42 protein-coding genes, 1 tRNA gene and 2 pseudogenes (1 of these 45 cut by a window edge) are annotated in these 54,227 nt (G+C 56.7%); 27 read left to right on the top strand and 18 right to left on the bottom strand.

The window, feature by feature from the left end:
- Positions 1 to 776, bottom strand: partial view of a 2-(1,2-epoxy-1,2-dihydrophenyl)acetyl-CoA isomerase PaaG gene (paaG, locus tag SIAM614_RS07445; RefSeq protein ID WP_040439596.1) — the 5' portion only. It extends 19 nt beyond the left edge of the window; the window shows 776 of its 795 coding nt (coding positions 1-776); it begins with the start codon at positions 774 to 776; its stop codon lies beyond the left edge, outside the window.
- 303 nt (positions 777 to 1,079) lie between these two features.
- Between paaG and SIAM614_RS07450 the strand changes: the two genes are divergently transcribed.
- Positions 1,080 to 2,351 (top strand): HlyD family type I secretion periplasmic adaptor subunit, encoded by a 1,272-nt coding sequence (locus SIAM614_RS07450; protein ID WP_208983913.1) that lies wholly within the window; start codon positions 1,080 to 1,082, stop codon positions 2,349 to 2,351.
- 113 nt (positions 2,352 to 2,464) lie between these two features.
- On the opposite strand, the gene SIAM614_RS07455 is transcribed toward SIAM614_RS07450, so the two are convergent.
- The gene (locus SIAM614_RS07455; protein ID WP_006933319.1) at positions 2,465 to 9,463 is read right to left on the bottom strand and encodes a cadherin domain-containing protein; all 6,999 of its coding nucleotides are present in this window, start codon (positions 9,461 to 9,463) and stop codon (positions 2,465 to 2,467) included.
- Between the two features lie 187 nt (positions 9,464 to 9,650).
- Between SIAM614_RS07455 and SIAM614_RS07460 the strand changes: the two genes are divergently transcribed.
- Both SIAM614_RS07460 and SIAM614_RS07465 read left to right on the top strand, forming a co-directional pair.
- Positions 9,651 to 11,384, top strand: a complete 1,734-nt coding sequence (locus SIAM614_RS07460; protein ID WP_081455209.1) for a peptidase domain-containing ABC transporter — start codon at positions 9,651 to 9,653, stop codon at positions 11,382 to 11,384.
- Positions 11,381 to 13,597: a peptidase domain-containing ABC transporter gene (locus tag SIAM614_RS07465; protein WP_006933321.1), complete on the top strand. Its 2,217-nt coding sequence runs from the start codon at positions 11,381 to 11,383 to the stop codon at positions 13,595 to 13,597. Before SIAM614_RS07460 ends, SIAM614_RS07465 begins: the two co-directional genes overlap by 4 nt.
- A gap of 76 nt (positions 13,598 to 13,673) precedes the next feature.
- On the opposite strand, the gene SIAM614_RS07470 is transcribed toward SIAM614_RS07465, so the two are convergent.
- The 5 genes from SIAM614_RS07470 to eutB form a co-directional block, all read right to left on the bottom strand.
- The gene (locus tag SIAM614_RS07470) at positions 13,674 to 15,041 is read right to left on the bottom strand and encodes an aspartate aminotransferase family protein (protein ID WP_040439598.1); all 1,368 of its coding nucleotides are present in this window, start codon (positions 15,039 to 15,041) and stop codon (positions 13,674 to 13,676) included.
- Between the two features lie 32 nt (positions 15,042 to 15,073).
- The gene (locus tag SIAM614_RS07475) at positions 15,074 to 16,570 is read right to left on the bottom strand and encodes an NAD-dependent succinate-semialdehyde dehydrogenase (RefSeq protein ID WP_040439599.1); all 1,497 of its coding nucleotides are present in this window, start codon (positions 16,568 to 16,570) and stop codon (positions 15,074 to 15,076) included.
- 90 nt (positions 16,571 to 16,660) lie between these two features.
- Entirely contained in the window at positions 16,661 to 17,176 is a 516-nt protein-coding gene (locus SIAM614_RS07480; protein WP_006933324.1) for an Lrp/AsnC family transcriptional regulator, read from the bottom strand.
- Between the two features lie 17 nt (positions 17,177 to 17,193).
- Positions 17,194 to 18,189, bottom strand: coding sequence for a cyclodeaminase (locus SIAM614_RS07485; protein WP_006933325.1), 996 nt, complete (start codon positions 18,187 to 18,189; stop codon positions 17,194 to 17,196).
- On the bottom strand, positions 18,179 to 19,186 hold the full coding sequence (gene eutB, locus SIAM614_RS07490; protein ID WP_006933326.1) for a hydroxyectoine utilization dehydratase EutB: 1,008 nt from the start codon (positions 19,184 to 19,186) through the stop codon (positions 18,179 to 18,181). The genes SIAM614_RS07485 and eutB overlap by 11 nt, the downstream gene beginning before the upstream one ends.
- A gap of 176 nt (positions 19,187 to 19,362) precedes the next feature.
- Here eutB and doeA point away from each other — a divergent pair, with 176 nt between their 5' ends.
- From doeA to SIAM614_RS07505, 3 genes are read left to right on the top strand one after another with little or no spacing between them, the layout of a single operon-like run.
- Complete coding sequence (gene doeA / locus SIAM614_RS07495) at positions 19,363 to 20,547, top strand: ectoine hydrolase DoeA (RefSeq protein WP_006933327.1); 1,185 nt, start codon at positions 19,363 to 19,365, stop codon at positions 20,545 to 20,547.
- 7 nt (positions 20,548 to 20,554) lie between these two features.
- The gene (gene argE / locus SIAM614_RS07500; RefSeq protein WP_006933328.1) at positions 20,555 to 21,730 is read left to right on the top strand and encodes an acetylornithine deacetylase; all 1,176 of its coding nucleotides are present in this window, start codon (positions 20,555 to 20,557) and stop codon (positions 21,728 to 21,730) included.
- Complete coding sequence (locus tag SIAM614_RS07505) at positions 21,727 to 22,455, top strand: GntR family transcriptional regulator (protein WP_006933329.1); 729 nt, start codon at positions 21,727 to 21,729, stop codon at positions 22,453 to 22,455. Before argE ends, SIAM614_RS07505 begins: the two co-directional genes overlap by 4 nt.
- 218 nt (positions 22,456 to 22,673) lie before the next feature.
- On the opposite strand, the gene SIAM614_RS07510 is transcribed toward SIAM614_RS07505, so the two are convergent.
- Positions 22,674 to 23,174, bottom strand: coding sequence for a hypothetical protein (locus tag SIAM614_RS07510; protein WP_006933330.1), 501 nt, complete (start codon positions 23,172 to 23,174; stop codon positions 22,674 to 22,676).
- Positions 23,175 to 23,714: 540 nt separating this feature from the next.
- Here SIAM614_RS07510 and SIAM614_RS07515 point away from each other — a divergent pair.
- Genes SIAM614_RS07515 through SIAM614_RS07535 form a run of 5 tightly spaced genes read left to right on the top strand, consistent with a single transcriptional unit; the run spans position 23,715 to position 28,916 of the window.
- Positions 23,715 to 25,283, top strand: a complete 1,569-nt coding sequence (locus SIAM614_RS07515; RefSeq protein WP_157139726.1) for an SARP family transcriptional regulator — start codon at positions 23,715 to 23,717, stop codon at positions 25,281 to 25,283.
- Positions 25,284 to 25,308: 25 nt separating this feature from the next.
- Positions 25,309 to 25,725 carry a hypothetical protein gene (locus SIAM614_RS07520; protein WP_040439513.1) on the top strand — a complete coding sequence of 139 codons (417 nt, stop codon included), beginning with the start codon at positions 25,309 to 25,311 and terminating at the stop codon, positions 25,723 to 25,725.
- A 51-nt stretch (positions 25,726 to 25,776) separates the two neighbouring features.
- Positions 25,777 to 26,949, top strand: a complete 1,173-nt coding sequence (locus SIAM614_RS07525; protein ID WP_040439514.1) for a YcaO-like family protein — start codon at positions 25,777 to 25,779, stop codon at positions 26,947 to 26,949.
- Positions 26,946 to 27,671: a TfuA-like protein gene (locus SIAM614_RS07530; RefSeq protein ID WP_040439603.1), complete on the top strand. Its 726-nt coding sequence runs from the start codon at positions 26,946 to 26,948 to the stop codon at positions 27,669 to 27,671. Before SIAM614_RS07525 ends, SIAM614_RS07530 begins: the two co-directional genes overlap by 4 nt.
- 6 nt (positions 27,672 to 27,677) lie before the next feature.
- Positions 27,678 to 28,916 carry a hypothetical protein gene (locus tag SIAM614_RS07535; protein WP_006933335.1) on the top strand — a complete coding sequence of 413 codons (1,239 nt, stop codon included), beginning with the start codon at positions 27,678 to 27,680 and terminating at the stop codon, positions 28,914 to 28,916.
- 83 nt (positions 28,917 to 28,999) lie between these two features.
- On the opposite strand, the gene SIAM614_RS07540 is transcribed toward SIAM614_RS07535, so the two are convergent.
- Positions 29,000 to 29,073, bottom strand: a tRNA-Gln gene (locus SIAM614_RS07540).
- 1,028 nt (positions 29,074 to 30,101) lie between these two features.
- Between SIAM614_RS07540 and SIAM614_RS33425 the strand changes: the two genes are divergently transcribed.
- The 4 genes from SIAM614_RS33425 (at position 30,102) to SIAM614_RS07560 (ending at position 34,844) form a co-directional block, all read left to right on the top strand.
- Complete coding sequence (locus tag SIAM614_RS33425; protein ID WP_006933337.1) at positions 30,102 to 31,088, top strand: Ppx/GppA phosphatase family protein; 987 nt, start codon at positions 30,102 to 30,104, stop codon at positions 31,086 to 31,088.
- Entirely contained in the window at positions 31,085 to 31,792 is a 708-nt protein-coding gene (locus tag SIAM614_RS07550) for an RlmE family RNA methyltransferase (RefSeq protein WP_006933338.1), read from the top strand. Before SIAM614_RS33425 ends, SIAM614_RS07550 begins: the two co-directional genes overlap by 4 nt.
- Positions 31,793 to 31,997: 205 nt before the next feature.
- The gene (gene guaB, locus SIAM614_RS07555) at positions 31,998 to 33,500 is read left to right on the top strand and encodes an IMP dehydrogenase (protein ID WP_006933339.1); all 1,503 of its coding nucleotides are present in this window, start codon (positions 31,998 to 32,000) and stop codon (positions 33,498 to 33,500) included.
- 51 nt (positions 33,501 to 33,551) lie between these two features.
- On the top strand, positions 33,552 to 34,844 hold the full coding sequence (locus tag SIAM614_RS07560; RefSeq protein ID WP_006933340.1) for an RsmB/NOP family class I SAM-dependent RNA methyltransferase: 1,293 nt from the start codon (positions 33,552 to 33,554) through the stop codon (positions 34,842 to 34,844).
- Between the two features lie 18 nt (positions 34,845 to 34,862).
- On the opposite strand, the gene SIAM614_RS30490 is transcribed toward SIAM614_RS07560, so the two are convergent.
- Positions 34,863 to 36,065 (bottom strand): tetratricopeptide repeat protein, encoded by a 1,203-nt coding sequence (locus tag SIAM614_RS30490; RefSeq protein WP_006933344.1) that lies wholly within the window; start codon positions 36,063 to 36,065, stop codon positions 34,863 to 34,865.
- A gap of 266 nt (positions 36,066 to 36,331) precedes the next feature.
- Between SIAM614_RS30490 and guaA the strand changes: the two genes are divergently transcribed.
- Together guaA and SIAM614_RS31925 are read left to right on the top strand one after the other, a co-directional pair.
- The gene (guaA, locus tag SIAM614_RS07575; protein WP_006933346.1) at positions 36,332 to 37,903 is read left to right on the top strand and encodes a glutamine-hydrolyzing GMP synthase; all 1,572 of its coding nucleotides are present in this window, start codon (positions 36,332 to 36,334) and stop codon (positions 37,901 to 37,903) included.
- A gap of 294 nt (positions 37,904 to 38,197) precedes the next feature.
- On the top strand, positions 38,198 to 38,911 hold the full coding sequence (locus SIAM614_RS31925) for a methyltransferase domain-containing protein (protein WP_040439522.1): 714 nt from the start codon (positions 38,198 to 38,200) through the stop codon (positions 38,909 to 38,911).
- A 153-nt stretch (positions 38,912 to 39,064) separates the two neighbouring features.
- Here SIAM614_RS31925 and SIAM614_RS31930 read toward each other — a convergent pair whose 3' ends face one another.
- On the bottom strand, positions 39,065 to 39,271 hold the full coding sequence (locus SIAM614_RS31930) for a hypothetical protein (RefSeq protein ID WP_006933353.1): 207 nt from the start codon (positions 39,269 to 39,271) through the stop codon (positions 39,065 to 39,067).
- Between the two features lie 39 nt (positions 39,272 to 39,310).
- On the opposite strand from SIAM614_RS31930, the gene SIAM614_RS31935 reads away from it, so the two are divergent.
- The gene (locus SIAM614_RS31935; RefSeq protein WP_006933355.1) at positions 39,311 to 39,550 is read left to right on the top strand and encodes a hypothetical protein; all 240 of its coding nucleotides are present in this window, start codon (positions 39,311 to 39,313) and stop codon (positions 39,548 to 39,550) included.
- Positions 39,551 to 39,567: 17 nt separating this feature from the next.
- Here SIAM614_RS31935 and SIAM614_RS07590 read toward each other — a convergent pair whose 3' ends face one another.
- Both SIAM614_RS07590 and SIAM614_RS07595 read right to left on the bottom strand, forming a co-directional pair.
- A complete protein-coding gene (locus SIAM614_RS07590) occupies positions 39,568 to 39,903 on the bottom strand; it encodes a TraR/DksA family transcriptional regulator (protein ID WP_006933356.1) in 336 nt (111 codons plus the stop codon).
- Between the two features lie 87 nt (positions 39,904 to 39,990).
- A pseudogene (locus SIAM614_RS07595) lies at positions 39,991 to 41,004 on the bottom strand (zinc-binding alcohol dehydrogenase family protein).
- Positions 41,005 to 41,110: 106 nt separating this feature from the next.
- Here SIAM614_RS07595 and SIAM614_RS07600 point away from each other — a divergent pair.
- Both SIAM614_RS07600 and SIAM614_RS07605 read left to right on the top strand, forming a co-directional pair.
- Complete coding sequence (locus tag SIAM614_RS07600; protein ID WP_006933359.1) at positions 41,111 to 41,515, top strand: winged helix-turn-helix transcriptional regulator; 405 nt, start codon at positions 41,111 to 41,113, stop codon at positions 41,513 to 41,515.
- Positions 41,516 to 41,645: 130 nt separating this feature from the next.
- Positions 41,646 to 42,023 carry a hypothetical protein gene (locus SIAM614_RS07605; protein WP_040439526.1) on the top strand — a complete coding sequence of 126 codons (378 nt, stop codon included), beginning with the start codon at positions 41,646 to 41,648 and terminating at the stop codon, positions 42,021 to 42,023.
- Positions 42,024 to 42,035: 12 nt separating this feature from the next.
- Here the strand turns inward: SIAM614_RS07605 and SIAM614_RS07610 are convergent, their stop codons facing one another.
- A complete protein-coding gene (locus tag SIAM614_RS07610; RefSeq protein ID WP_006933361.1) occupies positions 42,036 to 42,671 on the bottom strand; it encodes a MarC family protein in 636 nt (211 codons plus the stop codon).
- A gap of 226 nt (positions 42,672 to 42,897) precedes the next feature.
- Here SIAM614_RS07610 and gyrA point away from each other — a divergent pair, with 226 nt between their 5' ends.
- A complete protein-coding gene (gene gyrA / locus SIAM614_RS07615) occupies positions 42,898 to 45,705 on the top strand; it encodes a DNA gyrase subunit A (RefSeq protein WP_040439528.1) in 2,808 nt (935 codons plus the stop codon).
- Positions 45,706 to 45,799: 94 nt separating this feature from the next.
- On the opposite strand, the gene SIAM614_RS07620 is transcribed toward gyrA, so the two are convergent.
- Positions 45,800 to 46,216, bottom strand: a complete 417-nt coding sequence (locus tag SIAM614_RS07620) for a hypothetical protein (protein WP_006933365.1) — start codon at positions 46,214 to 46,216, stop codon at positions 45,800 to 45,802.
- A gap of 165 nt (positions 46,217 to 46,381) precedes the next feature.
- Between SIAM614_RS07620 and coaD the strand changes: the two genes are divergently transcribed.
- From coaD to tgt, 5 genes are all read left to right on the top strand, one after another.
- Complete coding sequence (gene coaD / locus SIAM614_RS07625; protein WP_006933366.1) at positions 46,382 to 46,888, top strand: pantetheine-phosphate adenylyltransferase; 507 nt, start codon at positions 46,382 to 46,384, stop codon at positions 46,886 to 46,888.
- A 40-nt stretch (positions 46,889 to 46,928) separates the two neighbouring features.
- The gene (locus tag SIAM614_RS07630; protein ID WP_050789339.1) at positions 46,929 to 47,468 is read left to right on the top strand and encodes a peptidylprolyl isomerase; all 540 of its coding nucleotides are present in this window, start codon (positions 46,929 to 46,931) and stop codon (positions 47,466 to 47,468) included.
- A gap of 44 nt (positions 47,469 to 47,512) precedes the next feature.
- On the top strand, positions 47,513 to 47,986 hold the full coding sequence (locus SIAM614_RS07635) for a peptidylprolyl isomerase (RefSeq protein ID WP_006933368.1): 474 nt from the start codon (positions 47,513 to 47,515) through the stop codon (positions 47,984 to 47,986).
- Between the two features lie 194 nt (positions 47,987 to 48,180).
- A complete protein-coding gene (queA, locus tag SIAM614_RS07645) occupies positions 48,181 to 49,254 on the top strand; it encodes a tRNA preQ1(34) S-adenosylmethionine ribosyltransferase-isomerase QueA (protein ID WP_006933369.1) in 1,074 nt (357 codons plus the stop codon).
- 9 nt (positions 49,255 to 49,263) lie between these two features.
- A complete protein-coding gene (gene tgt, locus SIAM614_RS07650) occupies positions 49,264 to 50,418 on the top strand; it encodes a tRNA guanosine(34) transglycosylase Tgt (protein ID WP_006933370.1) in 1,155 nt (384 codons plus the stop codon).
- 36 nt (positions 50,419 to 50,454) lie between these two features.
- Here tgt and SIAM614_RS07655 read toward each other — a convergent pair whose 3' ends face one another.
- The 3 genes from SIAM614_RS07655 to galU all read right to left on the bottom strand — a co-directional run bounded on the left by SIAM614_RS07655 (position 50,455) and on the right by galU (position 53,384).
- On the bottom strand, positions 50,455 to 50,889 hold the full coding sequence (locus tag SIAM614_RS07655; protein ID WP_006933376.1) for a DUF4864 domain-containing protein: 435 nt from the start codon (positions 50,887 to 50,889) through the stop codon (positions 50,455 to 50,457).
- A gap of 185 nt (positions 50,890 to 51,074) precedes the next feature.
- Positions 51,075 to 52,379 carry a nucleotide sugar dehydrogenase gene (locus tag SIAM614_RS07660; RefSeq protein ID WP_006933377.1) on the bottom strand — a complete coding sequence of 435 codons (1,305 nt, stop codon included), beginning with the start codon at positions 52,377 to 52,379 and terminating at the stop codon, positions 51,075 to 51,077.
- 111 nt (positions 52,380 to 52,490) lie between these two features.
- Positions 52,491 to 53,384 (bottom strand): UTP--glucose-1-phosphate uridylyltransferase GalU, encoded by an 894-nt coding sequence (gene galU / locus SIAM614_RS07665; protein WP_006933378.1) that lies wholly within the window; start codon positions 53,382 to 53,384, stop codon positions 52,491 to 52,493.
- Between the two features lie 389 nt (positions 53,385 to 53,773).
- Between galU and SIAM614_RS07670 the strand changes: the two are divergent.
- A pseudogene (locus tag SIAM614_RS07670) lies at positions 53,774 to 54,227 on the top strand (3-deoxy-8-phosphooctulonate synthase); the annotation flags it as partial.

Below are 54,227 nucleotides of genomic sequence, written 5' to 3' on the forward strand. Positions count from 1 at the left end.
GCAGAGCGTTTTTCCAGGAATGCGGTAACGCCCTCCCGGTAATCATTCGTGCGTCCGGCCTTCCGCTGGCTGTCACGCTCGGCATCCAGTTGCCGGTCGAGAGACTGATCTGCCGCGGCCTGGATCAGTTCCTTGGTGAGAGCCAGCCCGGTGGTTGCCCCGGCGGCCAGTTGCGTTGCCAGCATTCCGGCTTCCGTCATCAGTTCCGCATCCGGAACCGACTTCCAGATCAGCCCCCAGGCGGCGGCGGTCTCAGCCCCCAATGGCTCGCCGGTCATGGCAAGCGCCTTGGCCCGCGCTTCGCCGATCAGCCGCGGCAACAACCATGTTCCACCCGAATCGGGCACCAGTCCAATCTTGGAAAAAGCCTGTATGAACCGTGCCGACTGGGCGGCCAGCACGATATCGCACGCAAGCGCAATATTGGCGCCGGCACCTGCTGCCACGCCGTTAACCGCGCAAATGACCGGTTTTTTGAGGGCTCTGATCTGACGGACCAGCGGATTGTAGAGAGTCTCAAGCGTAACCCCGAGATCGGGAGCCTCGCCACCGCCGCGCATGTCCCGATCTGAAAGGTCCTGGCCAGCGCAGAACGCGCGGCCGGCGCCTGTCAGCAACACGGCCCGGATCGAGCTGTCTTGCGTGGCGGCCGTCAAATGATTGCGAAGCGCATGATGCATCGCCTCGTTGAAGGCATTAAGCCGATCCGGTCGATTGAGTGTCAGAAAAAGACAACCATCGCGCCGTTCAGCGAGCACGGTTTCAGCGTCTGTCATGCGCCCCTCCCAAAGCATCACATCTTTTTCAAGAAAATGGATATTCTTGTGACATTAATGCACGGCGAACCGTTCTGGTCAAAGCCAGAATGCAGATTTGCGGTACGCTTGCACACTTTGGGCCACCGGCGGGTGGACCTGTGCCTTCCACACAACGTGAGTTGGAAAAGCCCGTAAAATGATATTCAGGCGATTCAGCTCATATTTACTTTAATCACCAATAGTTAGCGCAGTTTGAGGCAGCGTCAGGGCACCATGTTCATCCGTAAAACCACCGCTGACAATTTTTCATTGGACATTCCTTTGGAACTGGAAGAGGGGCCTCCTCCGGTTGCCTATCGTCGCGTGCTGCAGGTTTTGTCGCTGACTTCGGCCGCATTTCTCACCTGGGCGGCGATCGGTCAGGTGCGTGAAGTGGCAAATGCCACGGGTGAAATCGTGCCGGCGGGCAAGGTTCAGACTGTCGGTCACCTGGAAGGTGGGATTGTTGCCGAAGTGATGGTTCGCGAAGGCCAGCTTGTCGAAAAGGGAACCCCGATCGTTCGGCTTTTGGAAACTGCGACGTCGAGTGATCTGGAAAAGGTGCAGACCCGACTGAAGTTTCTGGCAACTGAAGAGCAACGGCTCGGAAACCCGGATCTTGGCACCGGCGCGAATGGTTTGAGACTTGGAGCCGACGCTGGCTTCAGCGAAGCCCAGCAGGCCGCTTACGATGCGCAGCGCCTCGCGTTGGAAAAGGAACAGCAGGCCCTGAAGGCCAGGGTCAGTGAAAAGCAGGCCGAACTGAAGAGTATTCTGGAACGGATCGCGTTTCAGGAAACGCAGGTCGAGATCGAACAGGAAAAGTACCAGATCCAGGAAAATCTCTTCAAACAGGGATACACCTCGAAGCGTCGCTTTCTGGATTCAAAGTCATCTCTTCAAAATGCCCAGAGTCAGTTGAGCGAACTGAAGGGTATGAGCGGCAGTGTCACCGCCCAATTGACAGAGGCAACCGCCAGCCTTGAGCGGTCGATCGCCGTTGCAGAGGAAGAGCAGGCCGTCGAGCGCAGCCGCGTCGCGCAGGAACGCAGTGAACTGGTTTTCGAAGCCGACAAACAGAAAGACCGATTCGATCGTCTGTTCGTGCGGGCCCCGGTCAGCGGACACGTGAAGGCGCTTTATCTCAAGGGGCCAGGCAGCGTTCTGGCGCCAGGTGATGTGGTTGCCGAAGTGGTGCCGAGCGACAGCGATCTTGTTGCCGAAGTGCGCGTTTCCCCGCGAGACATCGGTCATGTCGATGTTGGCGACGAAGCGGAAATAGCCGTGACTACATTTGATCCGAACATCGAGGGGACGTTGAAAGGCGAAGTATCCGTTATTTCGGCCTCAAGTTTCCGGGATGAATATGGAAACTACTATTTCAAGGCCACGATCCCCCTGAAGACCAACACCATCGGTCATGGGGCCAGCGCGGAAACCATTTCTCCCGGTATGGTCGTCGATGCGAAGATCGTCACCGGTTCCAAGTCGGTGCTGCAATACATGCTGAAGCCGGTCACCCGCGCCATTGGCGATCCGCTCAGCGAACGGTGAGCCTGACCCAGTCAATCAGAGTTTTCTGATCTTCTTCTTCGCTCAAGGCAAATGAAAAGCCCCACCGTTTCCGGCAGGGCATTTGATCAGTTGCCGCTGTCCGGTGACATCAGCTACCAGCGAATTTCCTCGACATCGCTGAAGTTCACCCGGCTGCCGTCTGCAAAGTCGATGTAACCGTCTGCATCCTGGGAAAGGTCAAGCCGGCCGCCTTCGGTGTCGGTCATCTCGATTGAACCATTGGTGATCGTCACGGTCCAGTCCGTCTCATATACACCGGCAGACGTGATGCCAGGTCCGCCACCCAGATCGATAACGTCAGTCCAACCAGCTCCCGCGCCGGCATTGATGGTATCGCTGCCATCGCCGAGGCCATACATGAAAAGGTCGGAACCGTCGCCGCCGTTGAGGGTGTCGTTGCCGGTGCCGCCAATGATCGTGTCGTTGCCAGCGCCGCCGTAAATATCGTCGGCTCCGCCGCGGCCAAAGATCAGATCGTTGCCGCCGCCACCGTCGAGAGTGTCGTTGCCGCCGTTTGCGCCGCCGTCAATACGGTCGTCGAAGTCACCGGTGGTAATAGTGTCGTCGCCGCCAACGCCATCAACGCTGTACGACTTGTCGGTGCCGGTGAAGGTTCCGCCGCCATCACCGCCGGTAAACTCCCCATCATATTCCCCCGTGACCGAAATCGCGAAGGACTGGCTCGACTGGGAACCATCTGCAGAGGTTGCGGTGACTGTCAGGTCAATGGAGTTTTCTATCTGGCTGTCGAAAAACGCATGATCGGCAACCGTCACCACGCCGTCGGCATCAATTTCGAAACGGTCGTCACTCAACGTATAGGTGACAGCGTCACCGTTCGGGTCTTCGGCAAAAGCCGTAATCCCGACCTGCGTGCCAGCACCATCCAGTTCATGTATCGTGTTGCCGGCGGAGTTGGTGTCGCTCACATCACCAACCGGCCTGTCGATCAACTCGTCAGACTGAAGTTCACCATCGGCAAACCGATACGTCTCCACGTTTGACACTGTATCAACACCATCCGGCGCGTCGGTGCGAAGATCGGTAATCGTGTAGCTACCGTCGTCGTTCTGGACGATGTCATAATCTTCCCAGTTACCTGAGTAGATGGCTGTATCTGTGCCGGCACCGCCGTCAAGCCTATCGTTGCCTGCACCGCCGAACAGGGTGTCGTTGCCTTCACCACCAAGGATCGTGTCGTTACCGGCACCTGTCCAGATGACGTCGTTACCGACACCACCATCAACAGTCATGTCGGTGGTGTAGGTATGGGTATCGCTGGTCATGTCCAGAATGTCGTTACCAGCACCCAGGTTGACGTTTTCTATGCTGACAAGGCGTGGACCAGAAGCCTCGGCATGCATGTCTGAATAGGTGTCGTCGAGGAAGATTGCATCGGCATCATCGGTGCCCAGAAGGGTGTCCGTGCCGTCGCCGCCCTCGAAGACGTCGGAGTTTATGGTGCGACCTGAAAGAGAGACGGTGTCACCGGTGACGGTGTTGCGCGCATAATAGCCGGACCACGTGCCGTCGCCGCCCACCTGGAACGTGTCATCTCCGGTGCCGCCCTGCAGCAGGTCGGCACCTGCGCCGCCTGTCAGTGTGTCGTTGCCGGCGCCACCCTGGAGCTTGTCACTTACGGACGAGCCGGTGAGGGTGTCGTTGCCTTCTCCGCCGTCGATGGACCCGCCATTGCTGTGGGCCGTAATCGCGTCGTCGCCCGTGCCGCCCATGATGGTGGTTTCGGCAACGCCGGTATCGGTGAAGGTGACACCCCCATCGGCTAGCTGAAGGTTTTCAGCTGCATCCGATACACTCAAGGTAAAGCTTTCGCTGGAGCTGGAACCGTCCGTGGACGTCGCGGTCACAGTGAGGCTGATCTGAGGCTCGCTCTCGTAATCGAAACTCGCACCGGCCGCAACGCGAACGGTTCCGTCCGCATCAACTGTGAAACGGGCGTCGTCGACGGTGTAGGAGACCGTATCGGAAGTGTTTTCGTCATCTGCGAATGCCTTGATACCGACCGTAGAGCCTTCTTCCGCATTCTCAAAAATGGTATTCGAGGCTGCGTCGGTGTCCGAAACAGCAGAAATATCTTTCGCGACAAGATCGCCCGCCAGAACATCGCCATCGGCGAAGCGGAAAGTTTCAACATTGATGACAGTGTCGGTTCCCTCTGAGGCACCGGTGCGGGTATCGACTACCGTGTAGGAACCATCTGCATTTTCCGTGATGTCATAGTCGGAACGGTTTCCCGAATAGATCACCGTATCCGTGCCGGTACCGCCATCTATACTATCGTCACCAGACCCGCCCTTAAGGATGTCGTCGCCGTCTCCGCCGTCCAGGGTGTCGTTTCCAGCTTCACCGTACAGTTTGTCGTTACCAGCATCCCCTTGAAGCGTATCGTCGTCGTTTTCTCCGTGGAGAGTGTCATTGCCGGAACCACCGATCAGCGTGTCGTTCCCGCTTCCGCCATACATGGTATCGTTGCCGTCGCCACCATCCAGGTAGTTGTCACCCGTATTCGGCTGCGTGCCGCGTTCGTCGTCGATGAAATCGTCACCGGCACCACCGTAGACGACATCGGCACCTTCTCCGAAGAGGATCGTGTCGTTGCCTGCACCGCCATAAATCGTGTCGTCACCGGCTCCACTGTAGATGGTGCTGCCGTCCTCATGGGCTGTGATGGTGTCCGCACTGTCGTTGCCGGTAATGGATGTCTCGGCAACGCCGGTATCGGTGAAGGTCGTCTGTCCTTCGGCAAGCTGATAGGACTCTGCGATGTCGGAAACCGACAGGGTAAAGGTTTCCTGAGACGTGGACCCGTCTGAAGACGACGCTGTAACTGTAAGATCGATCGTCGGTTCGCTTTCGTAGTCGAAAGCTGCACCCGCCGCGACCGTGATCACCCCATCTGCGCCAACAGTGAATCTGCCATCGGAAACAGTGTAGGCAACCGTGTCGGTTGCATCATCGTCCGTTGCCTGAACGGTGATGCCGACTGTGCTGCCTTCAGCCGCATCTTCCGCAAATCCGTTTGCCGACGCATCAACGTCGCTGACGGCGGAGACGGCGGTTTCATTCACATCGGAAACTGCAATCGTGAAAGTTTCTTCGGACACCGAACCGTCTGTGGAGGTTGCGGTGACCACAATATCGATTGAGCCTTCAGTCTCGGCATCGAAACTCGCGCCTTCGGCGACCCGGATTACGCCATTTTCATCCACGGTGAAGCGGTTGTCGTTGACGGCAAAGGTAACGGTGTCGGTGACATCATCATCGCTGGCAAACGCCGTAATACCCACCTGCGTGCCGGCCGTCGCGTCTTCCGCAATCTCGTTGGTCGCAGTGTCGGCATCCGACACATTGGAGACGTCATATTCATCGGCATCGGAGACAGAAACGGTAAAGGTCTCCGTCGAGTTCGAACCGTCGGTGGACGTTGCGTTCACGGTAACGTCGATGGAGCCCTCGGTCTCAGCGTCGAAACTTGCACCATCTGCAATCCGGACCACTCCATTTTCATCGATGGTGAAGCGGCTGTCGTCGACTGAATAGGAAACGGTGTCACTTGCATCGGCATCAGTTGCAAGGGCTGTGACGCCGACTTGCGTGCCGGCAGCTCCGGCTTCCGAAATCGTGTTGTCGGAGCTGTCCGTATCCGTGACGGCCGAGACTGCAGTCTCGTTGACATCGGAGACCGTGATCGTGAAGGTTTCCGAGGATGTGGATCCGTCGGAAGAGGTGGCGGTCACGACAACGTTGATGGATCCCTCGGTTTCCGCGTCGAAGCTCGCTCCATCTGCGACACGGACAACACCGTTTGCATCTACGGTGAAACGGTCGTCATCTACGGAATAGCTCACCGTTGCGGTTATATCGGCGTCGCTTGCATGCGCGGTAATGCCGACTTCTGTTCCAGCCTTCGCATCTTCCGAAATCGTATTAGCGGCAGTATCCGTATCCGAAACCGCAGAGACGTCGTATTCATCGACATCGGAAACGGAAATAGTGAAGGTTTCTTGCGAGGTGGAACCATCGGAAGACGTGGCCGTCACCACAACGTCGATTGTACCCTCGGTTTCGGCGTCGAAACTTGCACCATCTGCAACACGCACGACACCGTTTTCGTCAACGTTGAAGCGATCGTCGTCTACGGTATAGGAGACTGTATCGGACGCGTTTTTATCGTCCGCGAAGGCAGTGATACCGACGGTTGCTCCTGCTGTCGCGTCTTCGGAAACGGTATTTTCAGCGCTATTCCCGTCTGTTACCGCGGTAATATCCTGCGCGATCAAATCGCCTGCAAGATAATCTCCATCGGCAAATCGGAAATTCTCGACGTTGACAACCGTGTCCGTGCCGTCGGGAGAGCCTGGCCGGTTGTCGGTAACCGTGAAAACGCCCTCGCTCTCGGTAATCGTGTAATCTGTAAAATTTCCGCTATAGACAGCCGTATCCGTGCCAAGACCACCATCGATCGTATCGTCACCGGCACCGCCGGTGAGCGTGTCGTCGCCCGGAACGACCGCAGCGGTGCTTACAAAATCGGAGGTGAACAGATCTTCTGCCGCGCCGCCCGGAGGAGTGACCGTTGCCTCGAGCACCTCTTTGCCCTGGTTCTCCCAAACCTTGACGACAATCGTATAGATCTCACCAGGCTCAAGATCGACGTCAGCCCAACGGGTCGTCGCGGATTGGTGATAGTCGTTGTCCAGATAGTCGGTCTGGCTGCCATTCTGGTTGGTGAAGGTCAGCCGGTTGCCATATGCGTCGAAGATCTCGATTGTCGATCCATCGTCCGACCGGGTGGAAAACCGGTAGGTGCCGCCATCGGTTGCGGTGAAATTGGACGTCAGGATAACGCCAAAATCCTCAGGATTTTCGGAAGAACCGCGCGCTTGCTGAACAACTGTATCCAGATCGAACGCATCTGTCGTTCCTTCGTCGATCAGCGTTCCGGACGAAATGTCGCCCGCCTGGCCTGCTTCGCCACTGAAGTTATGATCGTACACCTGATAGTGCCAGGTTCCGGAAACAGGCGCATTTTCGCCAAAGATCGTGTCGTTTCCAGCACCGCCTTCTATGGTGTCATCACCTTCACCACCTGCCAGTCTATCGGCGGCGTCATTTCCGGAAATGGTATCGTTGCCCTCCGCGCCATCAACAGTGCCGCCGTCTGCATGTACCACGATGGTGTCGTCACCGGACCCGCCGGTGATGCTGGTTTCTGCAACAGAAATGTCCGTAAAGCTCTGACCGCCATCTTCGAGCAGATAATCCTCGGCGACATCGGTTACGGACACGGAAAAGGCTTCCGAGGACATGGAGCCGTCCGTAGACGTCGCCGTCACTGTCAAGGTGACGTTGGGCTCGCTCTCAAAGTCGAACGACGCTCCATCGGCCACGCGAACGACGCCGTTTTCATCAACGGTAAAGCGTGTGTCATCGACGGAATAGGAAACCGTGTCGGTAATGTCGCTGTCGGTGGCGAGAACGGTGATGCCGACTTGCGTTCCGGCAGAAGCATTTTCGGCAATCGAATTTGCCGATGCATCCTTATCGCTCACCGGTGTGACAACGCCTTCGTTGGCGTCCGATACGGCAATCGTGAATGTCTCTGTTGAGCTCGAGCCATCGGTGGACGTGGCCGTCACGATGATCTTGATGGAACCTTCGGTTTCCGCATCAAAGCTCGCGCCGTCGGCTACGCGAACCACACCATTCTCATCAACCGTGAAGCGGGCATCATCGACAGAGTAGGAGACTGTGTCGGTAATGTCCTTGTCTTCTGCAAAAGCCGTGACACCAACAAGTGTGCCAGCAGCAGCATCTTCAGAAACTGTGTTGGCAGCTGTGTCGACGTCCTGAAGTGCAGTCGTTGCGAATTCGTTTTCGTCCTCAACTGCCAAAGTGAAAGTCTGTGTGGACTGCGAACCATCAGTCGATGTGGCTGTGACAGTAAAGGATACGGTTGCTTCTGTTTCGGTGTCAAAGACAGCATCATCGGCAATGCTGACCACACCCTGGTCGTCAATCACAAAACGCGGGTCATCGATGGTGAAGGAGACGCTGTCCGTCACATCTTTGTCGGTCGCAACGACGGTAATACCGGTCTGACTGCCGCCAGCCACGCCCTCCGAAATTGTGTCCGCTGCCGCACCAACCGTTTCGATGGCGCTGACGTCATACTCGTTTACGTCGCGGATCGTAATTGTGAAGGTTTCGGTTTGGGTCGCGCCATCCGACCCGGTCGCCAGCACGACAATCTGATGGCTGCCAGCCGTTTCAGCGTCGAGCGCACCTGCGACAGTGACGATACCCGAATCCGGATCGATGGAGAAAAGCCCGCCGGCATCATCGAGCAGGCTGTAGACAACACTTGCGCCTTCCGCAGTGCTCGCGTTCGCTCGTATACCTGTTGCGGAACCGGCCACGGAATTCTCGTCGACCGCGTTTTCGCTTACATCAATATCGGTGACTGCGGACAGGTCAGACGCAATGACGCCACCGGCGGGGATGTCGTCGCTCCCATCAACGGAAGAGGTGGCGGCAGCAGCCGTGCCGTCCTGAGTACCGAACGATCCGTCAGACTGTCCTGAAAAGCCGCTAAAGGGGAAGGCCTGTTCCGACCCCACGTCCAGAGCAGAAGCAAGGCTCGTTGACGCGCCGCTGCCAACCGGCGCACTGTCTTCGGCAAAGTCGGAAAAGTCTTGGGTGAAACCGGCAAAGTTTGCGGATTGATCCGTGTTTGTCTCGGCTGTATCGCCGTCTTTTTCAGAAGAAAACTCGAGAGGGTCGGTTTCGAAACCCAAACCCTGCGCGCCGGACGCAGGGTCGTCCGTATCGCCGTAGCGTTGTTCTTCCTCTTCACTCCCAAGATGCAGGTTGGCGTTTACCTGCTCCATGGACTCGCCCATGTCCTGGTCGAGGTGGTAGTCGTGCGCCTTGTCGAGAGACGGATCCCGATTATCGAGAAGTCCCGAATGCAGAATGCTGTCGGAATTCAGTGTGGTCCTGGATTCCGTCGTGCCGTCTTTTGCATCGACTTTGTCCTGGGTGTCTCGATTTTGAGTGTCGCTTGCCATTCCGGTCGCACGTCCGCACAATTTCCGATACTGTCAATGAACGGCGGCGTCCTTAACAAAGCGCAAAATTGCACGTAGATTCTGAAAGTTAGTTCTAATAAAAATCAGGAAACACGGCGTAGGGTAAACGCTTTTTAAACCCGATCAGCACAGTTTGAGTGAGTAGATTCACCACGCTGGCCTGCATATGCTGAAACCGGTTTTTTCATCGTTCTTTTTGCCTCGTCTTAGAATCCGGCATTCTCCGTCCGGACACTGGATCTCTTCGCCCGGTTTGCCGCGCGATGTCGTCGTCGCATCCATTTTTGCAAACATCATGGGCCTGGCGCTCCCCCTGGCCATTCTTCAGGTATACGACCGTGTGCTGCCGAACGCCTCTACGGATACACTTCTCGTGCTCGTCCTCGGCGTCATCGTTTTTCTAATCACCGATGCAGTCATCAAAGTATCGAGGACAGCGGTTGTCGGCAGGCTAGGGGCCGGTTTCAATCATCAGGCACATATGGAGCTTTTTCGGAGAGTGCTCGCTGCGGAACCTTCTCAGTTTGCCAGCACGCCGGTTTCCGTTCAGGTGCACAAGCTTCGCTCGCTGCAATCTGTTGCAGATCACTACGGCGACCAGAACCGCCTGTTGGCAATCGATCTGCCGGCGGGAGGCATCTTTCTGGCGGCCCTGGTTTTCATTGCGGGGCCACTGGCGCTTGTTCCGGTCGCCTTGTTGGGCGTCTTCATGCTGTTTGCGCTAAACAGAAACAAGGTGCTGCAAAAGGTCGTGGCCGACCGGGCAGACCAGGATGACCGCAAATCCGATTTCATCCTCGAAGTGCTGTCTGGGGCGAAGACGGTAAAATCCCAGGCGATGGAAGCGCTGATCATGCGCCGTTTCGAACGGCTGCAGCGTGCAACCGCCGAACTCAGTTCCAGATACATGCGGCTGTCCGGGCAAGCGCGGGATGCTTCGGCTCTGTTCGGCACGCTCACCACGATCTTTGTCGTCATCTTCGGCGCGTTGATGACCATCTACGGCAATTTCAGTGTCGGTGGTGTTGCAGCCAGCACCTTGTTGTCCGGGCAATTCGTGCAGCCATTTCTGCGGGCGATCAACCAACTCACCGACATGCAACGCCTGAAACACGATTACAGCCAGGTCAACTCGCTGTTCCAACTGCCAGAAGTCGCACCGCAGGAGCCTTTGGGTGTCGAGACCGATGGATCCATTCATCTGGTCAACGTTTCGGTTGAGCTGGATGAAGGTCGCCGCCGCGTTTTCGATGATATCAACCTGACGATTGAATCCGGACAATTTGTCGGGTTCCGTGGGGCCGACGGCAGCGGCAAGTCGAGCCTCATGAAATTGTTGACCGGCGAAATCACACCAACGTCCGGCAAGGTGATGATCGGGGGGCATGACTATGATGGCATCCACCAGCACGCATTACGCAAGGCGGTCGCCTACGTCGACAATCAGTCTTCCATTTTCAACGGAACGATCCTCGAAAACATCACCATGTTCGGTGCCATTTCCGACGTTGCCCATGCGCGCATGGCGGCTAGCCTGATTGGCCTTGAGAAGGAAATTCATCTTCTGCCGCGCGGTTATGAAACGCAACTCGGCTCTGACCTGGGGGGCAAGGTACCCGCGGCCACACTGCAGCGCATTTGTATTGCCCGGGCCCTGGCGGGTGAGCCGAAGATCCTCATTTTGGACGAAGCAAATGCGCAACTGGATCAACAGGCCGAAAAGACACTGGTGGACGCGCTGGTCCGTCTCAAAGGCTATTTGACGGTGATCATCATCAGTCACCGTCCTTCGATGCTCGCAGTAGCAGATCACCAATTCGAACTCAGGGACGGCTGCCTTCACGATCTTGGTTCCATGAATGTCACCGGGGCTCCTCAAAGAATGGGGATGCCGGCATGAGCAGGCCGCTGTTCAACCTTGAAGACATTCACAGCGCCGACAATGCCGTACACAGGCAGTGGCGAGATCTTTCGGCAGAACTGTCAGAGGACGGCAGTTCAACCGGTCTTTTGGGTCTGCCGGAAGAAGGCGCCGCCCCTGCGGAACGGTGCCTGATCCCGCTCTTGCGGGAAATGCGCTGGCAGGGCAATGACCGGCTGCTGTTCGAGGCATTGCCGCATTTCGACCGTATCGAAACGTTTCAGGCATTACGCACCGTTCTCAGCCGGCTGACAGTCAAGACGACACTGTTCCACGGCGGTGCCGCAGAACTGACTCAGTCACATTTGCCCTGTCTGCGTATCGACGGCGACGATGTTCAGGTGATCGTCGCGAAAACCGAAACCGGAGAGTTTCGGGCCTATTCCGGACAGCAGGGGGCGGCGGTCGTCGTTCGTGCCGCCGACATTCAGAAAAACGAGATTTATCTCGCTCTGGAAGACACGGATGAACACAGCCAGGTTCAGAACAACCGAAGCTGGTTCTCCACCGTGACCAGGCGGTTCCGGACAAGCATCGTTTCGATCTTGGCTCTGGGGTTTGTTCTGAACATTCTCGCCCTTGCACCACCATTGTTCATCATGGCGATCTACGACAAGGCGATAGGTGCAAAATCGACTGAAGTCCTTTTGACCATGGCTGTCGGAATTGCAATCATTCTTCTTTGTGAAACCGCACTGCGGCGGATGAAAACATGGCTGCAATCCTATCTTGGCGGTCGGATCGACGCGATTGTCGGCAACAAGACCTTTGAACGTATCCTTCATCTGCCTTACGCAATGCTGTCCGAAGCGCCGATTGGCACGCAAGTTATGCGGCTGCGCTATTTCGACAGCGTACGCGACATCTTTCAGAGCTCGCTGTTCAATGCGATCATCGATATTCCCTTCACGCTGATCTTCATTGTGGCGATCTTCCTGATCGGCGGACCGGTGGCGCTGCCTCCACTGGCATTGCTCGCGATTTATACGCTGCTGGCCGTTTATGTTTTGCCCAAGGTTCAAAGCGAAGTCGCAGCCGTTGGTGAGCAGAAATCGAAGCTGAACGGCTTCATGATCGAAACCTTCCGCAATCAGCGGGCGCTCAGAAACCTGTCTGTGGAAGATACCTGGCTGGAACGGTTTTCCGGACTCTCCACCAACTTCAACAAGCTGAATATTCATGCGCGGCTTGTCACGCATGTTCTGCAAACCCTGTCGCAGACCCTTATGACCATTTGCGGCGTCCTGGTGCTGGGTATCGGGGCAATGCGTGCCATGGAAGGGGAAATGAGCCTGGGCGCCCTGATCGCCACCATGGCGCTGAGCTGGCGCGTACTCAACCCGATGAACCAGGCATTCCTGAGCGTTACCCAGCTTGCACAGAGCCGAACAGTAATCGAACAGATCAACAATCTGATGCAGGTGCAGCTCGAACGTGAACCGGGTCACTTGCCCAAGATTACGCGCGATATTCGGGGCAACCTGAAAATGTCGTCGCTCGTGCTCAGATATCCAGGCGCGACGGAAGCCTCGCTAAAGGGTGTCGAACTGACCGTGAAGGAAGGTGAAACCGTCGCCATCACCGGTCCCAGTGGTTCGGGCAAGACAGCGCTGTTTCAGGCAATCATCGGCCTGTTCCAGCCGCAGGTTGGATCTATCCTGTTCGACGGACTGGACGTGCGCCAACTGGACACCGCCGAGTGGCGGTCTTCCATAGGCTACGCGCCCGACGATCTCGATTTCTTCTATGGCACGGTAAAACAGAATTTGCTGATGTCCGATCCGGCCGCGAGCGACGAGCGCTTGATCGAGATTACCGGCAGGCTCGGATTGCTGTCTTACCTGGAAGAAAACTTCAACGGTCTGGAAACACGCCTCAACGGCGAGGTTTTGAAGCAGATCCCAGACAACATGAAACAACGTATCGTGTTGGCCCGCGCCTTCGTGAAGACCGCACCGCTTTACCTGTTTGATAACCCGGGAACGCATCTCGATTTCGACGGCGACAAGAAATTCATGGCGATGATCGAGGAGCTCAAGGGCAAGGCGACTATCCTCATCAACACACAACGCCCCAGCCACATGAAGATGGCCAACCGCGTGGTCGTGCTCAGAGGTGGCCAGATTGCGATGATGGGTCCGCCGGAACAGGTCGTTCCGGTCCTCATGGGGCAGACCGCGAAAGCCGGATAAAAGAGTTTCGATTGCAGGCATGAAAAAAGCCCGCCGGGTCGATCCGGCGAACTTTGTCGTGTGGATGAGACAGGCCTTAGAAAACGGATTTCACCGCTTTTGCGGCAGCATCGACAACCTTGTCGATTTCACCTTCCGAAATGCACAGGGGAGGGGCAAACCCGAGGATATCACCCTGCGGCATGGCCCTGCCAATAACGCCTTCCTTCAACAGCGCCGCAGCGACCTGCGGTCCGGTTTTGCTTGCCGGATCGAGATAGGTTCTGCTGGACTTGTCGGCAACGAATTCGACAGCGCACAACAGACCGTCGCCGCGGATATCGCCGACGTTAGCATGATCGCCGAGCGCATCCGTAAGGGCTTTCTTGAAGTAGGCACCTGCAGACTTGGCGTTGGCGACCAGGCCCAGGCTGTCGATAAGCTTCAGGTTGGCAACGCCGGCAGCAGCACCGATCGGGTGCGCGGAATAGGTCCAGCCATGGCCAATGGGGCCAAATTCGTCAGTACCATCCTCCAGCACCTTCCAGACCTTGTCGGAGATGATGGAGCCGGACAAAGGTGCGTAGGCAGACGTCAGTCCTTTAGCGATGGTGATGAAGTCCGGCTGGATCCCATAGTGGTCCGAACCGAACATGGAGCCAAGACGGCCGAAACCTGACACGACTTCATCAGCAATCAGAAGGATATCGTGTTTTGTCAGAACGGCCTGAATTGCTTTCCAATACCCGGCCGGGGGCGGCACGATCCCGCCTGTTCCAAGGGCTGGTTCGCCAATGAAGGCGGCGATCGTGTCAGCACCTTCCCGTTCGATCAGGGCTTCGAGTTCGGCAACGCAATAGGCGACGAAATCAGCTTCGGACAGGGAAAGGTCTTCCCTGCGGAAATAGTCAGGGGCGACCGTGTGCAGGACCTGCGACAGCGGCAGATCGAACTTCTTGTGAAACAGCTCAAGTCCCGTCAAGGATCCGGTCATCAACCCGGAGCCGTGATAGCCGCGCCAGCGCGAGATGATCTTCTTCTTTTCAGGACGGCCGAGAATGTTGTTGTAGTACCAGACCAGCTTGATGTTGGTTTCGTTTGCATCCGAACCGCCAAGGCCGAAATAAACCTTGGACATGTGATCGGGTGCCCGCTCCATCACCATCTTTGCAAGTGTGATGGAGGCTTCGGTGCCATGTCCGACATAGGCGTGGTAATAGGCCAGCTCACGTGCCTGCTCGGCAATTGCATCGGCAATTTCCGACCGGCCATAGCCGACGTTGACGCAGTAAAGTCCGGCAAAGGCGTCCAGGAGCTTTGTGCCGTCACGGTCTTCGATATAGACACCGCTTCCACCGGTCACGATCCGATTCGGGCTTTCTCCGCGCGCATGTTGAGCAAGATGGGTCGAGGGATGGAAGAAGTTTTCCCTGTCCCAGGCATCCAGTTGGTCGTTCTTGAGCATATTCAAGTCCTTCTTGTGTTGGCGCGGCCAGGTCAACTCCAGTCCCGGCAGACGTATTTGATTTCGGTAAAGGCCTCCAGTCCGTAGCGGGCGCCTTCGCGGCCAAGGCCGGATTGTTTTACGCCGCCAAAGGGGATCGGATAGCCGGTCACTTTGGTGCGGTTGACGGCTACCATGCCGTATTGAAGCGCGCGGCTGACCCGGTAGATGCGGCGCGGATCCTGGGTGTGGACATAGGCGATAAGGCCATACTCGGTGTCGTTGGCCCGGGCGAGGACCTCTTCTTCCGTATCGAAGGCCGCAAGCGCTGCAACAGGACCAAATGTTTCTTCCCTGAATATCGCCGCATCAGCGGGCACGTCGGCAAGCACCGTTGGCTCGAAGAACAAGGGACCGGCCGGGTGTCGGTGACCGCCAGTCAAGAGACGGGCACCGCGCGTAAGTGCTTCCCGCACATGGTCTTCCTGCTTGGCAATGGCCCGTTCATGCATCAACGGACCGATATCCGGATCTTCAAGTCCTTGCCCGACAGACAAACTTTCAACGCGTTTGGTAAAAGCCTCGCAAAAGGCCTGATAGACTGGTCTTTCAATCAGAATGCGGTTGGCCGCGAGGCAATCCTGACCGGAGGTCGCGAATTTCGCCGCGACTGCCTGATCAACGGCGTGGTCCAGATCGGCATCTGCAAATACCAGGAACGGTGCATGGCCACCAAGTTCCAGCACAAGGCGCTTCACCGTCTCGGCCCCTTGCGAATAAAGAAGCCTGCCAATCTCTGTCGAGCCGGTGAACGAAACGGCTCTGACGCGAGGATCTGACATCCAGGGCTTCACGATGTCGCTGGCATTTCCCGGGATCACGTTGAATACGCCCGCCGGTAGCCCTGCCTGGTCGGCCAGTTCGGCAAGAGCAAGAGCGGAATAAGGGGTTTCCTGCGACGGATGAACCACCACCGTACAGCCCGCCGCTAGCGCAGCCGCTGCTTTTCTCGTGATCATCGCGCAGGGAAAATTCCAGGGTGTGATCAGTGCGGCAATGCCGACAGGTTCGCGCCAGACTTCCATCTCTGCATCCGGCAGATGAGAGGTGATGCTTTCAATGTTCGGGCGTTTGGCTTCTTCTGCATAAAACGAGACGAAGGAGGCTGCATAGTCGATCTCTCCCCGGGATTCAGAGAGCGGTTTGCCCTGTTCACGCGTCATGAGGCGGGCCAGATCTTCTCTATTTTCGAGGATCCGCGCATGCCATGCCATTAGAAACGTGGCTCTTTCCTGCGGCAGCAAGGCGGACCATTTCGAAAAGGCATTGTCCGCCGCATCGACAGCCTCTGAAGATTCTTCTCCTGAGAGGGACGTCACTTCACCGAGAAGACTTCCGTCCGCAGGGTCCGTTACCTGAAATACCTCTCCGCCGCGAGAAGCTACCCAGCGGCCTCCGGCATAGGCGAAATGCTTGACCAGATGACGATTGTCGATCTGGTGAAAAAGCGAGCTCTCAAGAGCTGTCTCGGCAAGTGGCAGGGTCTGCATGGTGTTGCTCTCCAAGGTGGTGAGCAAACATTAGATCTGCACCTGGGAACGAAACGCCTCTTCTGCGAAGGCATTGTAGTTGTTTCGTTCTTATTCGGAGTGATCCGGCGCTGGATCCGTTCCCAGCATGCCGGTGAGCAACAAATCGAGGGAAGGAGAGGCGCTCTGTTTGACCGGTTTGGTGACCACATAGGTAAAGTAGCGCACAACACTAAGGCCGCGATCGAGCAGGGCATCCATGAAGCGTTGGTAGCTGTCGATATCGCGCGTAACGGTCTGCATCAGGTAGTCGAGACCGCCCCCGATGGCCCAACAGGCGACGACTTCCTCGCAGCTCCGGATTGCCCGCTCGAAGGCTTGAAAATATTCGGCGCGGTGATGTTCCAGCTCAACCGTAACGAACACGGTGACGTGAGGCGCAATGTTGCGGAGAGAAAGACGGGCACCATAGCCTTCAATGATACCGGCCGCCTCCAGCCTTTCCAGGCGTTTCCAGCAAGGGCTTGGGCTGAGGTTGATGCGCTTTGCAAGGTCGGCTTTTGAAATGCGTCCTTCTTCGGCAAGAACTTTCAGTATTTCCAGGTCTCTGTTGTCCAGTTTCAGCATGCAGATCTCTTGCCGTTTCAGGAAACGAGCGTTGTGCCCGCATTCGATTTCTTGACCTTGCCTAGTGTGAGCGTTGCAATGGCCGTATCCTGAACGCCGGTGCCGGTCAAATCGCAGACGGTTATATCCGTTTTTTGCCGTCTGCCGGCGGTACTGCCCGCTACAACATCTCCCAGTTCGAGTACAGAGCTTGTGTCCTGCAAAGCTCGGCTTTCGAGGGCCGACCGCAATTCGCCGAGTTTAACGCACTGGCTGATCCGGTCGCAGACAATGGTATCCGCGCGGGCAAGAATTTGCGGGTCAAGTTCGTTCTTGTCTTCCTGATCGGAGCCCATGGCCGTGATGTGCAGGCCCGGATGAAGACAGTCGGCGCTGAGGATTGCCTCTTTCGACGGTGTTGTCGTTACAACAAGCTGGCTGTCGGCCACAAGCTGCGACCGGTCCTCGACAGCGGCAACATTCATCCCAAGGGCGGCCGTCATGTCCTTGGCCAATTGCTTGGCCTTGTCCTGATCCCGTCCCCAGATCAGCGCTCTTTCTGCCGGGCGTACCTTGGCGGCTGCAATCAGTTGCAATCTGGCCTGAACGCCAGTGCCCAGAATGCCGATGGTAGAGACTTCCCTGGGTGCCAGATGGCGAGCGGCAACGGCTCCTGCGGCGGCCGTCCGGATGTCTGTCAGATAACCGTTGTCCAGAAAGATGGCCTGCACGAGGCCTGTCTTTGCGGAAAACAGCGCCATCAAACCGTTGAGGCTGGACAGCCCCAGCGCCGGATTGTTGAAGAAACCGGGAGAGACTTTGATGGCAAATCCATCAAGTCCCGGCACATAGGCGGTTTTCACATCGACTTCCGCATTTTCGTCGGGCAAGGCCATGGAAAGCACGGGGGGCATGACCACCGTTCCGGTTGAAAGTTTTGCGAAAGCCTGTTCGATACAGTCGATGACTTCCAGGTCCAGGTGAACGGACCGGCGCAAGTCTGCTTCATTTACCAGCCTGATTTCATGCGCCATAACGCGCTCCCTTTACCAAATAGCCGTCGAGCTGCACGTCCTGACCCGTCATGATTCTTGTGAACTGGGTCATGTCGACATTGCGCCCGGTAATGATTGTCGCGACCGGACCCTTCAGTCCACTCAGCTTACCGGCAAGACACGCCGCTATGCCGACGACACAGGCGCCTTCGGCTACATGACTGTCTTCGTAATAAAGCGCCTGCATTGCCCGGTAAATTTCCTCTTCGCTTACCAGCACGATCTCATCCAGAAGATCCCGGCACATGGCGAAGGACAGCCTGTTGTCCAGCCCAATACCTCCGCCCAGCGAGTCTGCGAGGCTCGCGACCTCCTGCACCTCAACGGGATGTCCCGCGTCTATGGATGCTTTCATGGCGGCTCCCCGGTCCATCGTGAGGCCAACAACGTGGATCGCCGGATTGATGGACTTCGCGGCAAGCGCAACACCGGCAGCAAGCCCACCGCCGGATAGCGGAACGAGAAGCGTTCCGAGGTTCGGGAGGTCTTCGAGAATCTCCAGGCCGATAGTGCCTTGACCGGCAATCACATAAGGGTCGTCAAAAGGCGAAATCTCAAAAACGCCGTCTGATCGGCCAAGCTTCCTGCATTCGGCAAGAGCATCGTCCTGACTTTTGCCGATGATGCGCGTTTCAGCGCCCAAAGCCCTGATGCCTTCCAATTTGGTTTGCGGCACCAGTGCCGACATGCAGATAACGGACTTCAGCCCCAGTTGCCTTGCTGCATAAGCAACCCCGCGCCCATGATTGCCGGTGGAACAGCAGGTGAGGGTGTGGGTTCCTTCGGGTGCGTTCAGGGCGGCATTCGTGGCACCGCGCAGCTTGAAAGCGCCTGTCGGCTGCATGGTTTCCATCTTCAGAAAAAACGGCTGACCTGATTGCTCGGACATAAACCTTGAAGGCAGCAAGGGTGTCCTGACGACTTCGCCCGCGATGGCCTTTCGCGCTTCAAGAATGTCCGCAAGCGATAACTGCATCGACCGTCTCCAGGCCCGTTTGGTGCCGAAAATGTCTCCCGCAAGGGAGGCGCTCTGACTACTTGTGTACAAATGAACCTCTTCACGCAAGAGATGTCATCTCGAATTGTTTATTTTCTTGATTTTTGAAATCGCTGAGTTCTTATTTGTGTACAAATAACCGACGAGGCCCAATCATGCCAGGTCACGACCTTCCTTTCAGCGATGCCGAGTACCAGCGCCGTCTCAACCTTGTCCGTGCGGACATGGTCACGCGGGGCATAGATGTCCTGTTTCTCGAGGACCCTTCCAACATGGCCTGGACCACCGGCTACGACGGTTGGTCTTTCTATGTGCATCAGGGCGTAGTTGTCTTTCTGGACGAAGAACCGATCTGGTGGGGACGCAGACAGGATGCCAACGGCGCCCGTCGAACGGTCTGGATGGATGACGCGCGTGTCGCATCCTACGCCGATCATTTCATTCAGTCGTCCGAACGCCATCCGATGCAGGACCTTGCCCGGCTGCTGGAAACGAAAGGCTACGCGAACAAGAAGATTGGCGTCGAACTGGAGAATTACTATTTCTCGGCCAAGGCGTTCCTGACGCTTCAGCACGATCTGCCGAACGCAGAGTTCATCGATGCCACGAGCATGGTCAACTGGCTGAGAGCTGTCAAATCGGATGAGGAACTGGTCTTCATGCGCAAGGCAGCCAGGATCTCCGAGAAGATCATGGACGGTGTCTTCCAGCGCGTCGTTCCGGGCATGCGCAAGGCAGACCTGGTCGCGGAAATCTATGCCGACGCCATTCGCGGTCTGGACGATGCCTGGGGAGACTACCCGGCGATCGTGCCGCTCCTGCCAAGTGGCGCGGATGCGTCTGCGCCGCACCTGACATGGGACGGACGTTTCATGCAGGAGGGCGAAGCGACCTTCTTCGAACTCTCCGGCTGTTTCCGCCGCTATCACGCTCCGCTGTGCCGTACCGTTTTTCTCGGGAAGCCGGAACAATATCTTCTCGACGCGGAAAAGGCTCTCGTTGAGGGGCTCGAGGCTGGTCTCGACACTGCAAGGGCTGGCAATACCGCGGGTGACATCGCTCGGGCATTGGCAAAACCGCTTGAGGCGGCCGGTATCGAGCGCGGCGCGCGGGCAGGGTACCCGATCGGCATTTCCTATCCGCCGGATTGGGGCGAACGCACGATTTCCATTCGCGAGGAAGATACCACCGTCTTGAAGCCCGGCATGACGTTTCATTTCATGCCGGGACTTTGGATGGATGGCTGGGGACTGGAAATCACCGAGAGCATTCTCATCAAGGAAAACGGACGCGCGGAGTGTCTGTGCAACAGACCTCGCGAACTGTTCGTGAAGTCCTGAGGTGGAAATGCGCTCGGACCTGCTGAACCGGACAATTTCGATTCTGGATCGCTTGATCGGTTTCCCGACCGTCTCCGCAGACAGCAATCTCGAGCTGATCAGCTTTTCCGCAACCCTGCTTCGCGAAGCCGGTGCACGGGTGAGGGTCTCAAGGGACGAAACAGGCAGGAAAGCCAATCTCTTTGCCACGATTGGTCCTGATGTTTCCGGTGGGATTGTCTTGTCGGGGCACTCGGATGTCGTCCCTGCCGACCCGGCGGAATGGACTTGCAACCCTTTTCAGATGCGGGAAGAGAACGGGCTGCTCTACGGGCGCGGCACGTGCGACATGAAGGGCTATATCGCTGCCGTGCTCGCGAAATCGCAGGAGTACGCGTTGCTCGATCTGAAGCGGCCACTGCACGTTGCCCTGACCTATGACGAGGAAGTCGGGTGCTTTGGCGCGCGGCATCTGGTTGAAGAGCTTCAGCAAAGTGCAATCCGTCCATCTGTTGCTATAATCGGCGAACCGACTGAAATGCGGGTCATCGAAGGCCACAAGGGCTGTTACGAATACACAACCGCCTTCCACGGCACGGACGGACATGCCTCGGAACCCGACAAGGGTGTCAACGCCATTCACGTTGCCGCCGCCTATATTTCCCGGATGATGGAACTTGCCGAAAACATGAAGGGAAAGGCCGACGCGGACAGCGAACGTTATTCTCCCCCCTGGACGACGCTTCAGGTCGGGCGGATCGATGGCGGGTCTGCGCGCAACGTCATTGCACGGCATTGCGCCGTCGAATGGGAAATGCGCCCGGTGCGCACGGAAGATGCGCTCCAGGTAAAGGCCGCACTTGAGGCCTATTGCCGGGACGTCTTGTTGCCGCAAATGACATCGGTCTATCCCGATGCGGAAATCGTGACTGAAATCATCGGCGAAGTGGCGGGTCTAGCGGTTATGCCGGAAAACGAAGCACGTGACATCGTCACCTCGCTGACCGGTGCTAACCTGTGCGATGTCGTGTCCTTCGGCACCGAAGCTGGCCTGTTCCAGTCACTCGGGCTATCCGTCGTTGTCTGTGGCCCCGGCTCCATTGCACAAGCGCACAAGCCGGATGAATTTCTGGCTGTCGAACAGCTCGACAAGTGTCTTGCCATGCTGACGGGGCTGGAAAAAACTCTGTTACAATCTCCATGACCGATCAGGATGTAACCGCGTCGTCAGACGTCGCAGATTTGCTGAGCCAGGCCTCCAGCGCGCAGGAACGGTTCCAGATCATGTATTCTGTCCTGAGGGACAGGATCTGTATGCTTGTTTATCCGCCTGGAACGCAATTGAGCGAAGAAGCTCTGGCGTCCGAATTCGGCGTCAGCCGCTCCCCCCTGCGAAAGGCACTGCAGATCCTTGAGGCAGATGGACTTCTGTTATCGCAGCAGGGTGTCGGTACTCTGGTGACGGAAGTCGACCTTCAGGAGCTGGCACAAGTCTATGAGCTCAGACTGGAATTGAACGAGTTGACGGGCAGGCTCTGTCCGCGTCCACCCGACCGGGAACTGGAAACCTTGTTCAACGGCCTCAAACTCAGGGCAGAACGACTGATCGCAGCACCAGACAGGGCAGTCTTTGCCCGTCTCAATATCGATTTCTTTCATGCCTTCCAGCAATTGACCCTGAACGTTCCCCTTCAGGATGTTTCGGAAAAACTCTTCTACAAGACCTGTCGTATCTGGTTGACGTTGATACAGGAAAAGGATCTGCCTCAGGAGGTTGCCATTTTCTGCGGCGAGATCATGGAGATCGCGAACGCTGTACGCCTTGGTGATTTTCAGGCGGCTGCATTGATACGGCGAGCCCATCTCTCGATGGGGTTCAACCGACTGAAAACGGCCACGCCACAAAGCTCCGGCCTTGAGTCTGGCTAGCAAAACCGCTGGATACGGCACCCAGGAAATGACCGAAAAGAATAAGACCGCCCCCGAAAGCGATTGTGGTGGGATACAATCATATGCTTCCAGGAGCGGCCCGGGCTTTCAAAGAAGATGAACGAACTTCTTTGAATTCGAAAAGTGCAATAACCTCAAACCAATTCAGTTTACTTCACTTCTAATATTTGACGAATTCTCAAAATGTCTAAAAAATTTCAGTGTCTTCTTGATATTTTAGTCAGTCTTCTGACTGTGGAAGTCGTAACTTTACAATCAGATTCAATATTTCTTTGAACGTATTTTCCCTTTTCAAGGGAATATTCCAAAAAGACGCAAAGTTCATTTGCATGGGCAACGAGCACTCTGTGACCGGACACGACTGTGTCGGTTACTTCCAGATCCTGCCCCCAGGCCCAGCCCCCATAAGATGTTCCGCCGCTCGACCTGAGAACGATTTCAAAGAAATTTCCTCCGTCGCTTTCGGGCATTTTGAAAACGAGGTCCAAATTGTCCTCATCGTCTTTGGTCGGCTCTCCAGCGCCGAGCCAGACGGAACTGATATTTGCGGAGACCAAATCGCCAAATGGATAAAAAGGGGTGCCTTCGTACCAAAGAAACTCCGTAATAACGGAACCGATGTCGTCAGCCTTCTCAAATGGTCGAACATTATCTCCGTATGCTGCGTAGTTCCTCCTGAAGGAGATCTTACCAGACATGAATGGCTTCCTTACTATCTGATACTACGAAGTTTTTTGCTTTTGGCCGCAATCCGTGAACACCCTTCGTTCCGCCGGCAACGCTACAGTCACAACAGCACCGTCACACCAGCGTGACTCGCGCATGGGAGTGGTATTCTTCTGTGCGGGGAACTGTGTTAGAAAAAATTACAAGGGGGCATAGTGATGAATAAAAGTAGTTCAGGCTCAAATATTCGACTACTTGGCGTTCCGTCAGTGTATTATTCACGGAATACCCCGTTCCCTGCCAAGGGGTACGCATTGCTTGCAGTATTACTTCTGGTTCCAGGTAATGTACTCGCTCGCCAGAAGGTTGCAGCGCTGCTCTGGGAGGATGTTTCTCAAACCAGAGCCATGGCAAACCTCAGGCAATTGCTGGTGCGGGTTCAGAGCCGTCAACCAGAATCCGGACCGCTCATCGAAACGACACAGACGAGAATCAGTCTTGGACCAGGAGCGCAAAGCTCCGATCTGGCCGCTTTTCTTCACTCATGCAACGCAACCGATCTCGACGGAATGATGGCCGGCATCGAACAGTTCGGCGGTGAATTGCTTGATGGAATGGAATTCGAAGGTGAGCAACTCAATCTTTGGCTTTTGACCGAACGCGCGAGCCTCAGGGAAAAGCTGTTCAACAGAGCGGCGGCCGCGCTTGAGGAATCGACTCGATTCGGAGCAGATCGCGGTGGCAACATTGCCAAGATTGCAGACAGGCTTCTGGCCTTCGAGCCAGACAGCCCCGAATGCTACCGGGTCATTTCGAAAGCTTATGGCCGGTGCGGCGACCAGGATGGCGTCGACCGTATCGACCGGTTGATGAATTCGGTTCTCAATCCGTCCTTACCCGGCGTTCCCGGCAATGCCAGTGGAAAGCCGACCGGGCAGGGCATGACCGTGCCGGCAAGTGTCAAGCCGGTTGAGCAACGTGCAGCTCCCCAGAAAGCTCCTGTTCCGCGGGTCGCCTTTTCCTCGCCACGCCATATCGATCAGCATCCGGACGCTCAACTCGCGGAGGCATTTGTCGAGGACGTCGCCAACAGCTTCTCCAGGTTCAAGACCTTCGTTGTGGTGTCGCCTTTCAGCACGATGCGTGATTTTCGGGGAGGCAACATCAGCAAATGGGAAAAAATCCGGTCGAACTACTCCGTTCAGAGTTTCCTGCTTCCGGGCAGCCAGAGGATATCGTTCACCGTCCTTGACGACGGCACTGGTGAGATAATCTGGTCCGCGGAATATTCCATGGAACCGGATGACCTCCACTATACGTTCCGTCTGCTCGCAAAAACCGTGGCGGCCAACCTGGCCCAGCAGATCGAACGTCAGATGCTCGATACCGGTCGGGCGATCAATTCTCAGAGCTATCTGCACGTCTTGAGAGGGCAGAACCTCATCAAGACCTGTAATCTCAGCATGATACGCCGTGCCCGGAAGGAGTTCCGCCAGGGCCTGACCTACGACAAGGATCTGTCGATTGCCCGTGCACGCATCGCCCAGACAATGCAGCTGGAATGGCTGCTTCTCGGGGGGACGGATCCGCACCTTCTTCATCGGGCAAAGGCGGAAGCCGATGCAGCTATCGAAATCGATTCCTCTGCCGGTATCGGTTACTGGATGGCGGCTGTCATCGCGCTCTATCAGCGGGATTATGCGACCTCGGAAGCCAAATTCCAGGAAGCCGAGACATTAAGCCCGAACTCATCGGACCTGCTCATACAGCACGCAGACGCGCTTGCTCATTTCGGCAAACCCAAGGAAGCCTGGAAGCGCTTCAAGCACGCCATCGACCTGAATCCACTCGCTCCGGACATCTACTGGTGGGCGGGCGCAAGCATTGCCTTCAAGCTGGCGGATTACGCCGAAGCAGTCCGGCTTTGCAAACAAATGCAGGATGAGGAACCGGCACTGCGTGTGCTGACCGCTAGTCTCGCACTCGACGGGCAAATAGACCTCGCACGACAGTACGCGCGGCGTCTGATGGATGTTTATCCCGGGATGACCGCACAAGAAATCGTTCGCTTTCAACCAGACAAAAATCCCGAGAACAACAGGATTTTTCTGGAAGGCCTGAAACTCGCCGGCTTTGACTGACGCACACTATTAATAGGAGAAAATTATGGCTCAATCATCATTTTATGTCATCGGTAAACGTGGCCACGGCGTTGTCTTTCTCAGGATGGACCCTTTGCGCGTTTCGCGGGTCTCCCATGAGACGATCATGACATATGAGCAGCAAAATGCCGGCGTTGACGGTTATGCCAAGATCGCCGCAGCTGCACGCGTTCTGTTTGCCGAAAGTGACGGAAATCCTGAAACCAGTCTCAGCCAGGTCGAGTCGGAAGGTATCTATCAGGCCATCAAACAGGGCAGCACCATTTCCGATGTCGATTTTGCCTTCCTGACTGATGTCGATGACACCGATTGGGATCTCAACAGACTGAGCTGGGCGCCGATCCAGGATCCGGTCTCCAAGACCGGTTCCGGAGCCGACAATTCCGAAACGCTTCAGGACGCAGTGCTGTCGGACGATTGATCCGCAAGGCATCAGTACTGGGTAATCATAGCGCTACAGGAGGTATTCGTTGTGCAATCCGATCCTTTCTCTCCGCAATTCCTGCGCAGCTTCGGCATTACCAGATTGGGTGAGATCACCGGACTGGACACGATCGGGATACCGGTCTGGTTCGCGACCAGACCGAATTCGCGGTCACTTTCCATATCGCAGGGAAAGGGTGTGACGGACGATCAGGCGAAGATTTCGGCAGTCATGGAAGCCGTTGAATGTGCCGTCGCGGAACAGCCACGGCAGCACGTCACGAAATTTGCGACGATCGAAGACATGGCGCGCCAGCAAAGAAACGTCATACCGCTCTTCGATGTGGCAAGGGTCAACCCGCACCAGCTCGACCCGACACGCCAGCGCGCCTGGGTTCCCGGAACATCCCTGATATCAGGCCAGGAGCGTTTCGCGCCTTACGAGCTCGTTGGAATGGACATGCGAAGCGACATGCCCTGGGACCGCGAAGCGTTTCGCATGACGTCGCAGGGCCTGGCAGCCCATTTCTCGATCGACAAGGCAATCGAGCACGCTTTGCTTGAACTCGTGGAACATGACGCATCGAGCCTTGTCGACACCTTCGGACTGTTCGGCAACAACATCCGCGAAGTGACCGACTACGAGGGCGCTAATGCAGATCTAGACGACATACTCGACAAGGTGGCCAGGGCCGGCCTTGATCTTCACGTCTACGCGCTCCCAGGTCGCGTTAAGCTGCCTGTGATCGCGGCTGTAATATCGCGTCAGGTAAACGGTCCAACTGGTGTCATTTCACGCGCTCCCGCCGGCATCGCCTGCCGGACCAATGTTGCCGATGCCATACTGTCTGCCTTGTTGGAAGCGGTGCAATCGCGTCTGACCGACATAGCCGGCGCACGCGATGATCTTTCGATCGAGCGTTTCCAGCAGTCGAAGGATGGCGTGAGCAAGAACCAGCCACCGCTCGTCTCTCTGGCACAGCTTGAGGCAGAGCTACAGCCGCCCAAACAAACGTCTTCAATGTGTTGGCAGGATATCCTGAAGCTGATGCAGGCGGCTGGCATCGAAGATGCTTATCTGTTTCCGCTGAAGTCACCTGTTCAGGATGTTCACGTCGTCAGAACCATCGTTACAGGCCTGGATGCGCATGCAGGCAGCTTCTCGGAAATGTCCATGAATTCAATCTTGCTGACCACGGAAGTGCTGAGCACTGCATGTTGAAACCTGTCGTTTTTGCAGGTCCGAGCATTCACGGCCTGCCTGCTGATTTTGCTCGTGGCCTGGACGTTCGGCCGCCTGCTGCGCGTGGTGACATCCTGCGAGCGGCAGGGGAGGGACGAACCGTGATCGGACTGATTGACGGGTATTTCAATTCGACCCCATCCGTTTGGCACAAGGAGATCCTGTTTGCTTTGCAGGCTGGTTGCAGTCTCTTTGGCGCTGCCAGCATGGGAGCGCTTCGGGCAGCCGAATGTTTTGCGTTCGGGATGGTGGGCGTCGGGGCAATTTTTGAAGACTATCAGGCCGGAAAGCGCCTTTCGGACGCCGATGTGGCAGTCTCCCATGCGCCAGCGGAATTGGGGTATTGCCCGCTGTCCCTGGCACTGGTGGATGTGGAAGCAACTCTCTCTGCTGCTCTTCAGCGGCATTTCATCTGCGAAAGCATCCACGACCAATTGCTGAACGCTGCGACCGGTCTGCATTTCACCAGGCGCACCTGGTCACAGGTGCTGAGTGACGCCGGACTTTCCGAAAACGACCGCGCTCGATTTTTGGACAGCCTGCCCTTGTTTGTGCAGAGCGTGAAACGGCAGGACGCGGAAATGCTTCTGCGCAAACTCAAAGAAAACTTCGAACCCGAGATCTACGATGGTCACAATAGTTGGAAACTTCAGAACACCCTGTTTCTCAAGTCTCTCGAAAAAGACGTTCTCGGCAGGTGACGGCCTATGAAAATGGAGAGCGTGAAAGCAAACACCACGTGGTCGATCGTTCCGGATTGCGGCGGCTTGATTGACAGGATCGCAATCTCCCTGCCCAACAAGGTGTTTGATTCAGAAAATCCACTCACGGAAAAAATTCTCGCGGCACTAGGCAATTTGCTACGGGCCATGCCGTCGAGCGTTTCGATCCTGGTCTTTGCGGACGCCTGCAACGAAGCGGCTGTGGAAACCTGGCTCAATCTACAAACCTCATGCCACCACGAGATTATCCTTGCCGGCGCCGCTCCTCTGCAAAGCGCCGATATCTGGGTGCAGGATTCCATCCTTGTTCAAGCGCACGGCAACGATTTACGGCTGGCTGCGCCAAAATGCGACTGGCCCAATGGAAGCTTGCCGTCGCTGCTCGCAGGTCACCTGTCTGTTGCCTGTAATGATCTGCCGCTCTTCCTGCCGGGAGGGGACCAGATTGTCGGAGAGGATTTCCGTCTCATTGGACAAACGAGCCGGCTGAGATCAGCAGCCTCAAAGTTTGGTGGCGACGGGTCATTGCTTGAGGCAGACAGGCGCATCAGCCAACTCGACCACAGACCTGTCTGTTATTGGGGGTACCGCAGAAGGGACCTGACCGAGCGGCCGTCGCCCTGCTTGGGAAGCACCTGCTCCGATACCGAGACGACCGTTGAGGCCGACCAGAAAGAAGGTCTTCTCCTTTCACAGATTGTTCTGCAAAGGGCTTTGCAGCTCACCCGGCTTCGGCCGGACCTGGTAACGAGGATCGAACGGTGCGAAAGCCATGTCGACAGATATGTCTCGCCAACAGGGTTGCGGCGCAACGGCAAAAACCTGCTCCTGCTCGCAGACCCTGTGGCCGTGGCACCTGACGCGGAAAGCAAGGCTAAAAGGGAAAAAAGGCTGCTTGATGCATCAGAATATTGGTTGAGGGATCAGGGCTTCGAGATCATCCGCAACCCCGTGCCCTTTGCGACCGATATAAAAAACGCTGTCCGTCCGCGTCTTTATAACAATATTCTTTTGGAAAATGCGGTTCGGGATGAAAACATCCCCCCGATGATGTGGCTGCCTTGCTTCGGCGAAGACAAGCGCTTCATAGACTACGATGAAGAGAATGCCAGGATCTGGAAAGATCTCGGCTTCGAGCCAAGACAGGTCCACGGGTGGGAAAGCCTCGCCCACGCAAACGGCGCACTCCGCTGCGCTTCCAAGGTCATCAGCCGGATTCCATGAGTCCGGTCTGTGGCTTTATCAGGAAAGTTTCGAAGCTTACCCGCTTCGAAGACACATTTGCGGGAATGATTTTGGAAGAAGGTTGGCTGGGGAACCTGGATTCGAACCAGGACTAACGGAGTCAGAGTCCGTGGGTCTACCGTTAACCTATTCCCCAACACTGCTCACCAGATGAGCCTCCAATCGATCGGTAGTGAGCAAGAAGCGTCTCTCGCTCCCGATTGGTGTGCCGCATATACATCTATCACATCGGCGATTGCAAGACCTGCCTCGGACTTTTTTGTGAAATCGAACACCTGTGGAAAGTCTCGCGAAAGACTGCATACAATCGTGTCACGGAAAGCTTTTCCAGCGACGGGCAACCTGTTACAGTTTTGTCAACGAAAGACACGGTCTCCAGCAGCGCCCCTTTAAAACGGCGGCAGCACTGGAGATCTGAAAGGCAAAAACGTGACTCAGTCAGGTCAGGAACCGCCCGAGAAAGGGCGTCGTACCCCTGATGTGTCCGGAACCAGCGGGGCTCCTATGGAGCCCAGGGGAGCGTCCAGACGGCGCCGCAAGCGCAAGTCAGGCAAGGCCCCCAAGGGCAATCCTGCGGCACAGGCGAACAGTGCCGCCAATGATGCGCCTTCAACGGACGGGCAAATTCCGTCCAAGGCTGTGAACGGACCCGTCGATCAAACACTCTCCGCGCAGGGACAGCCTGCGCGCAACGGGGAGAGTGCATCTTCATCCCAGAAACGCCGCAAAAAAAGAAAACGCGGGCGTACCCACAAGACTGATGGTGCGCAAGCGGTCGGCGCTGGTGCTGCAGATGGAGCGCCGGTTCGGGATAGTATGAAACCTCAATCAGACACGGCGACCAGTCTGAAAGGTAAGAAAGCTGCCCGCAGACGTGGCCGCCGCCGCAAACAGGTCTCCAGCAGTGCAGAACAGCCTGGAACTGCACAAAACTCTGCTGCTGGCATCACAGTTGCGACGCCTTTGACCGAACGCGGCCCATCTACGCCTTCCGACCGGATCCAGGAGGCGCGTTCGCGCAGACATGGCGAAAACCGCTTGCCATCTGGCCAGAGGGACCATGGGAACGGGGGGCGAAGCGGGGGCGCCTATGAAGGGACTTCAGGGCGAAACAACGCACCGCTTTATGCAGCGCTCGACCTGGGGACGAATAATTGCCGTCTGTTGATCGCTCGCCCGGAAGATCGGGGATTCCGCGTCGTTGACGCCTATTCCAGAATCGTTCGCCTTGGAGAAGGCGTCGGCTCCAACAGGATGTTGAGCGACGCAGCGATGGACCGGGCGATTGACGCTCTGGCTCAGTGCCACCGAAAGCTTGCCGACAGAGGGGTGGCCAGATCCAGGCTGATTGCGACGGAAGCCTGCCGTGCTGCAGAAAATGGCGCTGCTTTCATCGAGAGGGTCCAGGCGGAAACAGGACTGGCGCTGGAAGTCGTTGACCGCGAGACGGAAGCCAGACTCGCCGTTGCCGGTTGTGCCTCGCTGGTGGATCACGAAGCCGACGGTGTGATTCTGTTCGACATTGGCGGCGGGTCTTCTGAAATCGTCTGGCTGGACCTGCGCAACCGCTGCGGTGCGCGTGGCTATGCGCTCACCCGCTTCATCCGGTCCTGGATTTCCTTGCCTGTCGGAGTTGTCAACCTTGCAGAAAGACATGGCGGTGTCCATGTGACGCCAGATATCTTCGAAGCCATGATTGAAGATGCGGCCGAACATCTCGCGGCGTTCAATCTAGCCAGCAACCTGACTGAAGCAATTGCGTCTGGCAGGGTGCATATGCTGGGAACGTCGGGCACGGTTACGACCCTGGCCGGTGTTCATCTGGGCTTGAAACGCTACGACAGACGCAGGGTTGACGGTACATGGCTGGAGAATGGCGACGTCTCCAGAATGATTGATCAACTGCGTGACATGCCCTATGAGGCGCGCGTGGATAATCCCTGCATAGGTGCGGACCGGGCTGATCTGGTTCTGGCGGGTTGCGCCATCCTGGAGGCTATCCGGCGCCGCTGGAGTTGCTCTCGCCTGCGTGTTGCGGACAGGGGTCTGCGGGAAGGCATTCTCACGGAATTGATGGCGGCAGACGGTGTCTGGTCGCACAGGAAAAACGGCGCACGCCAGGATCGCGGGCGCCAAAGGAACAGAACATGAGCCAAGGCAAAAAAGGAACGGGCGACCGAGGTCTCCATGTCAAGGTGAAGACCTCCGCGGGCCGGCGGGAGTCCTCGACGCGTTGGCTTCAGAGGCAACTGAACGACCCTTACGTTCGCCGCGCAAAAATGGACGGCTACAGGTCCCGCGCCGCCTATAAGCTGATCGAGATCGACGACAAGCACAAATTGCTGAAACCCGGTTACCGTGTTGTCGATCTTGGCTGCGCGCCGGGTGGCTGGTGCCAGGTGGCCGTGCAGCGGGTGCAATCCTCTGTGGATGCGCCAAAGGTTGTCGGCATCGATTACCTGGAAATGGATCACGTGCGCGGCACGACGTTTTTGCAAAAAGACTTTCTGGACGACGATGCACCGGCGGCCTTGATGGAGGCGCTTGGTGGTCACAAACCGGATGTCGTCCTGTCCGACATGGCGGCCCCGACAACTGGTCACAAACAGACGGATCACCTGCGCACGACACATCTTTTCGAAATCGCGATCGATTTCGCGAGACGAAACCTCGTGCCGGGCGGGTCCTTCCTGGCAAAGGTATTTCGCGGCGGGACGGAGAACGCTCTGCTCCACGATCTGAAGCGTGAATTCAAGTCGGTGGCCCATATCAAGCCGCCTGCAAGCCGCAAGGAAAGTCCGGAGCTTTATGTGATCGCCAAAGGCTTCCGCGGCAGCGATCTCGATCCCGATTGACCTGATTGTAAGGCAGTCCTGAAAGCCAGCTGTCAGCTACGCAGATGGGGAAGCGCCGTATAAAGGTCAGCCCCCCTTTCTTTTCTGTCACCTGCGTGTTATTGACCCGCGCCAACTTCTCCGGCACAGCCGAAGCGACTCGAAAGATGCAGGCTTTTGAAAAAAAGCGTGCGTCTCAGCTATTTTTTTACAAGGGGAATTGGCAATGGCATCCTTCTACGTCCCTACCACCGGACAGCAAGCCCTGACGTTTGACGACGTCCTGCTGATCCCCGGCCACTCGGAAGTAATGCCGGGCGAGGTCGATCTGCGCACCCGCGTCACGCGGGAGCTGGAACTCAACATTCCGATCATTTCATCCGCTATGGACACCGTCACCGAGGGGCGTCTGGCAATTGCCATGGCCCAGGCGGGCGGCATTGGCGTCATCCACCGAAACCTGTCTCTCGACCAGCAGGCCGAAGAGGTTCGGATGGTCAAAAAATTCGAATCCGGTATGGTCGTCAATCCGTTGGTGATTGGTCCGGACGCGACCCTTCAGGACGCGCTCGACCTGATGAAACGATATGGAATTTCCGGTGTTCCGGTCGTGCAAAACGGCGGATCTGGCGGTCAGACCACCGGCAAGCTGGTCGGCATCCTGACAAACCGTGACGTGCGCTTTGCCTCAAATCCAGACCAGAAAATTCACGAGCTGATGACGAAGGATGATCTCGTCACAGTGAACGAGAATGTCAGCCAGGACGACGCGAAACGCCTCCTGCATCAAAACCGCATCGAAAAACTGCTGGTTGTCGATGATAACCGGAATTGTATCGGTCTGATCACCGTCAAGGACATGGAAAAGGCACAGCTCAACCCGAATGCGTCGAAAGACGACCAGGGCCGGCTGCGCGTTGCCGCCGCAACCAGCGTCGGTGAAGAAGGGTTCGCACGTGCCGAACGACTGATCGACGCGGGCGTCGATCTTCTTGTGGTCGATACCGCTCACGGCCACTCCCAGAAGGTTCTGGACATGGTTGGCCGCGTGAAAAGCCTGTCCAACTCCGTACAGGTTCTTGCCGGTAACGTGGCAACGAGCGAAGCGACCAAGGCCCTTATCGATGCGGGTGCTGATGCCGTGAAGGTCGGCATCGGACCGGGGTCCATTTGCACCACCAGAATTGTTGCTGGTGTCGGTGTGCCGCAGCTCACCGCGATCATGGATTCGGTGAATGAAGCGGACAAGCAGGGCGTACCGGTTGTCGCGGACGGCGGCATCAAGTTTTCCGGTGACCTTGCCAAGGCAATTGCCGCAGGTGCGGCCTCTGTCATGGTCGGCTCACTGCTGGCAGGCACCGAGGAAAGCCCGGGCGAAGTCTATCTTCACCAGGGACGCTCCTACAAATCCTATCGTGGGATGGGATCCGTCGGTGCCATGGCGCGCGGCTCTGCCGACCGCTACTTCCAGGCGGAAGTGCGCGACAGCCTCAAGCTGGTACCTGAAGGTATCGAAGGCCAGGTTCCCTACAAAGGCGCCCTCAGCAGCGTTCTCCATCAGCTTGCCGGCGGCCTGAGGGCTGCCATGGGTTATGTTGGCGGCAAAACCATTCCCGATTTTCAGGAAAAGGCACGATTTGTGCGTATTTCCGGCGCAGGTCTTCGGGAAAGCCATGCGCACGATGTTACCATTACGCGGGAAAGCCCGAACTACCCGTCCAACGTTTAAACCAATTGGCATCGGGGCACCGGCAGACAGGTGCCCCCGCAAAGGAACAGCATGAAAGACGGCGGACGCCTCGCGGCGGCGATAGAAGTCCTGACAGAAGTGGAAACACGGCACAGGCCGGTGCAACTCGCCTTGAAAGATTGGGGCGCCGCGCACCGGTTTGCCGGGTCCGGAGACCGCACGGTCATTGGCAACCTCGTGTTTGACGCCCTTCGAAACAAGGCCTCTCTTGGCGCACGGATGAAGGACAACTCGGCGCGCGCCGTCGTGCTGGCAACCTATTGCCTTGGCTGGGGCAAGGGACTGGAAGCGCTGACGGATATCCTTGAAAAGGACCATCATGCCCCCGAGGCTCTGTCCGATGCCGAAATCGCCTGCCTGACGACGGCGGAAGACCATGCACCGTCACTCCATGAACAGGCAGATGTTCCGGAATGGCTTTGGCCCCATTTTGAGACCGCGTTCGGTGAAAATGCCGTCGAAGAAGGCCAGGCGCTGGCAACGCGCGCACCAGTCGACATGAGAACCAACACGCTGAAGGCTGATCGTGACAAGGTTCTCAAGCGCCTGGCGCATACCGGCGCACAACCAACACCACTGTCACCGGTTGGAGCACGCATCGAGGCGAAGCCTGATCTTGGCCGCATGCCGCATGTTCAGGCTGAAGAAGGCTACCGCAAGGGCTGGTTTGAACTGCAGGATGAAGCCAGTCAACTTGCAGCGCATCTTGCCCAGGCCAAGCCCGGGGAACAGGTTCTGGATTTCTGCGCCGGAGGAGGCGGCAAGACCTTGGCACTTGCTGCAGCCATGCAGAACAAGGGCCAGCTTTATGCCTATGACGCCGACCGTCTGAGACTGGCACCGATCCATGAACGCCTGCAACGGGCTGGTGTTCGGAACATTCAGGTGAAGGACCCTGCCAGCTCCAGTCTGGACGCTCTGATTGGACAGATGGACCTGGTTTTCATTGACGCTCCCTGCACAGGAACGGGCGTATGGCGCCGCCGCCCTGACTCCAAATGGAAACTTGCGGAAAAGGCACTTCAGGATCGGATCGACGATCAGCGCCGGGTTCTGGACACCGCCAGCAAATACGTGAAACCGGGTGGACGGCTTGCATACGCCACCTGTTCTGTCCTGCGCGAGGAAAACCAGGATCAGGCGAGCTGGTTTCTGGAACAAAACCCGTCCTTCCAGCCAGTTTCGGCTTTGGATATCTGGAAGAAGACGCTGCCGGAAGCACAGCTTCCGAAATATGTTTCCGACCGTGGCGATATTCTGCTGACGCCGGCTTCAACACAGACAGACGGTTTCTTTATTGCCCTGTTTCACCGGGAGCAGTGATTTCTCCCTTTTTGGCCGTCAGGATCTGTCCTGACGGCGTAGCCCGAGAACATTCGGCAACTGATCGCTATCGGTGCTGAGCAACGGTTCTGAAACCGCGGGTTTTTCGTTTTCCTGACTTGATTTCGGCTGTTGTGTGCCTTCTGTTTCAGACGTCTGGGAAGGCGTGCCACCTGGTGTTTGTGAGGACTGGTTTTCTTCTGCTGAATAGTCAGGCTCCGGCACCGGGCGAGTTTGGGTCCTGTTCTTGTCGGCGTCAGCCAGTCCTTCAACAAGTTCTCGAATCGCCGGCTCAAGACCGTCACCTCGAGACATTGCCGTCAGGACGGAACGTGCCTGGTTCGAATATTTGAGCGCGGCGAGGGCGGCCCCCAGAGCGTTGAGAGGCTCTTTAGCCGACTTATCCAGATCGTGCGCCGCGAGAGCGTGTTTCAGGGCAGCGCCATGATCGCCGAACTTGCGCGCAATGCTGCTGAGCCGGACGTGCGTCTGGATCGAGCGGGGAGAAAGTTTCAGCGCGGCAAGGGCAGCTTCCCGCGCATCTTCCCACGCGCCTTTTCCGGCCAAAGCATCGGAGAGAAGATCAAGCGGCAGCGGATCTGCCGGTGCGCGTTCGCTTGCCCTGATGGTCAACTCGATCACTTCGTCAAAGCGTTTCCGTAGCAACAACGTCTGCGAAAGTCCGATCAGGGCCGGCCCGTAATTGGGATCGGCCTTAAGTGCTTTCCGGTAGGCTGCAATCGCGGCCGCCTTCTGATCGACACGTGCTTGCGTGTCGGCGAAAAGCGACAAGACGGCGGGAGTGTCCGGCAAAAGCTCCACCAGACGTCTGGCAGGAGCCGCAGCTTCCTCCGGCTTGTCTTCTTTCAGCAACACGCTGGCAAGACCGTAAAGGGCATTGCGGTTGTCCGGCGCCTGGGCGAGCACGTCTGCAAAATTTTGCCGGGCATTCACCATGTCGCCGAGCAGCAGTTGGCAGTTGCCGAGGCTGGCGCGAGCGTTCAGATGATCGGGTTCGGCAAAGACGATCCGGCGTAGCTGCGATTGTGCCTCGTCCAGATAACCGGTTTGAAGCAGGGCGGATGCCGTTCGATAGGCAATTTCCGTATCGTCTGGAGACAGTTCCTGCGCCTTTAGATAAGACACCAGTGCCCTGTCCAGATTGCCGGAATTCTCCAGGGCAATGGCTTCTTCGAACGCTTTACGGGCGGCTGCGGTCATCTGTGTCGGTTATCCTAACAGCACCTGCCTGCAGCTTGTCTCACCGGAAACGACGCAGGGGGCTCATGGTTAACCTAAGGAGCGGGCGGGCGCCGGTCAAAAGCGAATTTCAGCCGTACACAGCTTGTCCGCCGGAAACATCTGTTAGCCAAACTTGGGCCACAGGAATGCCATGGAGGCGGCGGCGGCAGTAAAATCTTGTGCGGGACAGCAACTGGTGTGAAATTCGGGTTCAAATTACTGAAAAGACCGGTTAGAAGCTGGCCATGACCCAGCATCAGCGCCTCCTTATCATCGACTTCGGCTCCCAGGTCACGCAGCTCATCGCGCGGCGCCTGCGCGAGCTGAACGTTTATTGCGAAATCCACCCCTATCAGAACGTCACCGACGCATTTCTGGCAGAGTTTGCGCCGAAGGCGGTGATCTTCTCGGGCGGACCGGACTCGGTTACGCGAGCCGGTGCGCCGCGCCCGCCGGAAAGCGTCTACGCAATGGGCGTTCCGATCCTTGGGATTTGCTACGGTCAACAGGTGATGATGCAGCAACTCGGCGGGCAGGTCGACGGCGGCAAGATCTCCGGCGGTGGCGGCACGGCGGAATTCGGCAGGGCCTTTGTAACGCCTGCCGAGAGCAAACTTTCTTTGCTGGATGGCTGGTTCGCGGAGGGAAGAGAGCAAGTCTGGATGAGCCATGGCGACCATGTCAGCAGGATCGCGCCGGGCTTCGAGGTCTTTGGAACCTCGCCGAACGCGCCTTATGCGATCACCGCGAACAAGGAGAAAAACTTCTACGCCGTTCAGTTCCACCCGGAAGTGCATCACACGCCGAACGGCAAGAAGCTGTATGAAAACTTCGTACGCTTGGCCGGCTTCACCGGCGACTGGACCATGGGCGCCTACAAGGACGATGCCATTGCCAGGATCCGCGAACAGGTGGGCGACAAGAAAGTCATTTGCGGTCTGTCAGGTGGTGTCGACAGTTCCGTTGCCGCTGTTCTGATCCATGAGGCGATTGGAGATCAGCTTACCTGCGTTTTCGTGGACCATGGCTTGTTGCGGTTGAACGAGGCCGACGAAGTGGTTTCCATGTTCCGCGACAACTACAACATTCCCCTGATCCATGCGGACGAGAGCGAACTGTTCCTGGGCGAACTTGACGGCGTTTCCGATCCGGAAACCAAACGCAAGATCATCGGGAAGCTCTTCATCGACGTTTTCCAGAAACACGCAAATGAGATTGAGGGCGCTGAATTCCTCGCTCAAGGCACGCTTTATCCCGACGTCATCGAGAGTGTCAGTTTTTCCGGTGGCCCGTCGGTTACGATCAAGTCGCATCACAATGTCGGCGGACTGCCGGAAAAGATGGGTCTGAAGCTGGTAGAACCACTGCGTGAACTCTTCAAGGACGAGGTGAGGGCACTCGGCCGCGAACTTGGCCTGCCAGAGAAGTTCATCGGCCGGCATCCGTTCCCCGGACCGGGCCTTGCAATCCGTTGTCCGGGTGAAATCACCCTCGAGAAACTGGATATCCTGCGCAAGGCGGATGCCGTTTATATCGACCAGATCCGGCAACACGGCCTCTATGACGAGATCTGGCAGGCTTTCGTTGCCATCCTGCCCGTGCGCACAGTCGGCGTCATGGGGGACGGCAGAACCTATGACTATGCCTGCGCGCTGAGAGCAGTAACATCGGTCGACGGAATGACAGCCGACTACTATCCCTTCACGCATGACTTTCTGGGTGAAACGGCAACCCGCATCATCAATGAGGTGCAGGGCATCAACCGGGTAACCTACGACATCACGTCGAAACCTCCCGGCACGATCGAATGGGAATAAAGTGGCAAGCCGGATCTTAAAGATCCGGCGCTGCTTGGCAGACGGGGCCACAGTTGCCATTGAGCGCTTTGGAGTAGATCTGCCAGGCGCAGCTAAATTCTGCAGAAGATTGCGCAAAACCCGTAAACACCCGGAAATTGAAAAACCCGGTCACTTTTCAAGAACTCGCTTTTTGAACGTGAGCCACCACCAGGTAGCGGTTGCTTAACCGAATGCCTGTATGCGTTCAACTTACGATGCGCCAGGTTGACGCCTAATAATTCCCTTTTCAGGCTCAGTACGGGAAGTTAAATAGTGAGTAAACTAACTAGAATTATTTCCGGATATGAAAACGATGGCTTTAGCTTAGGGAAATCAGCGAGAAAAAAGCGGATTAGATACTTTTGTGAGCTCATTGAAAATGTATTCAGAGAGAAGGGATCTGTAAAAATTCTCGATATTGGCGGAACAGTCCAATATTGGAAGATCCTCGATGAAGAATTTCTTGATCGAAACAATGTCCAGATAACGCTTCTCAATCTTCCAGGCTCGCAAGCTTTTGACGCCGTGGGGAGATTTGATTTTCTGACTGGAGATGCCACAGACGACATCTGGAGCCAGTTGAACCAGCAGGACTACGATCTGATACATTCAAATTCAGTGATCGAGCATGTAGGCGACTGGGCCCAGATGAGGAAGTTTGCGTCAAATATCAAACACTTCCATGGCGGCTATTTTGTCCAGACACCGAATTTCTGGTTTCCCGTTGAACCGCACTGCATGACGCTCTTTTTTCACTGGCTACCGAAGCCGCTCAGAGTGTGGCTGGTTGCCCATTTCTCGCTGGGGCATTGGGACAAAGGGGCCAATACGGACGAAGCCGTCGAAATCGTCGAAAGTGCTCGTCTGCTGAGCAAGTCGATGTTCAAGGCGCTTTTTGACGATGCCCTGATCAAACAGGAAAAGTTCCTGTTTTTGACCAAATCGTTCATGGGTGTCAGGCTGGACGGTGGCGAAGCCTCTTCCTGACGAGAAAGTCCCACCACGCGCACCTTTCAGGTGAGTAAAAGCAGACTTTTGAGCAGGTCATATGTCTATGCTGGTTTGGCACGTGTGACGACTACTCAAATGTGGACCTGAATGAACACCCCGCGATATCCGGACCTGACAGCAGACTGCTCCTCATGCGCGGCCCTTTGCTGTGTTGTTTTCGCGTTCGACCGTTCGGAATCGTTTGGGATCGACAAGGCGGCAGGCGAAGTTTGTCCCAATCTGGACAGCTGCGGCAGATGCGGCATCTTCAACGACAGATCCGAACTCGGGTTCAGTGGCTGTATTGCCTACGATTGTCATGGGGCCGGTCAGCGGGTAACGCAGGAAGTCTTTCACGGTACTTCCTGGCGTGACAATCCCGGACTGACAACACGAATGGGCGAAGCGCTATCCGTCCTTCGCCAAATTCATGAAAAACTACTTCTCCTGACGGCTGCAGAAACCCTTCCACTCGATCATGGCGAGCGACAGACGCTATCTGAACTTCAGCTTCATTTGGCCCCGGACGAAAGCTGGACTGAGGAACGCCTGAAGAAGTTTCCCTTGGCTGACACTTCACGGCAGGTGTCTTTGTTCCTGACGGGCTTGCGCCGGCATTTCACTGCGCAAGACTGAAGACGTGCCTCGCGCTACTAATTCGCGCATCGGATGCAGAACGCCGCTGCCGGATCAACCTCAAGCCGTTTAGCGGATATCTCTTCGCCGCATTCAACGCAGAAGCCGTATTCACCAGTTTCCAGTCTTGAAAGGGCGGCATCGATTTTTTGAATGGTGGCCCTGCGTTGCCGTTCGGAGGCCTGGGCCATTGCTTGTCCCTGAAGCGCGTCCATTCGCGACAACCTGCCGACAGATTGCTGATCAAGTTCAACTGTGGCCCGGGCTTCCCCGGACAGCTCGCTTAATGTTTCAAGTTCGGTCTTGAGCGACAAAAGCTTGATCCGAATGCCTTCAACGTTGTGTTCCGCCATCTCCAAGCCTCCAACGAAAGCATGAAGATGGCGGCCTGAATGTGCAAGAGGAGGCAGGTGTCACAGGTTAAACGGCATCACTTGATCCTAAAACCCGGCTAGAACGATCTTCCCAATGGTTTTATTGCTTTCAATCTTCTGATGCGCCAGGCGCAGATTATCTGCATTGATGGGTTCAATCACTTCCGTCAACGTGGTCTTGATCTTGCCCGCATCAACAAGGTCAGCGACGTTGTTCAAAAGCTTGCGTTGCTCATCCATATCGGTCGTCTGGTACATGGAGCGGGTAAACATCATCTCCCAGTGGATCGATATCGCCTTCAGTTTGAAGGGCCCAATGCTGACGTTGTCGGGATCGTCGATGAGCAGAAAACGCCCCTGTGGCGCAATCGACTCTGCAATATCGTTCACGTGTTGCTCTGTGTGCGTTGTTGAGAAAACATAGCCGGGGGCTTCCAGTCCCAGAGCTTCGATCTGAGGCGCCATCGGTTTTGAATGATCGAGAACATGATGCGCGCCAAGCTCGCTCACCCAGGAACGGCTCTCCGGTCTTGAAGCAGTTGCGATAATTGTCATGTTCGTCAATTGACGGGCGAGTTGAACTGCTATGGAACCGACGCCTCCCGAACCACCAATGATCAGGAGAATGTTCGAGCCAGCCGGAACCGGATCATTCACCTTCAGCCGATCGAACAAAGCTTCCTAGGCGGTGATCGCCGTCAAGGGCATGGCAGCTGCCTCGGCAAAACTCAGGCTAGTGGGTTTGCGGCCCACAATGCGTTCATCAATGAGATGGTACTCCGAGTTGGCACCGTCCCTGGTGATGTCGCCGGCATAATAGACCTCGTCGCCCACCTTGTAGCTGGCAACGTCAGGTCCCACTTCGACGACGATCCCGGCTGCGTCGTACCCAAGGACGACGGGCACGCCGTTTTGCGAAGTTCGGGATTGCCGCACCTTGGTGTCGACTGGGTTGACCGCAACAGCCTTGACCTCAACAAGAAGATCTTTTCCAGAAGGCACCGGCCTTGGAAGGTCGAGATCATTCAACGACTTCGGGTCATCAATAGGAAGTGGTTCAAAAAATCCGATGGTACGCATGCTGTGTTCTCCTGATTTGCGTACCAATCAAATTGATCATAAAATCGTTTGACGCAAGAATGCACAATACTAGCCGTAACTCACAAGAAAGAACCTTAGGCACAAAATGGATACCGTTAGGAAATCAGGACCCAAACTGGTCAAGGACGTTTATGGCTGCCATCCGGGCTGTGCTGTCGAAGCAGCGCTCAGTTTGATCGACGGCAAGTGGAAAGGCGTCATTCTGTTCCTGCTGATGGAAAAGGAAGTCATGCGCTTCAACGAGTTCCAGAAAGCGCTTCCTGACATCACACAACGGATCTTGACCGCTCAACTCCGTAGTATGGAAGCTGACGGGTTGATCGTGAGGACCGTCTATCCTGTTGTTCCGCCGAAGGTTGAATATCAACTGACCGACCTTGGTGTGTCGCTGTCGCCGGTGGTGAAGGCCCTTGCACGCTGGGGGAACGAAAACAAGACGCTCTGGCCAAAAGGGTTTAAACGGGACAGCCACCTTCAGCAGGCAGGGTGACGTTTTTCCAGGCAGCTGAGTTTCGTTTGTCGCTCGCAAACCGTTGAGCCCCCCCTGACGCATTCGTGAGTTTGTCAATCCGCGGCCCGTTGCGAGGATGCTCCCGCAAAATCCAAGGGAGAAATGCGTCATGAACCTAAGATGTGCGACAGCACTTGCGGTGTTGCTCCTGTCGTCAGTATTCGGAGCCTTCTCTGCACTGGCAGATGAGGTCGAGATTGTCTCGGCAAAAGCAACCGGATCTGCAGGCACATGGACCTTCGCAGTAACGCTCAGGCATGATGATACAGGTTGGGATCACTACGCCGACCTCTGGCAGATCTTTACCCCAGACGGAGAATTGTTAGGCGAGAGAGTGCTCCTTCACCCCCATGTCGACGAACAACCTTTCACGCGATCCCTGTCGGGCATCACGATCCCAGAGGGCGTGTCACAGGTCATCATCCGGGCACGAGACACGGTGCACGGTGTTTCACCACAAGAATACAAGTTGAACCTGGACCGTTAAGCGTTGCCTCAGTCAGGTGCGGATAAAGGCCAAAATGCCATCCGCAACGAATTGTACGGATAGAGCTGCCAGCAGCACGCCGAGAAGACGGGTTATCACCAGTTGTGCTGTTTCTCCCAGGAGCCGTTCTATCTTGTCAGCCAAGAGAAAGGCGCCCATGCAACTCAGCAGGATGATCGCGATGACGCCACCGAGGCCTGCGTAGGCGAGGGTATCCGGAGCTTGACTGGACAACAGGATGATCGCGGAGATTGCTGCAGGTCCCGAAATAAGCGGTATCGCCAAAGGAAAGATGGCGAGTTCATTGATCGTTCCATGATGCGCTTCTGATTCCATCGCCTTTTCGGCAGTTTCGGTTTTCCGTGCCTGGCGTTTGCCGAAAATCATCTCGATGGCAATCAGGAACAAAAGAATGCCGCCGGCAACGCGGAATGCCGATACCGATATTCCGAGAACATTGAGCACCGTCTGACCGGAGGCGTAAAAAACCAGAAGAATACCGGCAGCCGTGATGGTAGCCCTTACGGCAACCTTGCGCCGGTCGTGCTTGCTCATTCCGGCCGTAATGGCCAGAAACATCGGGGCCAGACCAACCGGATCGATGGTGACGAAAAGCGTCGCGAAGGCATTGATGTAGTAGTCCAGCATGTCGATTCCCGGGACGGTTTTCAGGGGGCTTTTGTCGCCTTACTATAGGGCTTTGCGAGGTCCGAAGACCTTGTTAGGCCAAATGATTTTTGGCCCCTGTGTATACTTCTCATAACGCATTGAAACTTAAGCCATATTACTTTGACGGAAAAGCTCCGGGAATTTGGAGTGGCGTCTTGAATCGGATATAAAAGAGCCAGCAATAACAATGAAATGAGTGTCTTCCTTGGCTGACCAGGACAATAGCACGCCCACTGACGGTCTTCCGTCCGATATCAAACCGGTCTCCATCGTCGATGAAATGAAGCGCAGCTATCTCGATTACGCGATGAGCGTGATCGTGTCGCGTGCGCTGCCTGACGTCCGCGACGGCCTCAAACCGGTACACCGGCGCATTCTCTACTCGATGCACGAAAACGGCTACGAGTGGAACAAGCCCTATCGCAAGTCGGCCCGCGTGGTCGGTGACGTCATGGGTAAGTATCACCCGCATGGCGACAGCGCGATTTACGATGCGCTTGTGCGTATGGCGCAGAATTTCTCGCTGCGGCTACCGCTGATCGACGGGCAGGGCAATTTCGGCTCGGTCGACGGCGACCCGGCTGCGGCCATGCGTTACACCGAGTGCCGGCTGGAAAAAGTCGCCCACAAATTGCTGGACGATATCGACAAGGAAACGGTCGACTTTCAGGAGAACTACGATAACTCCGAAAGCGAACCCGTCGTTCTTCCGGCCAAGTTCCCGAACCTTCTGGTCAACGGGGCCGGTGGCATCGCGGTCGGCATGGCCACCAACATCCCGCCGCATAACCTGGGAGAAGTCATCGACGCCGCCATTGCCGTGATGGAAAATCCGGCAATGTCGCTCGAGGAGCTGATGCAGATCGTCCCCGGCCCGGACTTCCCGACAGGCGGTATGATCCTTGGCCGGTCCGGCATTCGCAGCGCCTATGAGACCGCCCGTGGCTCCATCGTCATGCGGGCAAAGGTCGATGTCGAGGAAGTCCGCAAGGACCGCACGGCGCTGATCGTTACGGAGATCCCGTATCAGGTCAACAAATCGACCATGATCGAGAAGATTGCCGAACTGGTGCGCGACAAACGTATCGAAGGCATCTCCGACATCCGCGACGAAAGCGACCGCTCCGGCATGCGGGTCGTGATCGAACTGAAGCGCGATGCGGTTCCGGACGTCATCCTGAATCAGCTTTATCGCTTCAGCCAGTTGCAGACCTCCTTCGGTGCCAACATCGTCGCGCTGAACGGCGGCAAGCCGGAGCAGATGAATCTCTCCGACATGCTGCGCGCCTTCGTGTCCTTCCGCGAGGAAGTGATCCAGCGGCGCACCCGTTACCTTCTGAAGAAAGCGCGTGACCGTGCCCACATCTTGGTCGGTCTGGGTATCGCGGTTGCCAATATCGATGAAGTCATCAAGCTGATCCGCGGCGCACCGGACCCGGCAACGGCAAGAGCGCAGCTTATGGAGCGCAACTGGCCGGCAAAGGATGTTGAGTCGCTCATTCTTCTGATCGACGATCCGCGCCACATGGTGCAGGACGACGGCACCTACAAACTGTCTGAAGAACAGGCGCGCGCCATTCTCGATCTACGCCTGCAGCGCCTGACGGCCATGGGCCGTGACGAGATCGAGGAAGAACTCAACAAGATCGGTGCGGAAATTTCCGACTATCTTGAAATCCTGCGTTCACGGGCCAGGATCCAGGAGATCGTCCGCAATGAAATGCTTGAAATCAAGCAGGAATTCGCAACGCCGCGCCGGACGGAAATCATCGAGGGCGGTCCGGACTTCGACGAAGAAGACCTGATCCAGCGTGAAGACATGGTCGTGACCGTCTCTCACGGCGGCTACATCAAGCGCGTGCCTCTGGCGACCTACAGGGCACAGCGTCGGGGCGGCAAGGGCCGGTCCGGGATGGCGACCAAGGACGAGGATTTCGTCACCCGGCTGTTTGTTGCCAACACCCATACGCCGGTTCTGTTCTTCTCCTCACGCGGCATCTGTTACAAGATGAAAGTGTGGAGGCTTCCGCTCGGTGGCCCGACTTCGCGCGGAAAGGCATTGATCAACCTGCTGCCGCTTGAACAGGGCGAGCAGATCACCTCGATCCTGCCGTTGCCGGAGGACGAGGACAGCTGGGCAAACCTTGATGTCATGTTCGCAACCATTCGCGGCACCATCCGGCGCAACAAGCTGTCCGATTTCGTCAACATCAACCGCAATGGCAAGATCGCCATGAAGCTGGAAGACGGCGACGGTATTGTCGGCGTCGATACCTGCTCCGAACATGACGACGTGATGCTCACGACCAACTTCGGTCAGTGTATCCGCTTCCCCGTAACCGATGTTCGCGTGTTCGCCGGCCGTAATTCGGTTGGTGTGCGCGGGATTCGTCTCGCGGATGAGGACCGCGTGATCTCCATGCAGATCCTGCACCACATCGACGTGTCTGCGGAAGAACGCGCAGCCTATCTGAAGCTTTCCCGGGCGATGCGCGGTGAAGCGGATGAAAACGGCAACGGCGCAGATGAAGAAGGCGTTGTCGCCGGTGATCTGCCGCAGGAACGCTACGCACAGATGAGCGCGGCTGAACAGATCATCCTGACCATTTCGGAAAACGGCTACGGCAAGCGGACGTCTTCGTTCGAATATCGGGTCACCGGCCGAGGCGGAAAAGGCATCACGGCCATGGCCGTCAACAGCCGGAACGGCGGTCTGATCTCGTCCTTCCCCGTCGAAGACAGCCATCAGATCATGCTGGTGACGGATGGCGGCCAGCTTATCCGCTGTCCGGTGGACGGTATCCGCATCGCCGGACGTGCGACCCAGGGCGTAATCGTCTTCAAGACGGCAGCCGACGAAAAGGTCGTTGCGGTGGAAGGGATCTCGGAGGTCGATGAGGACGATGTTCTCGAAGACGGCCTGGAAGGAGAAGCTGAGGGATCAGCTGAACCGGGTGTGAGCGACGCCGGGAACGATACCATCGACGGAGATGAAACACCTCCTGAAGCCTGATCTCTGATTGGCTAAGGCTTAAACGACAACAGCGGCCAGGGTGGAACCTGAGCCGCTGTTTGCCGTTACGGGGAAGAGAGGTCTGAGACGAAACTCAGTTGGCCACGGGGTAGCGGGCCAGAATGGTTTCGTTGACGGTCTGTGCGGTTTTTTCGACGGTGACGAAGGACACGTTGCGAACGCGGGACGCGCCTGTCAGGGCAGCCGCACAATCTTCGCTCCAAGCACCCCAGGTCTGGGACTGGCAGACTGTCGTTACCGGCGCCTGCACCGCGCGGTCTGATTTCGTGCTCGCAAGCCCCTGCGTTGCCATGTTGGTCAGGCCTTCCGCCTGGGACGCATTGCCCGGGTGCATGCTCATCATGCCCGCTGCGATCATGGTCAGCAAAGCCAGAACGAAAATGGCTGCCATCTTGAAGTGACCGGCCGGATCGATTGCCTTTGACTGCAAAGAGAACGGACGCACCGCGATTGCCGTTGCGGTCCGGTCGATTGTGGTAGTGCTCCTCATGGTACTGGCTCCTGCTCACGCCAATTGATTTCGATGGAGCCACCTTGACCCAGGTCTGCATAGAGAGATGTGACGGCCGTCACACAATGTCAGTTACTGGCAAAAGACCCGTTTAGACTTGCGTTCCACTTGTTCGGTCGGAGCAGGCAGAGTAAGGAAGGGGCCATGAATCGTATTGCGCTTTATCCAGGATCCTTCGATCCTGTTACCAACGGCCACATGGATATACTTCGCCAGTCGCTTGCGCTGGCTGACAGGGTTGTTGTTGCTATCGGCGTTCATCCCGGAAAGTCGCCTCTGTTTTCCTTTAAGGAACGGGTCGAGTTGATCCATGCGTCCGCAAGGTCCGAATTCACGCCGGAGGAAGCCGAGCGTATCGATGTCATCGCGTTCGACAATCTGGTGATCGAGACAGCGCGGCAGCAAAAGGCTGCCTATCTGGTCCGCGGCCTGCGCGATGGTACAGATCTTGACTACGAGATGCAGATGGCCGGCATGAACGGAACCCTGGAGCCGGACATACGGACGGTATTTCTTCCTGCATCTCCGCCTGTACGCCACATCACGGCCACCTTGGTGCGTCAAATCGCAAAGATGGGCGGTGAAATTTCCGCTTTTGTTCCGGAACCGGTGGCCGAACCATTGCGGCTGCGGGCAAAAACCGGCGCATGAACTAAAGCCAAGCTCTAGACCTGAACCTTAGGAGTCTCCAGTGTCGCGCTTTTTTGCAGTTTTTGCCGTTCTGGCATCACTCTTGATCCTGCCTTCGGCCGTAAGCGCCCAGGCAACCGATCCCGAAAACACGATTTATCTCGACCTGAAAGACGGTCGAGTCGTCATCCAGTTGCGTCCGGATCTTGCGCCGGCTCACGTTGAGCGGATCAAGAAGCTTGCCAGCGAAGGATTTTACGACGGGATTGTCTTTCACCGCGTGATCGACGGCTTCATGGCGCAGACCGGAGATCCCACCGGCACCGGCACCGGCCGCTCCAGCGAACCCAACCTGAAAGCCGAATTCTCCGATGCGCCATTCAAGCGTGGCACCCTCGGCATGGCGCGGTCTGCCAGCCCGGATAGCGCCAATTCGCAGTTTTTCATCATGTTCGGTGACGGTGACTGGTTGAACGGTCAGTACACCGTGTTCGGTGAAGTGGTCGATGGCATGGAATTCGTCGACAACATTACGCGTGGCGAACCGCCGGCAAACCCGGACAAGATCATCAAGATGCAAGTTGCTGCGGACGCTCAATAAGCGTCTGACATTATAGATTTCAAAGACACCCAAGGAGATACTCTATGGCTGACATCAAAGACGCCGAAAACACCCTTCTCATGGAAACCAGCCAGGGTCCGGTCGTTATCGAATTGAAACCGGATCTTGCGCCGACCCATGTCGCCCGCATCAAGGAACTGGTCCGCGACGGCTTCTATGACGGCATCGTCTTTCACCGCGTGATCGACGGCTTCATGGCCCAGACCGGTTGCCCGCAGGGTACCGGCACTGGCGGCTCCGGCAAGAAACTGAAAGCGGAATTCAGCAACGAAAAGCACGTGCGCGGCACCTGTTCCATGGCCCGCGCCATGGACCCGAACTCCGGCGACAGCCAGTTCTTCATTTGCTTCACCGATGCACCCTGGCTTGACGGTCAGTACACCGTTTGGGGCGAAGTGATCGAAGGCATGGACAATGTCGACAAGATCAAACGCGGTGAGCCGGTTTCCAATCCGGACAACATCGTTTCCTTGAAAGTTGCGGCTGACGCAGCCTAAACCTGCTGAAAAGCAATCTTCATGAAGCAGCGCGGGCAAACACCCGCGCTGTTTTGTTTTGGATTAGGCCTCAGACGGTTGACCTGCTTCTCCGTCACCAGTAAGAGCCGCTGACTGAAAGTGCGGTTACCGGTCAGAACGGATCTGGCGCCGCTTCCTGAAACTTTCCAGAGATCCGGCAGTAGCAAAACGCCATGCGCGTCGACCAATTCGATTTTGATCTTCCCAACGAACGGATCGCCTTGCGCCCCGCACGGCCACGCGATTCAGCGCGCATGCTCGTTGTACGGCCGGGTGAGCAACCGCTGCTATCCGACGCGGGGGTCCGAGACCTGCCGCAACTGCTGGAGCCCGGCGATGCGCTGGTCTTCAACGACACCAGGGTGATCCCTGCACAACTCGAAGGAACGCGTCTGCGCGGTGACATTAGCGCGGGCATTGGCGCGACGCTTCACATGCGCACGGGGCCGGACCGCTGGAAAGCTTTCGTCAGACCAGCCAAGAAGCTGCAGCTTGGAGATACCGTGCTGTTCGAAGGGTTCGGCACAAGGCTGACGGCGGAAGTGACTGAAAAAGGCTACAGCGGCGAAGTCCTGCTGACGTTCGATCGATCCGGCCCGGACCTCGACGTCGCCATCGCTTCCGTCGGGCACATACCCTTGCCGCCGTATATCGCGCAAAAGCGTGGTGAGGACGACCAGGACCGCAAGGACTACCAGACGATATTTGCCGAGAAGGACGGCGCCGTAGCTGCGCCGACGGCGGGTCTTCATTTCACGCCGGAATTGCTGCAGGCCTTAAGTTACCGGGGCATTGAGCAGCACCGTGTAACGCTACATGTCGGAGCGGGCACCTTCCTGCCGGTGAAGGCGGAAGACACCGCGGATCACAAGATGCACGCCGAATGGGGTGAAGTCTCTGAAGAGACCGCTGCGGCTCTCCTGGCCGTCAAGGTGCGGGGAAACAAGGTCGTCAGCGTCGGCACAACGTCCCTGCGTATTCTTGAAAGTTCAGCCCAGAAAACCGGCGTCATAACGGCATTTGCCGGTGAAACGTCAATTTTCATCACGCCCGGTTACCGTTTCAAGGCAATCGACGCGTTGATGACCAACTTCCACCTTCCGCGGTCCACGCTATTCATGCTGGTGTCGGCTCTTTCGGGCCTGGATACGATGCGTCATGCCTATGCACACGCTATCTCGCAGGAATACCGCTTTTACAGTTACGGCGACGCTTCGCTGCTGTTTCCGCAAGAAGGGGCCGTCTGAGGACCGAATATGACTGAAGAAACCGGCAAGACATTCAGCTTCAAGCTGATCACCACAGACGGCGCGGCAAGGCGAGGCGAGATCACAACGCCCCACGGCGTTGTTCGCACGCCTGCTTTCATGCCGGTCGGCACCCAGGCGACCGTGAAGGCGATGTACCCGGAGCAGGTTCGCGAAACAGGTGCCGATGTGGTTCTCGGCAACACCTATCACCTGATGCTCCGTCCGACCGCCGAACGGGTTGCAAAACTCGGCGGGCTCCACACTTTCATGAACTGGCCGCATACGATCCTGACCGATAGCGGCGGGTTTCAGGTGATGTCGCTTGCGCAACTTCGCAAGCTGGATGAAGACGGTGTGCGCTTCCAGAGCCATATCGACGGCCAGAAGTACCATCTGACACCGGAGCGCTCGGTCGAGATTCAGGGTCTGCTCGGCTCCGATATCCAGATGCAGCTTGATGAATGCATCAAATTGCCGAGCCCGCGTGAAGAAGTCCAAAGAGCGATGGAATTGTCGCTGAGATGGGCTGAACGTTCTCGAAAACAGTTCGAAGCCATGGGAGGGCCGGGCAAGGGGCAGGGGCTTTATGGCATCGTTCAGGGCGGTGATCAGCCCGACCTTCGGGTTCGTTCTGCCGAAGAGCTCGGCAAGATGCCCTTTGAAGGCTACTCGGTCGGCGGTCTGGCGGTTGGTGAACCGCAGGACGTCATGCTGAGCATGCTTGACATCACCACACCGGTCATGCCGGTCAACAAACCGCGTTACCTGATGGGCGTCGGAACGCCGGACGACCTTCTGGAAAGCGTGAAACGTGGTATCGACCAGTTTGATTGCGTGATGCCGACAAGAGCCGGACGTCATGGTCTGGCCTATACCCGATATGGCAAGGTCAATCTGAAGAACGCCCGCCACCAGGAAGATCCGCGACCGCTGGATGAGGCGAGCACCTGTCCCGCGTCAAGCGTCTACAGTCGAGCCTATCTGCACCATCTGGTGCGTGCAGGTGAAGGCCTGGCAGGCATGCTGCTCACCTGGAACAACATCGCCTATTATCAGTTCCTGATGCAGGGCATGCGCGATGCAATCGAAGCCGGGCGCTTCGAAGATTTCTATGCCAAGACCAAGGAAGACTGGGCGCGCGGAGACATCGCCGCGCTGTAACCCGGCATCTTCTGTTTTGGCCCAGGATGAGACAGGCTAGGCGGAAAACCCGTCTGCCGTTGTCAGGTAGCAGCCGGAGATCTTCCAACTGCCGTCATCCTGTTGCTCGAAGCTGTAGAGCGCCAGCCAGTTCTTGCCCTTGGGGCCTGTTACATAGACTTCCTGCGTCGGTCCGAGCTTGGTCATCTTCGACCGGCCGAAGGTTACGCTTTGAGGCTTGTAGACGGGCTGATAGCCCTGGCGCACCATTTCCATGAAGAACTCGGGCGTCTGAAACCTCTGTTGCAGGGAACTGGTTGCAAACGAGAAGGCCGCCTGGGCATTTCCCGATGCAAAGGCACTCATCTGATTTTTGATGATCTGGTGAAAGGCACTGCTGTCGAGACCATCCTCGGCACGGACAGCCCCGGAGGCGAGCAAGGTGCTGACGCCGGCAACCGCCACCATCTTCCAGAAACGAGCATGAGCCATGTTCGGTGTCTCCTTTCCTGAAACACGATCAGTATACGGCTCGAAACCCTTTTCAGATTGCTAAAATACGAGCAATCCCCTGCGGCAATTACTGGCAATCTGGAGCTTTTGGAGGCAGGCGACAGGAATCGTTTCTGAACAGTGCGCAGCGAAATGCGGTAGGGTCAGAAAATAATCCTGTAAAATCAAAGGCGCCAAAGCTGGATTCCATCCGGACACTCAGACCGGTCCAGGAGTGCCGGTATGTCGGCAACAAGGCCGCGCTCATCTTTCAAAACATCCTTTAGCACCTGCCACCCACAGCCATCCTGGAAAAACTGCCGATGCGGGACAGCAAGAACGGCAACGTCTGCTGCCTCAAGCTCACCTTGAGGCGTGAGGGTGATTCCATATTCGGCGGTAACCTCATCGGGATGCGCGAGAGGATCGCAAACCTGAACGCTTGCGCCGAACTTCTCCAGTTCCCTGACGAGGTCAACGACCTTGGAATTGCGGGTGTCGGGTACATTGGCCTTGTAGGTGATGCCAAGCACGACAACCTTCGGCGGCATGGGCATGCCGAGCTTCACGCTCTCCTGAATGATCTTGCCAGCAATGAAAGCCGGCATTGCCTCGTTTGTCCCACGGCCCGCCAGGATGACCTGTGGCGTCATGCCGATCTCATGCGCCTTGTGCGTCAGGTAATAGGGGTCGACGCCAATGCAGTGGCCACCAACCAGTCCCGGTTGAAACGGCAGGAAATTCCATTTTGTCGACGAGCCCTTCAGAACATCTCGGGTATCGATGCCCATCTGGTGAAACAGCATCGCCAGTTCGTTCATGAGGGCGATGTTGAGATCGCGCTGCGTGTTCTCGATCACCTTGGCCGCTTCCGCCACCCGGATCGACGGCGCAAGGTGAATTCCGGCCGTGACAACGGCACCATAGAGTTTGGCGAGCGTTTCGGCTGCTTCCGAAGTTGACCCCGAAACAATTTTGGTAATGTCCGCAAACCCGCGTTCGGTATCACCCGGGTTGATACGTTCCGGAGAATAACCGACGGTAAAATCCTTACCAAAAGTCAGGCCCGATTCCTGTTCCAGAACCGGAACGGCAATTTCTTCGGTCGCCCCCGGATAGACGGTCGATTCAAACACCACGATGGCGCCGGATTTCAGATTGCGGCCAACGGTTGCGGCTGCACTCCTGAAAGGCGACAGGTCGGGCCGCTTGGCATGATCAACCGGTGTCGGCACCGCGACAATCAGAACATCCCGGTCTTTCAGATCCGTTTCCCGGCTGGAAAAAACGAGCGTTTCCTGCTGCAAATCCGCTTCACTGACGGAGGCCGTGCTGTCGCGTCCGCTGCGCAACTCGCTCAGTCGATGTTCGTTGATATCAAACCCGAGAACGTCAAATCCCTTCGCAGCGAAGGCCACTGCCACGGGCAGACCGACATAACCCAGACCGATGACCGCGATCCTGGTGGCGTAAATGGAATTGTCGTGCATGAGGCATCCGGGATTGGAGCAAACGGAAAAGGCCGGGTCTGCGCAAGACCCGGCCCACTCCTAAAGGCTTCTGACGAACCTTTTCAAGCCCGCAGTGTAGGCGCCCGCAGATTATTCTGCAGCCATGGGCTTGCGGATGATCTCTTCCATGAACGGAACCAGCTCCCGAGCCAGTTTCGGATCGTCCATGCCGAATGCGATATTGGCACTCAGGAAGCCGGCCTTGTTGCCGCAATCGTAGCTCCGGCCCTCGAACTTGAGCGATGCGAAGTTCTGTTCCTTCATCAAGGCTAGCATGCTGTCGGTGAGTTGGATCTCGCCACCTGCACCTTTGCCCTGATTGGACAGAAGATCGAAGATTTCCGGCTGAAGAATATAGCGGCCCGTAATCATCAGATTGGAAGGGGCCGTACCGGGAGCAGGTTTCTCGACCATGTTGGAGATCTTGTGTGCGTTGGCGCTGATTTCCCCGGCAAGTTCCACGATGCCGTACTGATCGGTCTGATCTTCCGGAACCTCTTCTACGGCGATGATGTTACCGCCGGTATCCTGATAGAGGTCGACCATCTGCTTGAGGCAGCTCACCTGGGACTTGATGATCACGTCCGGCAGGAGGATGGCAAAGGGTTCGTTGCCGATGATATCGCGCGCGCACCAGATTGCGTGACCGAGGCCGAGCGGGGCCTGCTGGCGGGTGAAGGAAGTTGCACCGGGAACCGGCCGGTGCTTTTCCAGAAGCTCCAGTGCAGCGGTCTTGTTTCTCGACCTGAGCGTATCTTCCAGCTCATAGGCCATGTCGAAATGGTCTTCGATGACATGCTTGTTTCGCCCGGTGACGAAAACGATGTGTTCAATGCCTGCGGCCCGCGCTTCGTCCACCACGTACTGGATGATCGGCCGGTCAACGATTGTCAGCATTTCCTTGGGAACTGCCTTGGTTGCAGGCAGGAAACGTGTGCCAAGACCTGCCACGGGCAGGATCGCTTTGCGAATGGGCTTGTTCATGTCAGGCCTTCCGATTGTACAAATACGAACTCAATCATCTTTTACCCACTAATAGTCACAAGAGCTGCAGAACACACGTTCAAAACTCAGACCGCCGGTGGGCGCAACATTGCGGTTTACCCAAGCGAATATCGACCAGCCCCGAAAGTTCAGGTTAGGTTGCAAGCTTGTGCACTGCAATGCTAACGCAATAACTTCCACAAAGTGATCATTTTATGTCGCGGCTAGTGTTCCCACTTTTAAATCGATTTAAAGGCGGAGCGCTTTCCGCCAGAGCGATGTTGCGGGCAGGGCAAAAGAGCGCTATGGAACAGCGCAAGTTCCGGGAGCGGACCTTTTCTTGAATGAGTTGCTGCGCACAAGCGGCAACCGACTGCAAATGGTGGAAAATGACCGAGGCAAACCGCGTAGTTTCCGTAGGCAATGTTACTTTCAGCAATGACGCGCCGTTCAGCCTCATCGCTGGTCCGTGCCAGCTTGAGAGCCGCGAACACGCACTGGAATGTGCTGCGGCCATCAAGGAAATTGCGGATCGTCTCGGGATCGGCGTCATTTACAAGACGTCCTACGACAAGGCCAACCGGACATCCCTGGCCGGCAAGCGGGGCGTCGGCATGGAAGAGGCCATGCCGATCTTCGCCGAAGTGAAGGAAAAATTCGGCATGCCGGTCCTGACAGATGTGCACAGCCCGGAGCAATGCGCGCCGGTTGCGGAAGTTGTTGACGTTCTGCAGATCCCCGCTTTCCTCTGCCGCCAGACGGACCTGCTTGTTGCTGCCGCGAAGACCGGGCGTGTAATCAACGTCAAGAAAGGCCAGTTCCTTGCACCCTGGGACATGAAAA

This window comes from Roseibium aggregatum IAM 12614 (assembly GCF_000168975.1).
GTDB lineage: Bacteria > Pseudomonadota > Alphaproteobacteria > Rhizobiales > Stappiaceae > Roseibium > Roseibium aggregatum.

What these genes read in the sequence shown, in the direction of transcription:
- SIAM614_RS07455 (WP_006933319.1), bottom strand. Translation starts at nt 9,463, where the DNA reads ATGGCAAGCGACACTCAAAATCGAGACACCCAGGACAAAGTCGATGCA.
- SIAM614_RS07460 (WP_081455209.1), top strand. Translation starts at nt 9,651, where the DNA reads ATGCTGAAACCGGTTTTTTCATCGTTCTTTTTGCCTCGTCTTAGAATC.
- SIAM614_RS07465 (WP_006933321.1), top strand. Translation starts at nt 11,381, where the DNA reads ATGAGCAGGCCGCTGTTCAACCTTGAAGACATTCACAGCGCCGACAAT.
- SIAM614_RS07470 (WP_040439598.1), bottom strand. Translation starts at nt 15,041, where the DNA reads ATGCTCAAGAACGACCAACTGGATGCCTGGGACAGGGAAAACTTCTTC.
- SIAM614_RS07475 (WP_040439599.1), bottom strand. Translation starts at nt 16,570, where the DNA reads ATGCAGACCCTGCCACTTGCCGAGACAGCTCTTGAGAGCTCGCTTTTT.
- SIAM614_RS07480 (WP_006933324.1), bottom strand. Translation starts at nt 17,176, where the DNA reads ATGCTGAAACTGGACAACAGAGACCTGGAAATACTGAAAGTTCTTGCC.
- SIAM614_RS07485 (WP_006933325.1), bottom strand. Translation starts at nt 18,189, where the DNA reads ATGGCGCATGAAATCAGGCTGGTAAATGAAGCAGACTTGCGCCGGTCC.
- eutB (WP_006933326.1), bottom strand. Translation starts at nt 19,186, where the DNA reads ATGCAGTTATCGCTTGCGGACATTCTTGAAGCGCGAAAGGCCATCGCG.
- doeA (WP_006933327.1), top strand. Translation starts at nt 19,363, where the DNA reads ATGCCAGGTCACGACCTTCCTTTCAGCGATGCCGAGTACCAGCGCCGT.
- argE (WP_006933328.1), top strand. Translation starts at nt 20,555, where the DNA reads ATGCGCTCGGACCTGCTGAACCGGACAATTTCGATTCTGGATCGCTTG.
- SIAM614_RS07505 (WP_006933329.1), top strand. Translation starts at nt 21,727, where the DNA reads ATGACCGATCAGGATGTAACCGCGTCGTCAGACGTCGCAGATTTGCTG.
- SIAM614_RS07510 (WP_006933330.1), bottom strand. Translation starts at nt 23,174, where the DNA reads ATGTCTGGTAAGATCTCCTTCAGGAGGAACTACGCAGCATACGGAGAT.
- SIAM614_RS07515 (WP_157139726.1), top strand. Translation starts at nt 23,715, where the DNA reads ATGGCCGGCATCGAACAGTTCGGCGGTGAATTGCTTGATGGAATGGAA.
- SIAM614_RS07520 (WP_040439513.1), top strand. Translation starts at nt 25,309, where the DNA reads ATGGCTCAATCATCATTTTATGTCATCGGTAAACGTGGCCACGGCGTT.
- SIAM614_RS07535 (WP_006933335.1), top strand. Translation starts at nt 27,678, where the DNA reads ATGAAAATGGAGAGCGTGAAAGCAAACACCACGTGGTCGATCGTTCCG.
- SIAM614_RS07550 (WP_006933338.1), top strand. Translation starts at nt 31,085, where the DNA reads ATGAGCCAAGGCAAAAAAGGAACGGGCGACCGAGGTCTCCATGTCAAG.
- guaB (WP_006933339.1), top strand. Translation starts at nt 31,998, where the DNA reads ATGGCATCCTTCTACGTCCCTACCACCGGACAGCAAGCCCTGACGTTT.
- SIAM614_RS07560 (WP_006933340.1), top strand. Translation starts at nt 33,552, where the DNA reads ATGAAAGACGGCGGACGCCTCGCGGCGGCGATAGAAGTCCTGACAGAA.
- SIAM614_RS30490 (WP_006933344.1), bottom strand. Translation starts at nt 36,065, where the DNA reads ATGACCGCAGCCGCCCGTAAAGCGTTCGAAGAAGCCATTGCCCTGGAG.
- guaA (WP_006933346.1), top strand. Translation starts at nt 36,332, where the DNA reads ATGACCCAGCATCAGCGCCTCCTTATCATCGACTTCGGCTCCCAGGTC.
- SIAM614_RS31935 (WP_006933355.1), top strand. Translation starts at nt 39,311, where the DNA reads ATGGGCGAAGCGCTATCCGTCCTTCGCCAAATTCATGAAAAACTACTT.
- SIAM614_RS07590 (WP_006933356.1), bottom strand. Translation starts at nt 39,903, where the DNA reads ATGGCGGAACACAACGTTGAAGGCATTCGGATCAAGCTTTTGTCGCTC.
- SIAM614_RS07600 (WP_006933359.1), top strand. Translation starts at nt 41,111, where the DNA reads ATGGATACCGTTAGGAAATCAGGACCCAAACTGGTCAAGGACGTTTAT.
- SIAM614_RS07605 (WP_040439526.1), top strand. Translation starts at nt 41,646, where the DNA reads ATGAACCTAAGATGTGCGACAGCACTTGCGGTGTTGCTCCTGTCGTCA.
- SIAM614_RS07610 (WP_006933361.1), bottom strand. Translation starts at nt 42,671, where the DNA reads ATGCTGGACTACTACATCAATGCCTTCGCGACGCTTTTCGTCACCATC.
- SIAM614_RS07620 (WP_006933365.1), bottom strand. Translation starts at nt 46,216, where the DNA reads ATGAGGAGCACTACCACAATCGACCGGACCGCAACGGCAATCGCGGTG.
- coaD (WP_006933366.1), top strand. Translation starts at nt 46,382, where the DNA reads ATGAATCGTATTGCGCTTTATCCAGGATCCTTCGATCCTGTTACCAAC.
- SIAM614_RS07635 (WP_006933368.1), top strand. Translation starts at nt 47,513, where the DNA reads ATGGCTGACATCAAAGACGCCGAAAACACCCTTCTCATGGAAACCAGC.
- queA (WP_006933369.1), top strand. Translation starts at nt 48,181, where the DNA reads ATGCGCGTCGACCAATTCGATTTTGATCTTCCCAACGAACGGATCGCC.
- tgt (WP_006933370.1), top strand. Translation starts at nt 49,264, where the DNA reads ATGACTGAAGAAACCGGCAAGACATTCAGCTTCAAGCTGATCACCACA.
- SIAM614_RS07655 (WP_006933376.1), bottom strand. Translation starts at nt 50,889, where the DNA reads ATGGCTCATGCTCGTTTCTGGAAGATGGTGGCGGTTGCCGGCGTCAGC.
- SIAM614_RS07660 (WP_006933377.1), bottom strand. Translation starts at nt 52,379, where the DNA reads ATGCACGACAATTCCATTTACGCCACCAGGATCGCGGTCATCGGTCTG.
- galU (WP_006933378.1), bottom strand. Translation starts at nt 53,384, where the DNA reads ATGAACAAGCCCATTCGCAAAGCGATCCTGCCCGTGGCAGGTCTTGGC.